Source organism: Rhodococcus sp. UNC363MFTsu5.1 (assembly GCF_000686785.1).
Taxonomy (GTDB): domain Bacteria; phylum Actinomycetota; class Actinomycetes; order Mycobacteriales; family Mycobacteriaceae; genus Rhodococcus_G; species Rhodococcus_G maanshanensis.
Genome location: NZ_JMLO01000020.1, coordinates 55,269 through 98,274, shown reverse-complemented (window position 1 = coordinate 98,274; position 43,006 = coordinate 55,269). Strand labels below are relative to the sequence as shown.

Annotated in this window: 29 protein-coding genes (1 of these 29 running past the window's edge); 13 read left to right on the top strand and 16 right to left on the bottom strand. The window is 69.6% G+C overall.

Translation table 11 applies throughout. The annotated features are described in order from the left end of the window. Nucleotides 1-1,979 (top strand): acyl-CoA dehydrogenase family protein (locus BR31_RS0116810; RefSeq protein WP_027501992.1); only part of this gene is annotated, 1,979 nt, incomplete at its 5' end. A gap of 101 nt (nt 1,980-2,080) precedes the next feature. Further along, on the top strand, nt 2,081-3,229 hold the full coding sequence (locus BR31_RS0116805; RefSeq protein WP_027501991.1) for a steroid 3-ketoacyl-CoA thiolase: 1,149 nt from the start codon (nt 2,081-2,083) through the stop codon (nt 3,227-3,229). Nucleotides 3,230-3,462: 233 nt separating this feature from the next. On the opposite strand, the gene map is transcribed toward BR31_RS0116805, so the two are convergent. Continuing rightward, a complete protein-coding gene (gene map, locus BR31_RS0116800) occupies nt 3,463-4,230 on the bottom strand; it encodes a type I methionyl aminopeptidase (RefSeq protein ID WP_027501990.1) in 768 nt (255 codons plus the stop codon). 52 nt (nt 4,231-4,282) lie between these two features. Here map and BR31_RS0116795 point away from each other — a divergent pair, with 52 nt between their 5' ends. The 3 genes from BR31_RS0116795 to BR31_RS0116785 all read left to right on the top strand — a co-directional run bounded on the left by BR31_RS0116795 (nt 4,283) and on the right by BR31_RS0116785 (nt 6,333). Next, complete coding sequence (locus BR31_RS0116795) at nt 4,283-4,552, top strand: helix-turn-helix domain-containing protein (RefSeq protein ID WP_027501989.1); 270 nt, start codon at nt 4,283-4,285, stop codon at nt 4,550-4,552. A gap of 198 nt (nt 4,553-4,750) precedes the next feature. After that, a complete protein-coding gene (locus tag BR31_RS29000) occupies nt 4,751-5,572 on the top strand; it encodes a CPBP family intramembrane glutamic endopeptidase (protein ID WP_051637498.1) in 822 nt (273 codons plus the stop codon). Nucleotides 5,573-5,781: 209 nt separating this feature from the next. Beyond that, nucleotides 5,782-6,333: a VOC family protein gene (locus BR31_RS0116785; protein ID WP_037176958.1), complete on the top strand. Its 552-nt coding sequence runs from the start codon at nt 5,782-5,784 to the stop codon at nt 6,331-6,333. Here the strand turns inward: BR31_RS0116785 and BR31_RS0116780 are convergent. Then, a complete protein-coding gene (locus tag BR31_RS0116780) occupies nt 6,326-7,450 on the bottom strand; it encodes an erythromycin esterase family protein (RefSeq protein ID WP_027501987.1) in 1,125 nt (374 codons plus the stop codon). The two genes, BR31_RS0116785 and BR31_RS0116780, sit on opposite strands and share 8 nt — an antisense overlap. Before the next feature lie 81 nt (nt 7,451-7,531). Here BR31_RS0116780 and BR31_RS0116775 point away from each other — a divergent pair, with 81 nt between their 5' ends. From BR31_RS0116775 to BR31_RS0116745, 7 genes are all read left to right on the top strand, one after another. Beyond that, nucleotides 7,532-8,284 carry a TioE family transcriptional regulator gene (locus BR31_RS0116775; RefSeq protein WP_027501986.1) on the top strand — a complete coding sequence of 251 codons (753 nt, stop codon included), beginning with the start codon at nt 7,532-7,534 and terminating at the stop codon, nt 8,282-8,284. 36 nt (nt 8,285-8,320) lie between these two features. Beyond that, a complete protein-coding gene (locus BR31_RS0116770) occupies nt 8,321-9,970 on the top strand; it encodes a GMC oxidoreductase (protein WP_231496523.1) in 1,650 nt (549 codons plus the stop codon). A 102-nt stretch (nt 9,971-10,072) separates the two neighbouring features. Next, nucleotides 10,073-11,863 (top strand): hypothetical protein, encoded by a 1,791-nt coding sequence (locus tag BR31_RS0116765; protein WP_027501984.1) that lies wholly within the window; start codon nt 10,073-10,075, stop codon nt 11,861-11,863. A 30-nt stretch (nt 11,864-11,893) separates the two neighbouring features. Beyond that, nucleotides 11,894-15,151, top strand: coding sequence for an arabinosyltransferase domain-containing protein (locus tag BR31_RS0116760; protein WP_027501983.1), 3,258 nt, complete (start codon nt 11,894-11,896; stop codon nt 15,149-15,151). Next, nucleotides 15,121-15,864 carry a haloacid dehalogenase type II gene (locus BR31_RS0116755; RefSeq protein WP_231496522.1) on the top strand — a complete coding sequence of 248 codons (744 nt, stop codon included), beginning with the start codon at nt 15,121-15,123 and terminating at the stop codon, nt 15,862-15,864. The genes BR31_RS0116760 and BR31_RS0116755 overlap by 31 nt, the downstream gene beginning before the upstream one ends. Before the next feature lie 101 nt (nt 15,865-15,965). After that, complete coding sequence (locus BR31_RS0116750; protein WP_027501981.1) at nt 15,966-19,271, top strand: arabinosyltransferase domain-containing protein; 3,306 nt, start codon at nt 15,966-15,968, stop codon at nt 19,269-19,271. Nucleotides 19,272-19,355: 84 nt separating this feature from the next. Next, nucleotides 19,356-20,210, top strand: a complete 855-nt coding sequence (locus BR31_RS0116745) for a dienelactone hydrolase family protein (RefSeq protein ID WP_027501980.1) — start codon at nt 19,356-19,358, stop codon at nt 20,208-20,210. Nucleotides 20,211-20,238: 28 nt separating this feature from the next. Here BR31_RS0116745 and BR31_RS0116740 read toward each other — a convergent pair whose 3' ends face one another. The 14 genes from BR31_RS0116740 to BR31_RS0116670 form a co-directional block, all read right to left on the bottom strand. Next, nucleotides 20,239-21,783 carry an acyl-CoA carboxylase subunit beta gene (locus BR31_RS0116740; protein WP_027501979.1) on the bottom strand — a complete coding sequence of 515 codons (1,545 nt, stop codon included), beginning with the start codon at nt 21,781-21,783 and terminating at the stop codon, nt 20,239-20,241. Continuing rightward, nucleotides 21,784-26,760 (bottom strand): polyketide synthase Pks13, encoded by a 4,977-nt coding sequence (gene pks13, locus BR31_RS0116735; RefSeq protein ID WP_027501978.1) that lies wholly within the window; start codon nt 26,758-26,760, stop codon nt 21,784-21,786. A gap of 50 nt (nt 26,761-26,810) precedes the next feature. Beyond that, nucleotides 26,811-28,694: a long-chain-fatty-acid--AMP ligase FadD32 gene (fadD32, locus tag BR31_RS0116730; RefSeq protein ID WP_027501977.1), complete on the bottom strand. Its 1,884-nt coding sequence runs from the start codon at nt 28,692-28,694 to the stop codon at nt 26,811-26,813. A 177-nt stretch (nt 28,695-28,871) separates the two neighbouring features. Further along, nucleotides 28,872-29,864: an LLM class F420-dependent oxidoreductase gene (locus BR31_RS0116725; RefSeq protein WP_027501976.1), complete on the bottom strand. Its 993-nt coding sequence runs from the start codon at nt 29,862-29,864 to the stop codon at nt 28,872-28,874. 99 nt (nt 29,865-29,963) lie between these two features. Further along, nucleotides 29,964-30,941 carry a cutinase family protein gene (locus BR31_RS0116720; RefSeq protein ID WP_027501975.1) on the bottom strand — a complete coding sequence of 326 codons (978 nt, stop codon included), beginning with the start codon at nt 30,939-30,941 and terminating at the stop codon, nt 29,964-29,966. 6 nt (nt 30,942-30,947) lie between these two features. Further along, entirely contained in the window at nt 30,948-31,481 is a 534-nt protein-coding gene (locus BR31_RS0116715) for a DUF732 domain-containing protein (protein WP_027501974.1), read from the bottom strand. Nucleotides 31,482-31,630: 149 nt separating this feature from the next. Then, nucleotides 31,631-33,772: an alpha/beta hydrolase-fold protein gene (locus BR31_RS28995; protein WP_081830532.1), complete on the bottom strand. Its 2,142-nt coding sequence runs from the start codon at nt 33,770-33,772 to the stop codon at nt 31,631-31,633. A gap of 315 nt (nt 33,773-34,087) precedes the next feature. Continuing rightward, on the bottom strand, nt 34,088-35,083 hold the full coding sequence (locus BR31_RS0116700) for an alpha/beta hydrolase (protein WP_027501972.1): 996 nt from the start codon (nt 35,081-35,083) through the stop codon (nt 34,088-34,090). 282 nt (nt 35,084-35,365) lie between these two features. After that, nucleotides 35,366-37,315 (bottom strand): arabinofuranosyltransferase AftB family protein, encoded by a 1,950-nt coding sequence (zomB, locus tag BR31_RS0116695; RefSeq protein WP_027501971.1) that lies wholly within the window; start codon nt 37,313-37,315, stop codon nt 35,366-35,368. Further along, nucleotides 37,293-38,198 carry a decaprenyl-phosphate phosphoribosyltransferase gene (locus BR31_RS0116690; protein WP_027501970.1) on the bottom strand — a complete coding sequence of 302 codons (906 nt, stop codon included), beginning with the start codon at nt 38,196-38,198 and terminating at the stop codon, nt 37,293-37,295. The genes zomB and BR31_RS0116690 overlap by 23 nt, the downstream gene beginning before the upstream one ends. After that, on the bottom strand, nt 38,195-38,731 hold the full coding sequence (locus tag BR31_RS0116685; RefSeq protein WP_231496526.1) for a phosphatase PAP2 family protein: 537 nt from the start codon (nt 38,729-38,731) through the stop codon (nt 38,195-38,197). The genes BR31_RS0116690 and BR31_RS0116685 overlap by 4 nt, the downstream gene beginning before the upstream one ends. Before the next feature lie 13 nt (nt 38,732-38,744). After that, nucleotides 38,745-40,667 carry a glycosyltransferase gene (locus BR31_RS0116680; RefSeq protein ID WP_027501968.1) on the bottom strand — a complete coding sequence of 641 codons (1,923 nt, stop codon included), beginning with the start codon at nt 40,665-40,667 and terminating at the stop codon, nt 38,745-38,747. Next, on the bottom strand, nt 40,664-41,884 hold the full coding sequence (gene glf, locus BR31_RS0116675; RefSeq protein ID WP_027501967.1) for a UDP-galactopyranose mutase: 1,221 nt from the start codon (nt 41,882-41,884) through the stop codon (nt 40,664-40,666). Before glf ends, BR31_RS0116680 begins: the two co-directional genes overlap by 4 nt. Before the next feature lie 134 nt (nt 41,885-42,018). Next, the gene (locus BR31_RS0116670; RefSeq protein WP_027501966.1) at nt 42,019-42,780 is read right to left on the bottom strand and encodes a MerR family transcriptional regulator; all 762 of its coding nucleotides are present in this window, start codon (nt 42,778-42,780) and stop codon (nt 42,019-42,021) included. Nucleotides 42,781-42,885: 105 nt separating this feature from the next. Between BR31_RS0116670 and BR31_RS0116665 the strand changes: the two genes are divergently transcribed. Next, nucleotides 42,886-43,006, top strand: the 5' portion of a protein-coding gene (locus BR31_RS0116665) for a hypothetical protein (protein WP_197023637.1). The gene runs 440 nt beyond the window's last position; only the first 121 of its 561 coding nucleotides appear in the window; the start codon lies at nt 42,886-42,888; the stop codon falls past the right edge of the window.

The window sequence follows — 43,006 nt, the reverse complement described above, 5'->3', positions numbered from 1 at the left end:
AAACCGCCATCGTCGCCGAGGAACTCGGCCGCGCGATGGTGCCCGGCCCGTTCCTGCCGACCGTGATCGTCTCCGCGGTACTGAACGAGGCCGGCCGCACCACCGAACTCGCCGGTCTGGCCGACGGCACCGTGTTCGGTGCCGTGTCACTGCAGCCCGGCGGGCTGAGGCTGGTGCGCGGGGGCGGCACACTGACACTGTCGGGCACGTCGAGCCATGTCCTCGGCGGCCAGGTGGGCGACGTGTTCCTGCTCGCCGCCACCGACACCACCGGCGGCCTCGTGTTCGTGCTCGTCGATCGCGACCGTCTCGAGGTGACCGACCTCCCCAGCCACGATGTGGTGCGCCGCAACGCCGAGATCATCGTCGACGGCCTCGAACTCGCCGACGGTGATGTGCTGGAACTGGATTCGCGGCGCGTCCGCGACATCGCGGCGACGCTGTTCGCGGCCGAGGCCGCCGGTCTCGCGGACTGGGCCACCACCACCGCCGCCGATTACGCGCGGGTGCGTCAGCAGTTCGGTCGGGTGATCGGCCAGTTCCAGGGCGTCAAGCACAAGGCCGCCCGGATGCTCGCCCAGGCCGAGCAGGCCCGTGTCACCGCGTGGGATGCGGCCCGTGCGCTGGGCGAGGACGTCGACGCGGCCGAGGCCTCGCTGGCCGCTGCTGTCGCAGGCGCGGTGGCACCGGAGGCGGCGTTCCAGGTCGCCAAGGACTGCATCCAGATCCTCGGTGGCATCGGCTACACGTGGGAGCACGACGCACACCTGTACCTGCGGCGTGCGCAGTCGCTGCGGATCCTGCTCGGCTCCACCGCATCCTGGCGACGCCGCGTCGCGCAACTGACGTTGGACGGTGTGCGGCGTGTCCTGAGCGTGGAGCTGCCGCCAGAGGCGGAGCAGATACGCGCCGACGTCCGCGCCGAGCTCGCCCCGGCCACCACTCTCGCGGGCGCCGAGCGCAAGGCGTACCTCGCCGAGAAGGGTTACACCTCAACGCATCTGCCCGCTCCGTGGGGCAAGAGCGCCGATGCCGTCACCCAGCTCGTGATGGCCGAGGAACTCCGCGGCGCCGACCTGGTGCCGCACGACATGATCATCGGCAACTGGGTGATCCCGACGCTGATCGCGCACGGCAACGACGAGCAGTTGCAGCGTTTCGTGCCGCCGTCGCTGCGCGGCGACATCGTGTGGTGCCAGCTGTTCTCCGAACCCGGTGCCGGCTCGGACCTGGCCGCCCTGTCCACCAAGGCCACCAAGGTCGACGGCGGCTGGAAGCTCACCGGGCAGAAGGTGTGGACGTCGATGGCCCGCACCGCGGACTGGGGCATCTGCCTGGCCCGCACCGACGCCGACGTCCCCAAGCACAAGGGCCTGTCCTACTTCCTCATCGACATCAAGGGCAGCGGGCTCGACATCCGCCCGCTGCGCGAGATCACCGGCGAGGCCCTGTTCAACGAGGTGTTCTTCGACGACGTCTTCGTCCCCGACGAATGCCTGGTCGGCGAGCCCGGCGACGGCTGGAAGCTGGCCCGCACCACCCTCGCCAACGAGCGGGTGTCCCTGTCGAACGACTCCTCCCTCGGTTCTGGTGGCGAGGCGCTGCTCGACCTGGCCGCCGAGATCCCGGGTGGGCTCGATGCCGAACAGATGACCGTTCTCGGCAAGGTGCTGTGCGACGCGCAGTCCGGTGGGCTGCTGGGGCTGCGCACGACGCTTCGCTCGCTGGCCGGGGGGCAGCCCGGCGCCGAATCGTCCATCGCGAAACTGCTCGGCGTCGAGCACATCCAACAGGTGTGGGAGGTCGCGATGGACTGGGCAGGCCCACGAGCCCTGCTCGGCGACCAGGGCCGGTCCGCGACGCGGATGTTCCTGAGTTCGCAGAATCTGTCCATCGCGGGCGGCACCACCAATGTGCAGCTGAACATCATCGCCGAGCGACTCCTCGGTCTCCCCCGAGACCCCGAGCCCGGAAAGTGACACCGGCCGCCGATTCCAGAAGCCGTCCACCGATCACGTGATGGGCGGACAAACGACACGACGTCCACGAGCTGGGCGTCGCCAATGCGCAAGGAGAAATTGTGGGTAATCCGGTCATCGTGGATGCTGCCCGATCGCCCTACGGTCGGCGGGGTGGTTGGCTGTCCGGACTGCACGCGGCGGAACTGCTGGCGGCCGTCCAGTCGGGGTTGCTCGAACGCCTGCAGCTGGACCCGAACGCCATCGAGCAGGTCATCGGCGGATGTGTGACACAGGCGGGCGAGCAGGCATCGAACGTCAGCCGCAACGCATGGCTGCACGCGGGCCTGCCCGAGCGCACCGGTGTGACGACGATCGACGCGCAGTGCGGCTCCGGACAGCAATCGGTGAACCTGATCGCGGCCCAGATCGCGGCCGGCGTCATCGAGGCGGGCATGGCGTGCGGCGTCGAGGCGATGTCGCGGGTTCCGTTGTTGTCCAACATCTCCGGGGAGGTCGGCCATCCCCGGCCGCAGGGATGGACGGTCGACATCCCCGCCCAGTTCCTCGGCGCCGATCGTATTGCGCGGCGCCGCGGCTTCACCCGGCAGGAGCTGGATGCATTCGGTCTCCGATCGCAGCAGCGGGCCGCGCTCGCGTGGGAGGAGGGTCGGTTCGACCGGCAGATCATCCCGGTCAAGGCGCCCGAAGCCGACGGTGGCGCAGCCACCGTCGTCGCGCGCGACCAGGGATTGCGGGAGACGTCGATGGAGGCCCTCGCCCGCCTGAAGCCCGTGCTCGACGACGGTCTGCACACCGCGGGTACCTCGTCACAGATCTCGGACGGAGCGGCCGCCGCGGTGCTGATGGACGAGACCGTGGCGCGAGGACTCGGCCTGCGTCCGCGGGCCCGAATCATCACCCAGTGCTTGATCGGTGCCGAGACCCATTTCCTGCTGGACGGCCCCGTCCAGGCGGTGGAACTCCTGCTCGAGCGTTCACGGATGTCGGTGAAGGACATCGACCTGTTCGAGGTCAACGAGGCGTTCGCGGCGGTCCCGATGTCGATGGCGCGGGTCCACGGCGTCGACGAGGACCGACTCAACGTCAACGGCGGCGCGATCGCGCTGGGGCACCCGGTCGGATCGTCCGGCGTGCGACTCATCGCGGCGGCGATCGACGAGCTGGAACGCCGTGACGGTGAGCGGGCGGTCGTCGCCGTGTGCGCAGGCGGCGCAATGGCGAGCGGGGCAATCATCGAGCGGATATGACGTCCGGCGACACTCGGCACGGTCGGGGAGTTGGCATCGGTGGTGTCACGTGAACGCGTCCCGGTTGCCGTTGTCGACGGCACCGTCTCGGGCTGGCTGCGCTGGGGCAAGTAAAGCACCGGTACGTAATCGGCTCCAGGCCTAGCGAACTCGGTTCGCCAGGCCTGGGCACCGGTGCTGCTCGCCCCACCCGGAAGAGTCCCGATGAGTGAGAACCACCCGCTTCGGCACACTCAGGCCGCGGTGAGGATCCGCGGCCCGTCCACGGTGATGGCGATGGTGTGCTCGCTGTGCGCCGCGCGGGTGCCGTCGAGGGTGCGCAGCGTCCAGCCGTCCCGGTCGTGCCGGTAGTCGTCGGTGCCGCCGCCGATCAGCATCGGCTCGAGGGCGAGCACCAGGCCCGCGCGCAGCTTCATCCCACGGCCGGGCCGCCCCTCGTTGGGCACGTCGGGTCCCTCGTGCATGACGCGGCCGATGCCGTGGCCGCCGTGATCGGCGAGCACCCCGCGCCCCCTGCTCCTGGCGAAGGCGCCGATGGCGTCGGCGATGTCACCGATCCGGTTCCCGACCCGCGCGGCCTCGATGCCCCGCGCGAGCGCCGCCTCGGTGTCCGCGATCAGGCTCAGGTCCTCGGGGTCCGCCGCGCCGACCACAAAGCTGATCGCCGAGTCGCCGCACCACCCGTCGAGGAATGCTCCACAGTCCAGGCTGACCAGATCGCCGTCGGCGAGCCGGTAGTCCGACGGGATGCCGTGCACGATGGCGTCGTTGACGCTGGCGCACACCACGCCGGGGAACGGGGACGGCGCCCAGGAGGGGTGGTAGCCGAGGAAGGCCGGGGTGGCGCCCGCGTCCCGGATCACCGCCGCGGCGGCCGCGTCCAGCTCGCGCAGACTCACCCCGACCGCGGCGGTCGCCCGCGCCGCCGCGAGGGCCTGCGCCACCACCCGTCCTGCCGCCCGCATCGAGCGCACCTCGTCCTCGGTCTTGATCTCGACCATGCCAACCTCACCTTCGTTAACGAATAACTATACCGGTATTACTATAGGGGCCATGGTGCGCGTGCCGCTGACGGCGGAGGAACTCGAACGGGGCAGGCGGCTCGGCGAACTGCTGCGCGGGGCCCGCGGCGAGGCCAGCATGGTCGAGGTCGCGCTGGACGCGGGCATCTCCGTGGAGACGTTGCGCAAGATCGAGTCCGGACGGATAGCGACGCCCGCGTTCTTCACCGTCGCCGCGATCGCCCAGGTCCTCGGACTGTCGCTGGACCTGGTCGCCGAGGCGCTAGCCGATCCGCCCGCGCGCCGCGAGGCGGCCTCGTAGCCGTCACAACGGCGCCGACTCGTACCGCGGGCGCGCGCCCACCGATTCGGTGTTGGTTCGACGAGGGTTCCTGTTTGCGCGGTCTAGCCGAGGAGCGTTCAAACACTCGGTGCGGGTCCAAGTTTGAGCGTCGACTCACGCCCGCGACACTTTGTTTCAATCTCGCGAGTGGGTCAATTGTCTGCTTACTCTTGCGCAGTGAATACACCGAAGCACGAGGTGCCCTCGTCGGGAATCACCGGCCGCCGGCTCTCCTACCTGGCCTTCGCCGTAATCGTCGTCGCCTACCTGGCGATCATCAAGATCAGTGGGCTGCTGAGCGGCGGCTGGGCTGACGAGGACGACACCCTGACCACCCGAGGGGTGGTCTTCACGATGCTGATCCCGCTCGGGCTCTCCGTGATCTTCACCTACGGGGTCATCGCCGCGCTGGGTTGGTGGCGGCCGGTGACGAAGGACGACCGACCGGTCAACCGATGGGTCTGGGTCGTGCCCGCGATCCTCCTCGGCGCAATCCTGCTGGGAATCAACTACAGCGCGCTGTCGGAAAAGGGCTGGCTGTTCATCGTCTGCCTCCTGATCGCCACACAGTTCGTCGGCTGGGGTGAAGAGGGAATGTTCCGCGGCATCGGGGTGACCGTGCTGCGCCAACACGGCCTGCGCGAGGGCCAGGTCGCATTGTGGTCCAGCCTCATCTTCGGCGTGGTTCACCTGTCGAACGCCTTCACCGGTGGCGGCTCAGGCGCAATCGCCCAGGCTGCCATCGTCAGCGTCGCGGGGTACTTCTTCTACCTCACGCGCCGTGTCTCGGGCAGCAACGCACTCAACTCCGTCATGCACGGACTCTTCGACTTCTCGCTGCTCAGTGGCACCGTCATCCTGCTGGACCAGCAGGCATACCTGGGCACCTTCGCCCCAATCCTGGCCTACCCGATCCTCGCGATCATCCTCCTCCTCAAGCGGCGGAGCATCGAGCCGGCCGACCGCGCCGACGATGCTGCGGTCTCAACCCCTGCCTGATGACATCCCCTGCCCGGTACGGCGTGCGCCAGCCGTTCGTATGGGAGGTCGTGCCTTCGGCCATCTTGCGCTGGTAGGCGGATCCGTCGCTGCTCAGTATTCGCGCCGGGTTGACACCTTGGGCCTCGACGGGGCCGAGGACCACTCCCGTCACGCAGCTGTGCAAATGCGGTCAGAACCTGACCGGATTCGATGGCAACCTCGCGGGCATGACCACGAGACAGTTGATCCGCTCCGATTCCGACCTGCACAACGGCTACGGCAGCGTGAACGCCTTCGCGGCGGTGAAAGGCCATGGGGGCGCACGCGCGTTCATCCGTTTCCTCGCCGAGGTTCTCGACGGGCGAGAAACCGAGGAAGCGCACACCGTCGACACCGACGGCTTGCTGATCCACGCGGAGGTTCGCATCGGGGACTCGTGCCTGATGGTCGTCGACTCCAAGCCGGACTGGGCGTTCACCCCTGCCCTGCTCCAGGTGAACGTCACCGACTGCGACGAGGTACTCCGGCGCGCCGGCGACCGAGGCGCCCGGGTGATCACGCCGACCACGCCGTTCTACGGGGGCAGCTCGCTGGCCCGGTTCGTCGACCCATGGCACAACGTGTGGTGGCTGTTCGGCCCGGCGATCGAGGGCGCACCGGAGCCGACATGGGATCCCGACGCGGCCACCGAGGAGTCGGCGATCCACGCATCGATCTGCTCGGCGATGCGCGATCTTTCGCAGCCGACGGCGTCCGACGAGACCGTGTCACCTAATTGACGTGCAGGATCACACCGACCGTGTCGAGACTCGTCTGGTCGAGGGGGAAGTAGCCCTGCGCCGGGGTGGTGTCGGTGCGGGTGCGGGCGGCGGGGACCGCGGCGGCGGGCATCAGGCCCCAGGTGGCGATCCGGGCCTGGAGGAAGCCCTCGAAGGTGTCCGGCTCGGGCTCTCCGAGCCCGATCGCGTCGCTGTGACCGAGGCTGCCTGCGATGAAGGCGTACCGGTCGCCCACCAGCGAGCCCACGATGGCGCCTGCGCTGGACCACTCGAGGTCCATGTCCGCCATGCGCATGGTGCTCGGGTTCTCCTGCAGGTGGCGGTTGTGCGCGAAGGCCAGTGTCGCTCCCCGCCCGGCCTCGATACCTCGGATGTCGAGGAGGTTCCGAGCCATCAGCGCATCCCGGGTACCCAGTAGGAGCGAAACCCGCGCGCTCTCGCCGATCCGTTGCGCCGCCTGGCGGTGATACCGGAGCAGACCGAGGCCGGCGGTGAGATACGTTTTTGCCCTGAGCCATTCGGCCCTGGAGGTCGTCGCGATCATCTCCGGCGCCCGCGCGTAGAGCATGGTGAGCATGTCGTCGGCAACCGACCGCAGCCGGTTCGCCTCGGCCGTGGCTCCGATGGACACGGCCGAGTCCATGACCGCCTCCGTCCGACTCCAGCGGTCGTCCTCTCCGCAGAGGCTCGCGATGTCGAGGTCGAGCCCCAGATAGTCGCGGGCGTATTCGAGATGGGTTCGCGGGCTGGGCGCACTGGTGGTCTCCGTCGGAGTGTCGAAGCCGTGAAAGCTCAATCGTTCTGCCGGCGAACGGTTCTCGTTGTACTCGCGCATCCAGGCCACCAGCTGCCTGTTGGCGTCCAGGTCTCCGAACCCGTGCGAGAAGCCCTCGCCCATCGCCAGGTCGAGGCTTCCGATGCCCTCCCGGACGAAGTCGTCCACGACGAGCGCGGCAACGCGATCGGTTTCCAGTGCGATCGACCGGAAGCCGTGGTCGACGAGCGCGGCGAACAGCTCGTTGCGGACCCACGCAGAGGCGGGCTCCAGGTGCGTCGGCTCACCGAGCCCCAACAGGTCACATGATGTGGGTACGAAGTCTCGAATGTCCTGGCTCATGTGTCTCAATCGTATCGTTGAAAGCCCCGTTGAAACTTCTGAGGCGTTGACCGGTCGGATGGGCGGTAGAGTCTCAAACCAGTGAGAACCCTGCGACCATCCGACCTCGCCCGCGAGCACGGCATCTCGACCCAGGCGGTCCGCAACTACGAGCGCGACGGCTTCATCCCGCCCGCCGAGCGCTCACCGAGCGGCTACCGGGTCTACAGCGAGGTACATGCGGCGGCGCTGCGCACCTACCTCTCGCTCATCCCGGCGTACGGGTACGCGGCCGGCGGCCGGATCATGAACGCACTCCACGAGGGGGACCTCGAGGACCTCCTGATGATCATCGACCGTGCCCACGGCCAGTCGCTCCGCGATCGGGACACCCTCGATGCCGTCAGGAGAGCGGCGCACCACCTGACGGCCGAATCCGATACCGCCACAGGCCCATTGGACGACGCCCAAACCCGGACCATCGGGGAGCTCGCGCACCACCTCCGCGTCACCCCCGCGACGCTGCGCAACTGGGAAGACGCAGGCATCCTCGCCCCGGCCCGCGACCCGGCCACCGGATATCGCCGCTACCGCGCGAGCGACGTCCGCGACGCCGAGCTGGCCCATCTCCTCCGACGCGGGAGCTATCCGCTCGACCACATCGCCACCGTGGTCCAACAGATCGGAAGAGCCGGCGGCACAGACGCTTTGGCCGCGGCACTGGATGACTGGCAACGACGACTCACCGCTCAGGGTCTCGCCATGCTCCACGCGGCCGGTCAGCTCGGTCACTACAAGGACGTATACGACCGCGACACGTTGCCCCTCAGCCGCGCTCGCCCGTTTATCGTTTAACTGTTCGTTTGCTCGGCGGACGCGTAGGTTGCCGACGTGACCATCGTCGAGCAAGCGCCGCAACCCCGCCCGAACCGACGGTCCGTCCTGCGCGGCGCCGCCCTCGGTGTCGGCGCGCTGGCCGCGGGTGCGGCCCTCGGCCCCATCTCGGCCGCGCGTGCGGGCGCCGCCCCGACGGCATTGACCGGCAAGACCGCCGTGGTCGTCGGCAGCGGGTTCGGTGGCGCGGTCGCGGCGCTGCGGCTCGGCCAGGCGGGCGTCCGAACCACGGTCCTCGAACGCGGCAGGCGCTGGCCGGTCAACCCGGACGGCACGACCTTCTGCACGATCAACGAACCCGACGGCCGATCCGCGTGGTTCGCCGACCACCCGCCGATCAACCAGCTGACACGGCTGCAGTCCATCGCCAGGTACCCGGGCGTCATCGACCGGGTCTACGGCAACGGCATCGACGCCATCTACGGCGTCGGGGTCGGCGGCGGCTCGCTCGCGTTCGGCGCGTTCACCCCGCAGCCCCGGCGCAAGGATTTCGCCACGGTCTTCCCCGCCCAGATCGACTACGACGAACTCGACCGGACGTACTACCCGCGCGCCAAGATGATGCTGGGCACCTCGCCCCTCCCTGCGGACCTCCTCGCGAACCCCGCCTACCGGGGTGCGCGCGCCTGGCTGGACTACATCGAGGATTTCGGCGGCGAACCCGTCCTGCACGACTTCTGCGTCGACTGGGACGTCGTCCGTGAGGAACTCGCCGGCCGCACACCCGCCTCGTACTCGATCGGCGAGGGCCCGTACGGCAGCAACTCCGGCGCCAAGAACAGCGTCGACCACAACTACCTGCCCGCGGCCGAGGCCACCGGGAACGTGACCATCCTCCCGCTGCACGAGGTCATCGAGATCCGGGAGATCTCCGGGCAGGACCGGTTCGAGGTCGTGGTCAAGCGGATCGACGAGTCGGGCGCGGTGCGCGAACACAAGACGCTCGTCGCCGACTACGTGTTCATGGCGGCCGGCTCGTACTACACCTCTGCGCTGCTCACGACCGCCAAGGCGAAGGGCACGCTGACCCGGCTGAACGACCATGTCGGCAAGGGGTACGGCAACAACGGCGACTTCCTGATCGCCCGCGGGCTGCTGCGCAGGGACTGCGGCGCGAAGCAGGGCGGCCCCGGCGTCGCGGTGATGTACGACGACGACAATCCGGACGGTCCGATCTCGATCTCCTGGGAGGCGTCACCGTTCCCCGACATCGCGGGCGGCTCGAACATGGCGAACCTGATCCAGGTCATCTCGGACGAACGCGGCTCGATCGACTACAACCCGGCGACCGGGCGGGCGGAACTGAACTATCCGTTCGGCGAGTCGAACAGCAACGTGGACGCGCGCGGACGGAACTTCGCCGGCCGCTTCCACGAGCGGACCGAGACCCGGTTCGGTTCACCCGCCACCGGGATCCCCGTCTACACCCGGCTCAGCGACTTCGGCTCCGGGTGCACCTGGCACGGTCTCGGCGGCATGGTGATGGGCCGGGCGTGCAGCCACGAGGGCCAGGTCGACGGCTACTCGAACCTGTTCGTCGTCGACGGCGCCCTGCTGCCGGGATCGTCCGCGATGGTCAACCCGGCGCTGACCATCACCGCGGTGGCGGAGCGCTGCATGGACCGCTTCGTGGCCGCCAGGTCCTGAGCCCGGCCGACCGCCGACAGGAACCTCACAGGGCCGGTGAGTACGGTGGCCGAGGCCAAGGGCCCGGCAATCCGTCGGCCCGCCGACGGACAGGAACGTGCAATGCCCCAGGCACCGATGCTGGCGGACCCCGCGAGGACCTCGACCACACCGAGGTCCGCGCGCGCCGTCGTCGGACGCCTGCGGGGACACCGGGCCGGGCCGGATGTGGCGGCCGCGCTCGGGTTCACCGTGCTCGCGATGGTGGTGCTCGGCCGCCAGTGGCGCTCCCCCACCGTCGGCTACCTGATCGGCAGCGGCCAGGACCAGCGGATGTGGGAATGGTTCTTCGCGGTCGCGGCGCACTCGGTCACCCGGCTGGAGAACCCCCTCGGCACGCTCCTGCAGAACTACCCGGATGGCGTGAACCTGATGGCCAACACGGCCATGTTCGGGGTCAGCATCCCGCTCGCGCCCGTCACGCTACTGTTCGGCCCGACCGCCACCTGGACGCTGGTGCTGACCGCGGGCCTGGCAGGGACCGCCTTCGCCTGGTACTGGTTGCTGTCCCGGTTCGCGGTGCGGTCGCGGGCAGCGGCGGCCGTCGGCGGCCTGTTCTGCGGGTTCGCCCCCGGGATGATCTCGCACGCCAACGGGCACCCGAATTTCGTTGCGCTGGCGCTGCTGCCGCTGATCCTCGGCTGCGTGATCCGGCTCAGCCGCGGCGCGGGCACCAAGACCGCGATCGCGCTCGGGCTGCTGGTCGCGGCGCAGATCCTGCTCGGCGAGGAACCGCTGCTGATCTGCGCCATGTCCTTCGCCGTGTTCACGGTGGCGTACTTCGCCTTTCGGCCGCAGCTCGCCCGCGCCGCGGTGCGATCCGCGTGGCGGCCGCTGCTGCTGGCGGCGGCGATCGCGCTGGCGATCACCGCGATCCCGTTGTGGTGGCAGTTCTTCGGGCCGCAGAGCTACCGGGTCATCGACCACGGGGCGATGGGCAACGATCTGAAGGCGCTGCTGCAGTTCCCGGCGCAATCGCTCGGTGGGCGCACCAATCCCGGCCAGGACGTCTCGATCGGCGCGACCGAGGAGAACGCCTACTTCGGCTGGCCCCTGCTGGCCCTCGTAGCCGCGGCGTCCGCCTGGCTGTGGCGGGCGCCGCTCGCGCGGGCGGCGACGGTGACGACGCTCGTGATGGGCGTGCTCTCACTCGGGTCCGAGCTGACCGTCGGACGGAGCCGGACCGGGATCACGCTGCCGTGGGCGTGGTTCGAGCACGTCCCGCTGCTCGAGTCGGTGCTCGAGACCAGGTTCGCGATGGGCGCGGTCCCGGCGATCGCACTGCTGCTGGCGATGGCGACGGACCGCGCCCTCCGTGAGCGGGCAACGCTGGTGCCCTGGTGCATCTGCCTGGTGCTCGCCCTGCTGCCGCTGACCCCGATGCCGCTGCCCGCGGTCGACCGCAAGCCCGCTCCCGAGTTCTTCACCGACGGGACCTGGAGCGGGTACGTCGACGACGGCTCCATCGTGACGGTCCCGCTGCCGAGGCCCGAGGATGCGCGCGCGCTGTCCTGGCAGGCCGAGGCCGATTTCGGCTTCCCGCTCGCGGGCGGCTACTTCGTGGGACCGGTCGGCGCCGCCAAGAAGGCCAAGTACGGCCCGGACGATCGGCCGACGGCTCTGTTGCTGGCCCAGGCGGACAAGACCGGCACAGCGCCCGCGATCACCGACGAGCTGCGTGCGCAGGCGGCAACGGACCTGAGGTTCTGGCGGGCCGACGCGGTCGTCCTCCCGCCGGGAAAGAACCGTCAGGTCCTCCGCGAGACGGTCAGCGAGCTGCTCGGTGACAGCGGTCACGCCGCCGACGACGTCTGGGTGTGGGATGTGCGTGCCCTCGTCGCCGCGGGACGTTGACCCGGACCCCGTCCCATACGATCGGACCTTGTGTCCGACGCGCCTGAACCCACGCCAGCCGACCGAGCCTCACTACGCACCGCCCGCCTGATCGCGGTCGTCGCGGGTCTGGCCGGGCTGCTGCTGGCCGTCCTCACCCCGCTGCTGCCGGTCAAGCAGACGACCGCCAGCGTGTCCTGGCCGCAGAACGGCGCCCTGACGAGTGTGTCCGCGCCGCTGGTCAGCTACGAACCGCTCAGCATCAGCGCGCACATCCCCTGCGCGGTGGCGACGCAGCTGCCGCCCGATGGGCAGGTCCTGCTCTCCACCGCCCCGAAGCAGGCGACGGACGCCGAGCTCGACGGCCTCACCGTCAAGGTCGCGGGCGACCCAGCGAGCGAGACCGGCCGCCAGGTGCAGGTGATCCTGCGCAACAGCGTGCTGCTCTCGGCACCGCTGGCCGACGCCGCGAAATGCTCGGCGATCACCGTGTTCTCGGACGCCGAGCACACCACCGCCACCTTCGCCGGGCTGACCGATGACGCGGGCGAGCCGCTCAGCGTCGACGTCGCGGGCGACCTGCGCCCACAGATGGTCGGCATCTTCAGCGACCTCGAGGGCTCCGCGCCGGCTGGCCTCGAGGTCCGCGCCGACATCGATTCCCGGTTCTCCTCCAGCCCGACGCTGTTCAAGCTGCTCGCGATCATCGTCGGGACGCTGGCCACGCTGGTCGCGCTGGTCGCGCTGCACCGCCTCGACAGCACCGACGGCCGCGCCGCGCGCCGCTTCCTGCCCCGGCACTGGCTGCGTTTCACCGCCGTCGACGGCCTGGTGATCGGCACCCTCGCGCTGTGGCACTTCATCGGGGCCAACACCTCCGACGACGGCTACCTCCTGAACATGGCCCGGGTCTCGGAGCAGGCCGGCTACATGGCCAACTACTTCCGCTGGTTCGGCGTCCCCGAGGCCCCGTTCGGCTGGTACTACGAGGTGCTGGCCGCGATGGCCAAGATCTCCACGGCCAGCCCCTGGATGCGGCTGCCCGCGCTGCTCGCAGGCATCCTCTGCTGGATGGTGATCAGCCGCGAGGTGATCCCCCGCCTCGGCCGGGCGGTGCGCCACAACCGGATCGCGATCTGGACCGGTGGGCTGGTCTTCCTCGCGTTCTGGCTGCCCTACAACAACGGCCTGCGGCCCGAGCCGATCATCGCGCTCGGCGCGCTGCTGACCTGGTGCTCGATCGAACGGGCGATCGCCACCGGCCGACTGCTGCCCGCCGCGGTCGGCGTCCTCATCGCGGCGTTCTCGCTGGCGGCAGGGCCGACCGGCGTGATCGCCGTCGCCGCGCTGATCGTCGGCGCCCGGCCGATCACGGCGATCCTGGTCAACCGGGCCCGGCAGGTGGGGTGGCTGCCGCTGCTCGCGCCGATCGTGGCCGCGGGCACCCTTGTGCTGGCCGTGGTCTTCGCCGACCAGACGCTCGCGACCGTGCTCGAGGCGACCCGGGTCCGCACGCTGGTCGGCCCGAACGTGAAGTGGTTCGACGAATACCACCGCTACGACGCGCTGATGAACGTCTCCCCCGACGGGTCGCTGGCCCGGCGGTTCGGCGTGTTCACGATGATCCTCTGCCTGGTCGTCTGCGCGATGATCATGCTGCGCCGGGGCGGCAAGATCCCGGGCGCCGCCGCAGGGCCGTCGCGGCGCATCCTCGGGATCGTGTTCGGCTCGCTGGTGCTGATGATGTTCACCCCCACCAAGTGGACCCACCACTTCGGTGTGTACGCGGGCCTGGCCGCTTCCATCGCCGCGCTGACCGCGGTCGCGGTCGCCGCGGCCACGCTCCGCTCGCGCCGCAACCGCACGCTGTTCGCGGCGGGCGTGCTGTTCCTGCTCGCGCTGGCCTTCACCGGATCGAACGGCTGGTGGTACGTCTCCAGCTACGGCGTGCCGTGGTGGGACAAGCCGCCGTCCATCGGCGGCAACGCCTTCTCCACCGCCCTGCTCGGCCTGGCGGTGCTGGCGCTGCTGCTGGCGGGCTGGCAGCACCTGCGGGCCCCGTACCGGCCGGAGGAGCAGGCCGCTCCGCCGCGCGGGCTCCGCGCGCTGCTCGGTTCCCCGCTCACCCTCGCGGCGGCCTTCGTGGTGCTCTTCGAGGTGCTGTCCCTGGCCAAGGCCGCGGTCGCGCAGTATCCGGCGTACTCGGTGGCCCGGTCCAACATCGAGGCAATGGCGGGCGACACCTGCGCGCTGGCCGACGACGTGCTCGTCGAGTCGGACGCGAACGCCGGGATGCTCACCCCGGTGAGCCCCTCGGACAACCCGCTCGGGGCGGACGCGGACGCCGGCTTCACCCCCAACGGGGTGCCCGTCGACCTGACCGCCGACGAGGAGAGCAAGGCCGCGGGCGGCGCGAACACCGTCGACAGCGACGCCACCACCACCACGTCGGGCACCGCGTCCGGCACGGGCGGCGGCACCGGCAGCACCGGCATCAACGGCAGCTCCGTGGCCCTGCCGTTCGGGCTCGACCCGGCGCGGACCCCGGTCCTCGGCAGCTACCAGACCGGCGAGCAGGCCACCGCGAAGCTCACCTCCGGGTGGTACGGGCTGCCCGAGCGGAGCGATGCGGCCCCGATCCTGGTGGTCACCGCCGCGGGCCGGATCAGGTCCGTCGACGCCGACGGCATCGTCACCTACGGCCAGGACCTGGTCGTCGAGTACGGCGTCCCTGCTGCCGACGGCACGATCGAGGCACGCGGCAGCCTGCTGCCCATCGACATCGGGCCGTCGCCGTCGTGGCGGAACCTCCGGGTCCCGATGGCCGACATCCCGGCCGACGCCACCGCCGTGCGGCTGGTCGCGAACGATCACGACCTCTCCCCGCGGCAGTGGCTGGCGGTCACACCGCCCCGGGTACCGCAGCTGCGGACGCTGAACGAGGTGGTCGGCTCGAGCGCACCGGTGCTGCTGGACTGGTCCGTCGGCCTGTCCTTCCCCTGCCAGCGGCCGTTCGACCACGAGTACGGGGTCGCGGAGGCGCCCGAGTACCGGATCCTGCCGGACCGGGTTGGCGCCGACTCCACGAACGGCTGGCAGGACAGCCTCGGCGGCGGACCGCTCGGCTGGACCGACCTGCTGCTCGCGGCGCAGACGATGCCCAGCTACCTCGACCGGGACTGGGACCGGGACTGGGGCTCGCTGGAGCGGTTCACGCCACTCGACGAATCGGCGGTGCCCGCACGGGTGGACACCGCGACCGTCACCCGATCCGGGCTGTGGACCCCTGGCCCGATCCCGGCGCGGTGACGGTCAAGGGGGACGTGCGGGCCCTGCTGTTCGACGTACAGGGCACCGCGACCGACTTCCGCTCCACGGTCATCGAGTCCGCGGAGCGGATCGTCGGCGACCGGAGTGTCGACTGGGGTCCGTTCGTCGACCGGTGGCGGGCGGCCTACTTCGCGGCGCTGACCGGCCTGGCGGCGCGTGGGCCGGAGGCGGCGTGGACGTCTGTGCACTCGGTGTACCGGTCGGCGCTCGACGAACTACTCGCCGAACACGGACTCGGTTCGCTCGGCGAACCGGAGCGTGAGGAGCTGACCCAGTCGTGGCAGCGGCTGCGCCCCTGGCCGGACACGGTCCCTGGGCTGACGCGCCTCCGGTCCCGGTACACCCTCGCGACCCTGTCGAACGCAGACGTCGGGGCGGTGATCGGCATCGCCAAGGCCGGTGGGCTGCCATGGGACGCCGTGTTCGCCGCCGAGATGTTCGGCACCTTCAAACCCGAGCCGGCCGTCTACCTCGGCGCCGCCCGGTACCTCGGGTTCGAACCCGCCCAGATCATGATGGTCGCCTGCCACAAGTACGACATCGACGCGGCCGCCGAACTCGGATTCCGGACCGCGTTCGTCGCGCGGCCCCTCGAATTCGGGCCCGGCGCGAAGGTAGACGTCGCCTACGAGGACCGCTATGACGTGAACGCCTCCGATTTCCTCGATCTGGCGGACCGCATGGGCTGCTGACCTGGGCCTGGGTGCTGGGCCACGGGCGCGTGGATCACCGATTACGGAGATTCTCCGTAGCGATGTGAACGCCGACGGACCCTCGCCTACCATCGTGAACCGTGCCCGACGTCGTGACAGCCCCTGAACCAGTCATTTCCGCACCGCCCCCGGTCGACTTCAGAGCGAAGTACCGCACCGCGCGGCTGATCGCGGTCGTCACCGGTCTGCTCGGTGCGCTGTTCGCGGTGGCGACGCCGTTCCTGCCGGTCAGCCAGACGACGTCCACCCTGAACTGGCCGCAGGCGGGCGTCACCGCGAGCGTCGACGCGCCGCTGATGGCCCAGGTGCCGATCGATCTGCAGGCGTCGGTTCCGTGTGCACTGGTCCGCGACCTGCCCCCGGAGGGCGGCCTGCTGCTGGCCACGGCCCCGCCGCAGGGCACGGACGCGCCGCTCAACGCGATGTTCATGCGGGTCACCGCCGAGACCGTGGACGTGCTCGACCGCAACGTGGTCGTCGCATCGGCCCCGCGGGCCCGGGTCGAGGCGGGCGGCTGCAGCGCCATCACCTTCAGCTCCGACATCAACAGCACCACCGCCACCTTCGAGGGGCTGTCCATCGACGGCAGCCCGGTCACCGGCACCCTCACCGGAGACCTGCGGCCGCAGGTGGTCGGCGTCTTCACCAGCCTGGACGGCCCCGCGCCCGCCGGACTCTCGTTGACGGCGAACATCGATTCCCGCTTCACCTCCTCGCCCACGCTGGTCAAGAGCGCTGCGATGGTGCTCGCGGTCCTGCTGACCATCGCCTCGCTGGTCGCGCTCGCCCAACTCGACGGCACCGACGGCCGCGGCCACCGCCGCTTCTTCCCGTCGCACTGGTGGCGGTTCAAGCCGGTCGACGGCGCGGTCATCGGCATCCTCGCGCTCTGGCACTTCATCGGCGCGAACACCGCCGACGACGGCTACCTGCTCACGATGGCCCGGGTGTCGGAGCATGCCGGCTACATGGCCAACTACTTCCGCTGGTTCGGCGTCCCCGAGGCCCCGTTCGGCTGGTACTACGAGGTGCTGGCCGCGATGGCCAAGATCTCCACGGCCAGCCCCTGGATGCGACTGCCCGCGCTGCTCGCAGGCATCCTCTGCTGGCTGGTCATCAGCCGCGAGGTGATCCCCCGCCTCGGCCGGGCGGTCCGGCACAGCTCCGCCGCCGTGTGGACCGGCGGGCTGGTGTTCCTCGCGTTCTGGATGGCCTACAACAACGGCCTGCGCCCGGAGCCGATCGTGGCCCTCGGGGCGCTGCTGACCTGGTGCTCGGTCGAGCGCGCCATCGCCACCGGCCGACTGCTGCCCGCCGCGGTCGCGATCGTGATCGCCGCGTTCTCGCTCGGCGCCGCCCCGACCGGCCTGATGTGTGTGGCGGCCCTGCTGGCCGGCGCCCGGCCGATGGTCCGGATCCTGGTCCGCCGGCACCGCGAGGTCGGCGCCTGGCCGCTCGTCGCCCCGCTGATGGCGGCCGGCACGGTGGTGCTCGTCGTGGTGTTCGCCGACCAGACCTTCGCAGGCGTCCGCGAGGCCACCCGGGTGCGCAGCCTGATCGGGCCGAACATGAACTGGTACGAGGAGTTCCTCCGGTACTACTACCTGTTCGTGCAGACGGTCGACGGTTCGGTGGCCCGCCGGTTCGCGTTCCTGGTGATGATCCTCTGCCTGTTCACCACCCTGTTCGTGCTGCTGCGGCGCAAGAAGATCCCGGGTGCTGCGGTCGGCCCGTCCTGGCGCCTGCTCGGCGTGGTGTTCGGAACCATCTTCTTCATGATGTTCAACCCCACCAAGTGGACCCACCACTTCGGTGCGTATGCGGGCATCGCCGGTTCGCTTGCCGCGCTCACCGCGGTCGCGGTCTCCGCCTCCGCGCTGCGCTCGCGCCGCAACCGCACCATGTTCGCGGCGGGACTGCTGCTGGTGCTCGCCTTCTCCTTCTCCGGCATCAACGGCTGGTGGTACGTCTCCAGCTACGGCATCCCGTGGTTCGACAAGACCGTCTCGCTCGGCGGCAGACAGCTCAACTCGGCGTTGCTCGCACTGTTCGTCGTCGCCGTGCTGGTCGTCGCCTGGCAGTACTTCCGCGAGGACTTCATCGGCACCGAGGTGAAGGCGTCCACCGAAAAGGGCAGGCGCATCAAGAAGTTCGCAGCCGTGCCGCTGACCGTGGTGGCGGCGCTGATGGTGCTGTTCGAGGTGCTCTCGCTGGCCAAGGGCGCGGTCTCCCAGTACCCGGCGTACTCGCTGGCCCGCTCCAACATCGACGCCGTCACCGGATCGCCGTGCGGACTGGCCGACGACGTGCTGACCGAGGCGGACCCGAACGCGGGCCGGCTGCAGCCGGTCTTCGACCCGGCCGACCCGCCCGCGAACCCGAACGACCCCCTCGGCGGCAGCAAGCCGACCGGGTTCAGCCCGAACGGCGTGCCCACCGACCTCTCCGCGGACTACACCGAGGTCAAGCCCGGCCAGTCGAACACCGACGGCCAATCGGTCGGCCCGAGCTTCGCCACCGGCGCCGGCGCGGGCACCGAGGGCGGCACAGGGGCCGTCGGCGTCAACGGCAGCAACGTCAAGCTGCCGTACGGGCTGAACCCCGCGACCACGCCGATCCTCGGCAGCTACCAGACCGGAGTCCAGGAGCCGGCCAGCCTCGTCTCCAGCTGGTACGGGCTGCCCGCGCGCAGCGAGCAGTCGCCGCTGGTCGTGATCTCCGCGGCCGGGCGCATCTGGTCGGAGAGCAAGGACGGCGAGGTCACCTACGGTCAGTCGCTGCTGCTCGAGTCCGGGCGCCGCGAGGCCGACGGCACGATCACCGCGCTCGGCACCTACCTGCCCAAGGACATCGGCCCCGCGCCGTCCTGGCGGAACCTGCGGATCCCGATCAACGAGCTGCCCGCGGGCACCGACGTGGTCCGGATCGTCGCGAACGACCCGAACCTGACCGGTGATCAGTGGCTCGCGTTCACCCCGCCGCGGGTCCCGCAGTTGCAGTCGCTCAACGACTACATCGGCAGGACCCAGCCGGTGCTGCTCGACTGGGCGGTCGGTCTGCAGTTCCCCTGCCAGCGTCCGTTCGACCACAAGTACGGCGTCGCCGAGGTCCCCGGATTCCGCATCCTCCCGGACCGTCCGCTCGCGGTCAGCTCCACCGACACCTGGCAGTCCCACGAGAACGGCGGACCACTCGGCTGGACCGAGATGCTCGCCGAGGCGTCGACGGTTCCGACCTACCTGGTCGACGACTGGGGCCGCGACTGGGGCGCGTTGGAGCGGTACACGCCGTACTTCCCCGAGGCCGGGGCCGCCGTCGTCGACACCGGCGAGGTGCGACGCTCCGGCTTCTGGAGCCCCGGCATGATGCGGGTGTACGAGAAGTAACCACCGGCACCGACGAAGACCGGCTCCCCACACGGGGAGCCGGTCTTCGTCGCATCGGAGGGCCTGCGGTCGCATACTCGGTACATGCCGGACGACGACATGAGCGATTTCGAGGCCGCGCGCTTCACCCACGACGGCACGACGCGCGCGATCTACCGTCGCGGCACCGGCCCGGCGGTGATCATCATGGCGGAGATCCCCGGCATCACCCCGAAGGTGCTCGAGTTCGCCCGCCGCGTCGCCGAGATCGGGTGCACGGCAGTGCTTCCGCACCTGTTCGGCGACCCCGGCCGGGATCCGAATCCGGGTGCCCACGGCAGGGTCGCGACGGCGGTCAACGCGGTCACCACGATGGTCCCGATCTGTGTCAGCCGCGAGTTCACGATGCTGGCGACCGGGCGCAGCTCGCCGGTGGTCACGTGGTTGCGGGCGCTGGCGGCCCATGAGCACGACCGGTGCGGCGGACCGGGGGTCGGCGCGGTCGGCATGTGCTTCACCGGCGGCTACGCGCTGGCGATGGCCGTGGACGACGTCCTGGTCGCCCCGGTCCTGTCGCAGCCCTCGCTGCCCCTCGGCGTCTCCGCGCGCCGACGGCGGACCATCGACATCTCGCCAGGCGACCTGGCCAGGGTGAAGCAGCGCTGCGCGAACGGGCTGACCGTCCTCGGGCTGCGGTTCGCCTCCGACCGGCTCGCACCGGCCGAACGCTTCGACTTCCTCCGCGAACAGCTCGGCGACGCCTTCGTCGCCGTCGAACTCGACGGCGCCACCGCGAACCCGGACGGGCTGCTCCCACCGCACTCGGTGCTCACCGAGCACCTCATCGACGAGCCAGGTCAGCCCACCCGCGCCGCGCTCGACCAGGTCCTCGACCTGATGCGGACGCGACTGTTGACGCCGACCGCGGGCCCGGGCACCGGACCGGTCGATCCGGGGTGAGCCCCGCGGGCGGCGCGATCGCCCTGCGTCAGAACGGGATCAGCGAGTGCTTGCGCGGGTTCTTGGGGAGTTCCTTGTCGCGCAGCAGGTTCAGCGCCTTGCGGATCTCGAGGCGGGTGGTCGACGGCTCGATCACCGCGTCGATGTAGCCACGCTCCGCCGCGACGTACGGGGTCGCGACGTGCTCGTTGTAGTAGTTGATGAGCTGGCGGCGCACAGCGGGGGCGTTCTCGCCCGCGGCCTCGATCTGCTTGCGCCCGATCACCGCGACCGCGCTCTCCGCGCCCATCACGGCGATCCGGGCGGTCGGCCATGCGAAGTTCACGTCGGCGCCCAGCTGCTTGGAACCCATCACCGCGTATCCGCCGCCGTAGGACTTGCGGACCACGACGGTCACCTTCGGCACGGTGGCCGAGACGTAGGAGAACAGGAAGCGGCCGCCGCGCTTGATGACGCCGACCTTCTCCTGCTCGACGCCGGGCAGGAAGCCAGGGGTGTCCACGACAAGCACCAGCGGGATGTTGTACGCGTCGCAGACCTGCACGAAGTGCGCGGCCTTGTCGGAGGCGGCCGCGTCCAGCGCGCCGGACAGGCCCATCGGCTGGTTCGCGACCACGCCGACCGGCCGGCCGTCCACCCGGGCGAAACCGGTGATGATGTTCTGCGCGCTCTGGCTGCGGACCTCGTGGAAATCGCCGTCGTCGAAGATCTTGAGCAGCACGTCGTGCATGTCGTAACCGGCGTTGTCGGCGTCCGGCATGAACGAGTCGAGCGAGAGGTCGTCCTCGGTGATCTCCGGCTCGAGGCCCGGGTTGACGATCGGGGGCTGCTCGGTGCAGCTGGACGGCATGAAGCTCAGGTACTTGCGGGCCCACTCGAAGGCGGCCTTCTCGTCGGCCGCGACGTGGTGCACGTTGCCGTACTCGGCCTGCTTGCGGGCGCCACCCAGATCCTCGAGGCTGACGTCCTCGCCGGTGACGGACTTGATGACGTCCGGACCGGTGACGAACATGTACGACTCTTCGGTGGCGATCACGACGTCGGTGTTGATCGGCGCGTAGACGGCTCCACCGGCGCACTTGCCGAGGATGATCGAGATCTGCGGGCACAGCCCGGACAGCGGCTCGTGCCGCCTGCCCATCTCCGCGTACCAGGCCACCGACGCGACGGCGTCCTGAACGCGCGCGCCCGCGGACTCGTTGATCCCGATGACGGGACAACCGATCTTGATCGCGAAGTCGAGGATCGCGGAGACCTTCCGGCCGAAGATCTCTCCCGCAGCGCCACCGAAGACGGTCTGGTCGTGCGAGAACACCGCGACGGGACGGCCCTCGACCGTGCCGTGCCCGGTGACGACCCCGTCGCCGTACGGATTGGAGGGATCGCCCGCCATCCGGGCGAGCTGGCCGACCTCGACGAAGCTGCCCGGATCGAGCAGCATGTCGATGCGCTCACGCGGGGTCGGAAGTCCCTTCTCCGCGCGCCTCGCGATGGCCCTCGGGTTACCGGGGGCCTTCGACAGCTCGAGCTTCTCGCGAAGGTCCGCCAGCTTCTCGGCCGTAGTGGTGCTCACTCAGTTGCTCCGCTTCTCGGCCTCGATGTCGGCCAGCTTCTTGGTCAGGTCCGCCCCCACCTTGGCAATGTACGGCTCGTCCACGATCTGGATGTGATCGCCACCGACGTAGACGATCTCCAGGTTCGAGGCGACCTTCCCCCAGCCGCCGTCGGGCGCACGCGTCCCGAACGACGGTTCGAGCGCGATCGCGTCGTCGTGATACTTGTCCGCCATGTAGAGGACGACGTCGCCGTCGTACTTGTCCGGGTTCGCGGTCTGCAGTGCCCGGTTGTCCAGCCAGGAGGTGCGCTGGTGCTCGATGATGCCACCTGGAATCTTCGCGCCGCTCATCTTGAGCATGTCCATCAGGATCTTGATCTGATCGTCGTCGGACTCGGCGGCGGCGAGCTTGTCGTACGGCAGCGGCGCATCGATGTTGTAGGTCTTCTTCGCGAACGCGGCGTACCGCTGCCACCGCTTCTTGATCTCCTCGGGGGTCTCCTCGACCTCTTCGCCCGCCATCACCGTGTCGATGAGGCCGACGACCCGGACGTCCTTGCCCTCCTCGCGTAGCAGCTTCGCCACCGCGTAGGAGAGGACGCCGCCGAGCGACCAGCCGTACAGCACGTACGGCCCGTCGCCCTGGATCTCCTTGATCAGCGGCAGGTACTCACGGGCGCGCACCTCGATCGGGCCCTCGGTGCGTTCGAAGCCGTACATCGGTGTGCCCGCGGGCAGCCGACGCAGCAGCGGCTCGTAGGCGACGGTCGAGCCACCGGCCGGGTGGAACACGAACACCGGTACGGCGGAGGAACCTTCGGGCCGGGCGCGCAGCGAACGCACCAGACCCTCGATCTTGCCTGCGTCCTCGAGGTGCGGGCGCACCTTCTCGGCGAGCTGCTCGACGGTCTCCGAGTCGAGGACGTCGTCGAAGCTCACCTCGCCGCCGGCGCGCTCGGTCAGGCGGGCGGCCAGCTTCTCGGCGGTGTCGTCGTCGAGCACGGGAAGGATGTTGAAGATGCCCTTCGCGGACTTTCCGGTCACCACCGCCCACGTCGCGAACGTGAGGCGCTCGGCGGCGTCGCGCGGCGGGACGTTGACCTCCTCCTCGGAGGCGTCGCCGACGTTCGGGGCGGCTTCTGCGACGATCTGCTCGGCCTCGGCGACCGGGCTGGTGGTCTCGGCAGCGAGGTCCGAATCGAGTGCGGCGGAAGCCTCCTCGGCCTCCTTCTCGGCGCGCTGCTTCTCGGCGAGCGCCTCGACCTCTTCGCGGTTGTCGATGGCGTAGCGCAGGTATTTCTCCACCTCGCGCAGGCTCGCGTCGCGGACCGCCTGCAGCTGCAGCTGCGGGATGTCGAACTCGTACTCGACGCGGTTCTTGATCCGCACCGCCATCAGCGAATCCAGGCCCAGCTCGATGAGCGGGATCTCGGCGGGCAGATCCTCGACCGCGTAGCCCATCGACTCGGCGACGATCAGCGCCAGCCGGTCCTCGAGGGGCTGGTTGCCGTTGGGATCCCACTTGTCGCCGAAGGATTCGACGACCTCGGGCAGCTCCTCCATGGGCGAACTGGAGCGCGGCTCAGGCGCGGCAACGACGAGCTCGGGCAGCGGTTCGCCCGCGGTCACCACCGCGTCGAGCAGCAGCGCGAAGCCGGCTGCGGTCTTGGCGTGCACCTGCAGCGACGCCCCGCCCGGGTGCGGGTTCAGCGTCGTGGTCAGCGTGCCGGCGGCAGGGACCTCGCCGTGCGCGACGGCCGCGGTCAGCACGACATCCGAGAGCACCTGCGCGGCGGCCTCGGTCGCAAGCGCGTTCAGGTCGGCGACCGCGGCGGCCTCGACCTCCCACACGTGCCTGCCGTCGGGTAGCGAGACGTGCGCACCGGGCACCCGGGCGTTGCCGCCCGAGGAGATGCGGATATCGAGCCAGTGGTCCTTGCGGAGGAACGCGGTCCTCGGCAGGTCCGCATAGCCGCCGTCGGAGAACAGCGACGGCAGGCTCACCGGGTGGCCGTGCACGTAGAGCTGGGCGAGGGCGCTGAGCACGCCCAGCTCCTCGTCCTCCTTGCGCTTGAGGGTCGGGATCAGCTGGGCATCGTGCAGCCCCGCGTCGAACGCGGTGGCCGCGACCGACATCAGCGTCGCCGGGTTCGGCGCCAGCTCGACGAACGTGGTGTGCCCGGCGTCGACGGCCAGGCGCACCGCGTTGGTGAAGTAGACGCTGTGCCGCAGGCCCTTGGTCCAGTACTCGACCTGATGGATCGGGTCGTGCCCGGCCCGGTAGAAGGTCTCCTTGTCGACCGAGGAGTACATCCCGGCCGTCAGCTTGTGCGGCTCGATGCCCGCCAGCTCGGCCGCCAGCTCGCCGAGCAGCGGGTCCACCTGCGAGGTGTGGCTGGCGCCCTTGGTCTGCAGCACCCGGCCGAGCTTCTCCTCGGCCTCGGCGCGGGCCACGATGGCCTCCACCTCGGGCTGCGGGCCACCGATGACGGTGTGGGTCGGCGCGGCGTACACGCAGACCTCCAGGTTCGGGAAGTCCCCGAGCACGCCCTCGATCTCGGCGGCGCTGTACTCCACCAGCGCCATCAGGCGGATGTCGTCGCCCTCGAGCGTCGACTCGGCCTCGCCCATCAGCCGGGAGCGGGCGGTGATGACCCGGACCGCGTCCTCGAGCGAGAGCCCACCGGTGACGTACGCGGCGGCCGCCTCACCCATCGAGTGCCCGACCGCGGCCTCCAGGTCGGCGCCGTGGTGGCGGAGCACCGCGGCCAGACCGATCTGGATGGTGAAGATGCCGACCTGCGCGGTCTCGACGTCGTAATCGACCGAGTCGTCGAGGAACTTCTCGGCCATCTTGTAGCCGGCCTCGTACTCGATCAGCTCGTCGACCTCGTCGACCGCCTTCCGGAACACGGCGTTGTTCAGGTACAGCTGCTTGGCCATCTTGCGGTGCTGCGAGCCGAAGCCCGAGAACACCCAGACCGGGCCGTTGGAAGCGGGCGCGTCCGCGGACAGCACGCCCTGGCCGGGCTTGCCCGCGGCGACTGCACGCAGGCCGGTGATGGCCTCGGCGCGGGTGCGGGCGAGCACCACCGCACGGGAACGGCCGTGGTTGCGGCGGGCCAGCGTGCGGCCGACGTCCTCGAGCGGGGTCGTGCTGCCCGCCTCGGTCTCCAGCCAGTCGGCCAGGTCGGCGGCGGCGCGGCGGCGGCGCGAGGGCATAGAGGCGGAGATCGCGAGCAGCACCGGCGCCGGCTCTGCCTCGGTCTCGGCCTGCTCGGCGGCCACGGCGGGCTCGACGCCCATCGACTCGGCGGCGTCGGCGAGCACGCCCGCGGCCTCCGTCTCAAGCCACTCCGTGGCCTGTGAGTCCTTCTGGTCCTCGTCGGGGCCGGAAGTGCTCACGGGCGCCGCAGGCGCCTCGTACTCGCGGACCACGACGTGCGCGTTGGTGCCACCGAAGCCGAAGCCGGAGACACCCGCGACGGCGCGGCCGGTGTACCGCGGCCAGTCGGTGGCCTCGGGGATCACCTGCAGGTGCGCCTTGTCGAAGTCGATGTACGGGTTCGGGCCCGCGTAGTTCAGCGACGGGGGGAGCTTGTCCTCCCGCATCGCGAGCACGACCTTGATCAGGCCCGCGGCGCCCGCGGCGGCCTCGAGGTGCCCGAAGTTGGTCTTCGCGCTGCCGAGCAGCGCCGGCTTGTCGGCCCCGCGGCCGCGGCCGACCACCCGGCCGAGGGCGTCCGCCTCGATCGGGTCGCCGAGGATGGTGCCGGTGCCGTGCGCCTCGATGTAGTCGACACCGGACGGCGCGATGCCCGCGTCGCGGTAGGCGCTGCGCAGCACGTCGGCCTGCGCGTCGGGATTCGGGGCGAGCATGCCGTTGGAACGGCCGTCCTGGTTCACGGCCGAGCCTGCGATCACCGCGAGGATGTCGTCACCGTCGCGCTCGGCGTCCTCGAGGCGCTTGAGCACCACCAGTCCGCCGCCCTCGGCGCGGACGATGCCGCTCGCGTCGGACGAGAAGGCCTTGATCTTGCCGTCCTCGGTGAGGATGCCGGTCTCGTCGAAGCCGAGCGTGGCCGGCGGGGCGACGAGCATGTTGACGCCGCCCGCGAGCGCGAGATCCGACTCGCCGGTGCGCAGCGACCGGACGGCCTGGTGCACGGCCACCAGCGAGGACGAGCACGCGGTGTCCATCGCGACGGAGGGACCGCGGAAGTCGAAGTAGTAGGACACCCGGTTCGCGACGATGGCGGTCGAGGTGCCGGTCAGGGCGTAGGGGTGCGCGTGCACCGGGTCGCTGACCGCGAGCAGCTGGTAGTCGTTGGCGGAGCTGCCGATGAACACACCGACCTGCTCGCCCTTGAGCTCGCTGGCCGGGATGTGGGCGTGCTCGAGCGCCTCCCAGGTGAGCTCCATCGCCAACCGCTGCTGCGGGTCGACGTTGCGGACCTCGAGCGGCGACATCGCGAAGAACTCGGCGTCGAAGCCCCTGACGTCGTCGAGGTAGCCGCCCTTGGTGTTGGCCTTCTCGATGGCCGCGGCCACGGTCGGGTCCGCGGCGAACTCGGACCAGCGGCCCTCCGGCAGGTCCGTGACGGCGTCACGGCCCTCGATCAGCAGCCGCCACATCTCGTCGGGGGTGTGACCGGTGCCGGGGAACCGGCTGGCCATACCGACGATCGCGATGTCGTGCGACTGGGACGTGTCCTTGATCGCGTAGTACGCCGCGTCCTCGGGTTCGTCGGGGACCTCCGGCTCGCCCTCGATGATCAGGGTCGCGAGGGAGATGATCGTGGGGTGCTGGTAGACGACCGTGGCGTTCAGCGTGATGCCGACCAGTTCCTCGATCTCCCCGCTCAGAGCGACGGCGTCCCGGGACGAGAGCCCGAACTCCTCCATCGGACGGTCATCCGAGATCTGATCGACCGGTTGCCCGGTCGCCTCGGCAACCCAGTTGCGCAGCCATTCGCGCAGCTGCGCGACCGTCATCTCTGTCTCAGCCATCAACACACCACGCTACCCGTCAAGAAGAGGTTGTCTTACACGCTATCGGGGAACGCGGTCTGCGTGTAACCACCACGGAGCGTCCCCTCGATGTATGCGGCCTTGCAGGCGCGCCTGGCGATCTTGCCGCTGGAGGTACGCGGGATGGACCCGGCAGGCACCAGCAGCACGTCACGGGCGGTGACGCCGTGCCGGGTGGAGATCGCAGCGCGCACCGCGTCGGCGATCGGGGCCGGATCGGCCTTGCCCGCGCCCGGTGCCCGCTCGCCGACAAGGACGAGCTGCTCGGAGGCGTCGTCGGCGTCGAAGGTCAGACCGGCGCCTGCCTCGAACACCTCCTTCGGGAGCTGGTTCGCGGGCACCGCGAACGCCGCCACGAAGCCGGGGCGCAGCGCGGCGCTCGCCTCCTGTGCGGTCGCCTCGATGTCCTGCGGGTAGTGGTTGCGACCGTCGACGATCACCAGGTCCTTGACGCGGCCGGTGATGTACAGCTCGCCGTCGACGTACACGCCGTAGTCGCCGGTGCGCATCCAGTTCGAGTCCTCGGGCGCGCCCTCCGCGTGGCTGCCCTCGGGCAGCCGGGACAGCAGCTTGTTGTGGAAGGTCTGCTCGGTCTCCTCGGCGCGACCCCAGTAGCCCTTGCCCATGTTGTTGCCGTGCAGCCAGATCTCACCGACCTCGTCGTCGGCGACCTCGCTGCCGGTCTCCGGGTCGACGATCGCGGCCCACTGGCTACGCGCGACGTGGCCGCAGGAGACCTGTGGGATGGCACCCTCGGCGTCCCTGTCGACCTGCACCATCCGGCCCGCGTTGAGCTCGTTCCGGTCGACGTAGATGACCTTGGCCTCGTCGGTGTGGTTGGTCGTCGAGACGAACAGGGTCGCCTCCGCCATCCCGTACGACGGCTTGATGGCCGTCGAGGGCAGGCCGTACGGCGCGAATGCGTCGTTGAACTTGCGCATCGACGAGGTCGTCACCGGCTCACTGCCGTTGATCAGGCCGATGACGTTGCTCAGGTCGAGCGACTCGCCCTCCTTCGGCAGGCCGCGGGCGGCGGCGTGCTCGAAGGCGAAGTTCGGGGCGGCGGCGAAGGTGCCCGCGCCGTCGGCGACGGCCGCCAGCTCCCGGATCCAGCGATACGGCCGCTGCACGAACGCACGCGGCGACATGATGGTGATGTACTTGCCACCAAGCGCGGGCAGGATCACCGTGAGCAGGCCCATGTCGTGGAAAAGGGGCAGCCAGGTGACGCCGCGCGAATCGGTGGTCAGGCCGATCGCGTCCACCATCTGCAGCGCGTTGGTGCCGACCGCCCGGTGGGTGATCTCCACGCCTGCGGGCACCCGGGTCGAACCGGAGGTGTACTGCAGGTACGCGATGTCGTCGAGGTCCGGCCTCGGGTGCACCCAGGTCTCGCCCACGCTGTCCGGGATGGCGTCGACCGCGATGATGCGGGGGCGCTGAGCGGCGGGGAACGAACGGAACAGCTGACGCACGCCCGCGGCCGAGCCGGAGGCGGTCAGGATGGCGGCGGGCTGGCAGTCGCCGAGCACCGCGTGCAGGCGGTCGCCGTGGCCCGGCTCGTCCGGGTCGAACAGCGGCACCGCGATGGTGCCCGCGTGCATCGCGGCGAAGAAGGAGATGACGTAGTCGAGGCCCTGCGGAGCGAGCACCGCCACCCGGTCACCCGGCTTGGTCACCTGCTGCAGCCGGGCGGCCACGGCACGCAGCCGGACACCGAACTGGATCCAGGTGAGCTCGTGTACCTCGCCGTCGCGCTCGCGGGAGTAGTCGATATAGCGGTATGCCAGCTCGTCCGCGTTCTCGCGGGTGTGCTGTTCGACGTAATCGACGAGGGTGCTCCCCGGCATCAACCGGATATGCCCGTCTTCGTCGACGTAGTCATCGAAGTTCTTCATACCTTCTCCTCCAAGGCAAGCTCCCGGTGAACGCGACGAACACCGGTGAGCTTCATCCCCTGCAGCCGCGTGGGATCGTGCAAATAGTGACTAGTGGTGACAATGCGTGCAGGTCTCAGATCGGTAACGGCGCGCGCCCCATCCCAAACCAACAGCATGTTACAGACAGCGCCGTTCTCATTCACCCTTGAGCAGGGGTATCACTGGAGCGAATGCCTCCATCTGCGTGGGGAAGATCCCCACGTAGGACATGGTGGTCTGCGCCCGCACGCTGCGGATCTGGTCCGCGATCTCCTCGTAGGAGCCGAATGCGAGGTACGGGGAGTTCAGGATCTGCTCCACCGTGAGTTTGACGTCCACCTCGATGTTCGGCGGGTACCCGTTGTCCAGGGCCGCCAGCGCCATCTCGGCCATGGCCTCCCGATCATCGGTCGGCATGATCGTGGTGATCGTCCAGTTCAGCTCGATGTCGTCGAACCGGTCTCCCGCGGCCTCGCGGATGCGCTCGACCCGCGCGGCGGTCGCCTCCATCGTGATGCCGGACAGCAGCATCTTGCCGTCCTTGTTACTGGGCGGGGCGAGCGAGATGATGTCCGCGTACTTGGCCGCCAGCGCCAGCATCTTCGGGCCACCGCCGCCGACCACGATGGGCGGGCGCGGGCCCTGCCGGGGCCGCGGGCTGCCCTTGAGCCCGTTGATCTGGTAGTACTCGCCCTGGAAGTTGCACTCCTGGCCGCGCAGCAGCGTGTCGAGGATCTCGAGGGACTCCGCGAGCTTGGCGATGCGCACGCCAGGGCTGTCGTACGTGATGCCGCCCTTGTCAAACTCTTCCTTCATCCAGCCAGCGCCGATGCCGAGCTCGAGCCGTCCGCCGGAGAGCACGTCGATCGTCGCCGCGTCCTTGGCGAGCACGGCCGGGTGCCGGAACCCGTTGGCCAACACCGCGGTCCCGATCCGGATCTTGTCCGTCGCCACCGCGAGGGCGCCGAGCGCGGCGATCGGACCGACCTGGTTGCCGAGGTGGTCGGGAATCATGAAGCTGTCGTAACCGAGTTCCTCGGCCTTCTGGGCCAACTTGACGAATCGGCGGGCGCCACCCTCTTCGGCGTTACCCTCTCCGCCGGCGGCAAACCGGAACTTGCGCGGCGCGGGTGCGTCGGCGGAACTCATCGATCATTTCTCCTGAAACCTGGGCAAAACGGGGGAACTGGACGGCGCGGTACGGCAACGTGGCCGGTGGGCCACTCTATCGGCATCACACCGTTCCCACTATTCGTGAGCGGGTGTCGGTGCGGACCTCACCTTCTCGGCGGCCCAGTTTGTCATCCACTGTGTTGCCGTGGTGCCGTTTTGGTCCACCACGAACGAGTTGTACATGGCATGGACCGGGTTGTTGACGTACTCGCCGATCCGCGCGAGGCTCGCGAGGAAGTTCACCGGATTGAACGCGTTCGCAGGCGCGTCGCAGATGCCGTCCGATGGCGCGCAGATGTCGACCACCCGATCGCCGAGCGTCCCGAAACCACCCGGCCGGGGACCGGTCATCGTCATCCCCGGCACCTTCAGCCCACCGAGCGACAGCTCCGCGCCGACACCGGCCACCGGCGTGCCGACGATCTGCGCCGTGCCCGGCTCACGCCTGCCGTCGGCGATCAACCCGACGCCGAGCACCAGGTCCGCTGGCACCGGCCCGGTGCCTGCCCCGATCGCCGAGGCGAGGTCACCGGCGATGACCGCGCCCTGCGAGAAGCCCATCAGCACGAAGGTCGTGAGCGGGCAGTTCGCGTGCATGGCCGACATTGCCTCGCTGGCCCGGGCGGTGCCCTCGCCGCGACTCTTGTTGTACGACGTCTGACCGTCCGGCGGCAGCGCCACCGGGTTCGAGAACTGCGCCACGTAGGGGACGGTGTACACCTCCGCGCGCTGGCCGTCGAACTGCGCCTGCAGCGGCCTGCTGATGTTGAGCATCAACGACGCCGGGTTCGCGCCCGGGTTGAAGGGGTCGTCGATCGCACTCGACTCCCAGGTGCCAGGGATGGAGACCACCTGGACGTCCGGGCAGCTCGCCGGCTGGGCGCTCGGCCGCTCCGGCTCAGGGCCGGGACCCGGCGGCGGGGGAACCCGCCCGGCCAGCAGATACCAGGCCGCCAACGCGACGAGCGCGAGGAGCAGCACAACGATGAGCACGATGAGCAGGCGCAGTACACCGCGCCCCGACTTGCGGCCCTTACGTCCGGCGGCATTCATCCGCGACTACTTGCAGTAGTGGGTGTTGGCGGCGTCGATGTACACCTTGGCTGCATCGGCGGCCTGCTCCGGCGACATCGTCGCGCCGGTGATGCTGGCCTCCGCACCCGCCATGCCGGTGACATAGGCGGTGACCTCTTCGCTGTTCGCGCCGCTGACCTTGGCGCCACAGATGTAGTTCGCGGTCACGATCGCGATGTCACCGTTGTCGGCGACGGCGATGCCGCCCTTCTTCAGCGCCTCCAGGTAGGCCTTGCCGCGATCGTCGAGCGCGGGGGCCTCCGTGGGGCCGGGGAAGCCGCTCGGGACCGCCTCGGGCGTCTCCGGGGGCGCGGTCGCCGCGACGGCCGGGGTGGTGTACGGGGGCACCTCGATCGAGGTCTCGGGTGCGGGCGCGGACTTGGAACCGGTGGTCAGGGTTGGCGTGCTGCTGGCCGTCGAGTCGTCGCTGCCACATCCCGCGAGCAGGCCGCCGGTGACCGCCACGAGCGCGCCGACCGTGAGCGCCCTGGCGAGGGAGTTACGAGTGGAAACAAGCATTGAGTTCAGTCCTCGGATTCGTGATCTGCGGGTGCGGCCCACCCGGCGGGCGACGTGCCGACGGCCACGCGGGTGTCCTTGAACAGGCTACCGACGCGAACGGGCCGGTCGCCGGGTTCACCCGGCCACCGGCCCGTGTGCGAAGGGGGCTAACGGTTGTGGATCTCCGCTTTACCGTTGCGGACCGTGATGTTTCCGCCCTGGAAGTCCTGCTGGATCCCACCCGCGATGTCGCGCTGGTCACCAACCGGGAAGCCCAGCCTGCCGTTCTCGTAGTTCTGGCTCTTCCACGCGTCGAAGATCGGGCCGTTGCGCACCGACCAGGCCCCGCTCAGGGGACTCCAGTAGATGTTGCCGTTCTCGAACTCGTTGAAGCGGCCGCCGTCCTTGACCGGGACCTCGCTGGTCCTCGGGAAGCCGAGCCAGCCACCCTCCCAGCCCAGTTCGCCGTACTTCTTCATGATCAGGCCCTGGACGGCGTGGGTCCCGTTCGGCGGGCTGTGGTACATCGCGCCGATCTCGAAGCCCTGGATCGCGCCGTCCTTGCCCGGCGCCTTCACCTCGTCGAGGATCGGGTAGCCGAGCGGACCGCGCTCCCAACCCTGACGCGACCACTCGTCCCTGATCGCGCCGCGGACCGCGTGCGCTCCCGTCTGCGGTGTCCAGTAGATGGAGCCGCGCTCGAAGTGGTTGTAGCGTCCGCGCCCGTCCGGGGTGCCGTTCTCGTCCGTGGTCGGCAGTCCGAGCGGCCCGGCGGGACCGCCGTTGGCCTGGTACGAGCCGCCGATCATGCCGGTCAGCACGTGCGCGCCGGTGCCGGGCGACCAGAAGATCCGGCCGTTGCGGAAGTCCTGCGCCTTGCCACCCGCGACGTCGTACTCGCCGGTGACACAGCCACTGAGCCACGGGTTCGCGTTCGCGACCGCGGCGATGGAGCCGCCGGTGCCACAGTTCGGAGCGCTGGCGTCGACGCCGAGGGCGTTGGCCACCTGCGGCCAGGCCTGGTGCATCTCGAACTGCCAGTACGGCCAGGAATGCGTGCCGGACGGGCGGTAGTTGACCTGCGCGGGGATGCCGAGCTTGTTCAGCTTGGTGGCAAAGCTCTGCGAGCTGAGCCGGGACAGGATCTCCAGACCCATGCCCGCGTAGTTGGTGGAGACGCCGGGGATCCCGGACGGCTGGTCGTACGGACCGGTCATGCCGCTGCCGCTGGAGACGTACAGGCTGACGCCCCTGAGCTTCTCGGCGTTGGTGTACGGGTCGTGCGCCGCCCATGCCGGGCTGCCGGGCGGGCCCCACATCTTCGAGACGTTGTAGCCGCCGGCGTCGGTCATCGCGTACTGCAGCGCCTGCGGCATGCCGAGCGAGGTGGTGCTCAGGTAGCCGGAGAACGAGCCGGCGAACTTGAAGAAGCCGGGGTTCCGCTCGGTGAGGAACATCGCCGAGGTGCCGCCCATCGACAGGCCGATGATGCCGCGCGTGGTGGTGGTCCGCAGCCCGTTCTCGAGGACCGGCGGGAGCTCCTTCGTCAGGAAGGTCTCCAGCTTGTAGAACTTGCCGTTGTCCGGCGCGAGCCAGTCGGCGTAGAAGCTCGACTCGCCGCCGACCGGCAGGATCACGTTGACGTTCTTGTCCGCGTAGAAGTTCGCGGCGTCGGTCTCGATCGTCCAGCCGCTCTCGTCGTCGCGCGCGCGCAGACCGTCGAGCATGTACAGCGCGGGGAACGACGCGTCGGGACGCGAGTTCCAGTCCTTGGCCAGCAGGACCTGAACCTGGAACGGGGCACCCATCGCGGCGGAGTCGACCCACAGGGCCACGCGCCGATCGGTGATCCACTCGACCTTGGAGACGCCGGGGGGCGCCAGCACCGGCGCGACGGCGCGCGCGGCGGACGGCGCGGCCTGCGGCGCCCTCGGGGCCGCGGCGGGCGCGGCCTCGGGCGTGGTGGTCGGCGCGACCGTCGTGGTCTGCTCCACCGTGGTCCGAGCGGGCGCCTCGGTGGTCGTGGCGACGACATCCTTCGTCGTCGTGACGGGCGCGAGGGTCTCGGCCGCGGGCACCTTCGCCGTCGTGGTCGCCTTCGGCGCCGTCGTAGTGGTCGTGGTGGAGGTGGTGGTCGTGGTCTCGGAGGCCTCGGGCGACGCGAACGCGGTCGCGGTCGCGGTGGTCAGGCCCGCCGCTGTCGGCAGCACGAGCGCGGCCGCGAGCAGTCGCAAGACCCTGCCGCGGGCGCCTGGTGCGGACGCCTTCCCCCCGGGACGCGTTCCCGGATTCCTCAGTGCTGTTCGCATCTGACCGTGACACTCCTTCTGCTGTTTGGCCCCAGTGCTGTGGCGTCGGCCCGGAAGATCCGGACCTCGACCGTCCCCCCGGCCCTTGCCGATGTCGTTCGAACGACACCTACACTCGTGCTCTTTTTACACGCAGGGAGCCTGCGCCAGGGGGTGACGCGCTGTGACGGGTGGTGCAATTGTTACTTCTGCGGGGTAAGAACCCCTTGGTCGCGGCGCTGGTCCGGACCGGAAAACGGCGATGCCGCCCCACGCTGCCTGATCGGCACGAGGGGCGGCATCATCGGTTTACGCCGCGACCTGGAAGCCGGTCGATCAGGCGTTGAGCGCGGACAGGATCTGCGGCCGCGCATTCCAGAGCTCGGACTCCCAGTACTTCCACGCGTGGGTGCCCCTGGCCGGGAAGCTGTAGGTGGCCGGGATACCGAGGGTGCCGAGGCGGACCTGGAACGCGCGGGTGTTGGCAAGGGAGAGCGCCTCGAGCGCCATGCCGTTCGCCGTGTTGAAGTAGTCGATCGGCGCGCGCGGGTTGTCATGCGCACCCGGCAGGCCGCTGGCCGCCGAGACGTACATCGACAGGCCCTTGAGCTGCGGGGCGAACACGAACGGGTCGTTGCGCAGCCACTGCTTGTTCCACGGCGGGCCCCACATGGCGTCCACGTTGTAGCGGCCGGCATCGAGCATCGCGACGCGGATCGCCTCACGCATGCCCGGCGCGGAGATGTTCAGGTAGCCCGACAGCGAGCCGGCGAACTTGAACTGGTCGCGGTGGTGTGCGGCCAGGGTCAGGGCGGCGGAGCCACCCATCGACAGGCCGAGCACGCCGTTGTTGCTACGCGAGACGCCACGGGTCTCGAGGTAGGCCGGCAACTCCTGGGTGAGGAAGGTCTCCCACTTGTAGGTGCCCTTCTGCCCGTTGAAGTTCGACGGCGACATCCAGTCGGTGTAGAAGCTGGACTCGCCACCGACGGGCATCACCAGGGTGACGTTGTCGTTGCGGAACTGGTCGAGCGCGTTCGTCTCGAAGGTCCATGCGTTGCGGTCGTTGCGCGCACGCAGCCCGTCCAGCAGGTACAGCGCGGCGTTGCCACCACGGGCCGCCCACTGGATCTGGACCTTGATCGGGCCCATCGCAGAGGGCACGAAGACCTCTTCGAAACCTCCCGCGGGCGCGCGGTGCGCGACCGGGGCGGCGCCTGCGACGGCGGTGCCGGCAATACCAGCGGCCATCGGCAGGACGAGCGCGGCTGCTGTGAGGCCGAGGGCGCGCTGCTTGAGGCGCTCAGAAAACCCCGGTCTGCCAATACGCATGAATACTGCTCTCTTTCTTCTCTGCGGTGCCCGCCGAAGCGGCCCGACGATCCGGCGGGAAGCCATGCTCTGCCGCCCCCACACATGTGGCAGCGACAGTGGAACTGATCAAGATCACACTGCGCTCGGTGGAGCGTATGTCACACAACGAGCACTGACAAACGGTGCCTCGACAGTGTCCCCGAGGCACACATGACATCTATATCGGCCCGTTACGGGCCATCGTTACACGAATGAGACAAGTTCGCACGACCAGGGAAGCGAGGCCTGCCCGGCACCCGCTCACCTGGGTTCCACCGGCGGAGGCGGCACCAGGTCGCACCGCTGGATCTCGTACGCCGGAACCCGGTCGAAACGGTACTTGGCGTAGTCGAAGGCGCGCTTGATATTGCGGATGAAAAGTGGGCGGGTGAGCTCGCCCCGACTCGAGGCCAGCACCTCCTGGGTCTCGGGGCAGGTGAGCGCGACCTTGGCGTCGGCCACCCAGTCCTCGTCCATGTACCAGGGCAGCCAGGGATGGATGTCGACCATGCCGGTGTCGGCCACCACCCAGTCCGGGTAGAGGGCCTTGTCGTGGCCGATCCGACCGTCGTCGAGCCGCTTGGTGTGCGCGGCCAACGGGTAGGCCAGGCCCATCTGGTCGATCACCTTCACGTCGAGGCCGACGTTCATGCTCGTCATGCCCAGGTTGAGGAAGTAGACCGTGTGCCCGGCGCCACCCTCGGGGATCGGCTCCGGCGGCGGCACCACGTCCCAGTAGGTGAAGGCCGCGGCGGGCAGCAGCAGGCCGCCGTCCGGGGTGTTGGCGATCGCCTCGACCATCGCGCGCATGCGCGGGTAGTCCAGGTAGTCCTCGGCCCGGATCGGATGCGCGTGACCGGTGTTGAGGGCGTAGAAGTTCCGCTCGTCGACGATCCCGGACTTGCCGACCACGGTGCCGTTCGGCATGCCCGACGAGTTCGACACCGAGATCGCCCAGATCACGGTGACCAGCCAGGCGCCGGCACCGACCGCGAACAGCGCGGTGGATCGGGTCCGGCCCCAGTCCTCGCGGGCCGGGATATGGACCGGCAGCACGGCGATGGGGAGCATGAAGCAGAACAGCACGGGCAGCAGCACCCGGCCGTGCATGAAGTCGCCGCCGACCCGCAGCGAGTAGATCATCAGCAGCAGCCCGGTGACCAGGATGACCGCGACCACTGCGCCGGGGGTGCGCAGCCGCGACTGCAACCGCGCGACGGCGGAGCCGCCCGTGTTCACGGCGGCGGAGCCGCCCTCGGTGCCGGAGGCGGCACCCGCACCCGACCAGGGCCGGGTCACCAGGACCGCGACGGCCAGCACGAGCAGGGGCAGCCACAGCCAGTAGGGCCCGACGAGGTTCCACAGGTAGGTGAAGCCCTGGCCCCACTTGGCGCCGCCCGCGTCCTTGGCGACCGCCGTGTTGGGATAGGGCAGGCCGTAGTAGCCCATCCGCCAGATCTGGTAGCCCACCGGGACCGCACCCGCGACCGCGACGATCGCCGCGCGCAGCCGCCAGGTGCCGGGAGCAAGGAAGATCATCAGCAGGGCGAGGCCGGCGAGGATGACCATCTCGGGCCGGACCAGCGGTCCGAGACCCGCGACGAAGGCGAGGATCAGCACCGAGGCAGTGGTCGGCGGGCGCAGACTCCAGCACACCAGCAGCAGCCACAGCAGGGCGATCCAGAAGATGACCAGGCAGGACTCCAGCCCGGAGGTCGCATAGTCGCGGGCGGGCGGCACCGCGATGTAGGCCAGCGCGCCCGCGGGCAGCAGCAGCGTCGCGGCCGACCGGCGGCCCAGCCCGCGCCAGAGGGCACCCGTTCCGAGCATGCCGAGCACGATGGCGCCACCGGAGAGGGCGAGCGCGATGCCGAGCACCACGTACTCGAGGCGGGCCTGCGTCAGCCAGCTGAACGCGTACACCAGGTAGGTCCAGATGGTGCTGGTGTTGGCCTCGACCCGCTCCCCCGCGTTGAACACCGGACCGTTGCCCGCGAGCAGGTTGCGGACCGTGCGCAGCACGATGAGCCCGTCATCGGCGATCCAGCGGCGCTCCCAGCCACCCCAGACGAAAAGGGCAGCGGTCAGCGCGATCCCACCGAGGAACACCGAGCGGGGCAGCCATGCGGGCAACCGCATGGCGGAGCCGGCCCGCTCGGTGCTGTCGGTGTTCTCCACGCGGGGCCTGTCAGACGATATAGACAGCGACACCCACCGCTCCAATCCAGGCAATCGCGAGGAATTGGAGCACCCGATCGCCGAGCGCGATCTCTTCCGGCTCCCCCGCCTCGCCACCGTCGACATCGACCGCGTAACGCAGGATCGCGATCGTGAACGGGACCATCGAGATCGCAAACCAGTTGGTGTTGTTGACCTGGTCCCGCTCGAAGGCCCACAGTCCGTAGCAGATCACCACCGCGGTCGCCGAGAGCGTCCAGACGAACCGCAGGTAGGTGGCGGTGTAGTACTCGAGCGACTTGCGGATCTTCGCCCCGGTGCGCTCGGCGAGCTGCAGTTCCGCGTAGCGCTTGCCCGCCGCCATGAACAGCGAACCGAACGCCATGATCAGCAGGAACCACTGCGACAGCGGGATCTCGGCCGCCACGCCACCGGCGATCGCCCGCAGCAGGAAGCCGGACGAGACGATGCAGATGTCGAGGACGGCCTGGTGCTTGAGGCCGAAGCAGTAGGCGAGCTGGATGCCGATGTACACCGCCATCACGACCGCGAGCTGCCAGTTCGCGGCGAACGACAGCAGGATCGAACCGCCGAGCAGGACGACGGCCATTCCGTAGGCCATGTTGACCGGCAGCACGCCCGCGGCGATCGGACGGAAGCGCTTGGTCGGGTGCGCCCGGTCGGCCTCGACGTCCATCGCGTCGTTGACCAGGTAGATGCCGGACGCGGCCATGCAGAACACGACGAAGGCCAGCGCCACCGGCAGCAGCACGTCGACCTCGGTCACCGAGCCTGCGGCGAGCGGCGCGGCCAGCACCAGGACGTTCTTCACCCACTGGCGCGGGCGCAGTGCCTTGACGATCCCGGCAGGCAGCGACTTCGGCGGACCGGCGACCTCGGTCGGGTGCTCGCTCATTTCTCTCCAAACTTCCGTTCGGCACGCAGCACCACTGCGGCCGAGGCTGCGCCCAAGGCGGATCCGGCAAGCACATCAGTCGGGTAGTGGACACCCAGCACGAGCCGCGAGAGCAGCATCGGGGGCACCAGCACCGCGGGCAAGGGTAGCCCGGTCAGCCGGCCGAGGAGGACCGCGGCGGCCGTCGTGGACGTGGCGTGCGACGACGGGAAGCTGAGCTTGCTCGGCGTCGACACGTTGACGGCCACGCTCGGATCGTTCGGCCGGGGACGCCGGACCACCCGCTTGATGACGATGGAGGCCGCGTGCGCGCCGACCGCGCCGACCGCGACGCCGGCCCACTGGCGGCGGCGGGGCCGGTCGAGCGCGGCGCCGATGCCCGCGATCGCGACCCAGCCGAGCGCGTGCTCACCGAAGTGCGACATGCCGCGGGCCGCGGCGATGACGCCCGGCTGTGCGCCGATGGTGGACTGGATGGTGCCCAGGATCTTCACCTCGGCGGCGGACTCGGTGGTCCCGGTGCCGTCGAGCAGGGCACCCTCTGGCCTACGCCGGGTAATGAAAGACACTCTCCCACCTCTCCTTGCTGGTCAACGACGGAACCGCGTCGGCGTAGACGCGCTTGAGCTCGGGGAACCGGGTGGCCAGCTCGCGGCGCAGCCGCATGGCCTCCTTCAGCAGGCCCCAGGCCTGACGCGGGTCCCGCTTGCGGTAGACCACGCCGCGGCCGTCCGCTGTGGTGACGGTGACGCCGTCCACCTGGGAGAGCAGGAACCAACGGGCGTCGAGGGTTGGCACGTTGAGCTGCGGTCGCTCGTGGTGCTGCTCGTGCGCGGGCCGGACGTTGTGCACCAGGCCCTTGCCGAGGCGGACGAGCTTCGCGAGCGGGTTGGTCGGCTCGCCGACCGCCCCGACCTCGGCGCCCGAGGGCAGCGGCAGCGAGGTGGACGACGGCAGCACGACGGCGTCCGGGAAGTCCTCCCGCATCGCCCGGACGTCGCCGAGCGCGGTTGGCAGCAGTTCGAAGATGTGCTCCGGCCCCTGCAGGAAATCGGCGATGGCCTTGTTCTGGATCGCGACGGTGGAGTACTCGAGGCAGAGCAGGTGCTTGAGGGTGGCCTTGACCGTGTTGACGACCAGGCCCCTGCCGTTGCCCGGCATGTGCAGCGCGGCCACCACCAGGCGGTTGCGCAGGTGGAAGTACGCCTGCCAGTCGATGGCGTCGTCCTTGTCGGACCAGGCCATGTGCCAGATGGCCGCGCCCGGCATGGTCACCGTCGGGTAGCCGGCCTCGCGGGCCCGCAGGCCGTACTCGACGTCGTCCCACTTGATGAACAGCGGCAGCGGCTGGCCGATCTCCTCCGCGACCTGGCGCGGGATCATGCACATCCACCAGCCGTTGAAGTCGACGTCGATGCGGCGGTGCAGCAGCTTCGAGTTCTCCCGGTCCTTGAGCGGGTACTGCGAGAAGTCGTGGTCGTACTCGACGTTCGGGGCGGCCGACCACATGAAGATGCCGCGGTTGACCACCTCGCCCATCGAGTGCAGGTGGCTGCGCTCCTGCAGGTTCAGCATCTGGCCGCCGACCAGGGTCGGGGACTTGGCGAACCGGGACAGCGCCAGCGCACGCAGGATCGAGTCCGGCTCGATCTCGATGTCGTCGTCCATGAACAGGATCTGCTGGCAGTCGGTGGTCTTGAGCGCCTCGTACATGATCCGGCTGTAGCCGCCGGAGCCGCCGAGATTCGCCTGGTCGTGCATCGCGAGCCGGTCCCCGAGCGCCGCGGCGGCCTCGGTGAAGCCCGGCTCGTCGCGGACCTTGCGGGTGCCCTGGTCCGGGATGATGACGGCCTTGACCACGTCCATCACCAGCGGATCGGAGCCGAGGGCGGTGAGCGCCTTCACGCAGTCCGTCGGCCGGTTGAAGGTCGGGATGCCGACCGCGACGCTCGCCACGCCTGGCGCCTCGATCGGGGCGTACCAGCCTGCGCTCTCGAGCACCACCTCGGTGTCGGAGGTGATGTCGAACCAGATCCAGCCGCCGTCCTCGAACGGGGCCAGCTCCACCTCGAACTCAAGCGCGACGTCGCCGTCCTGGAACTCCCTGCCCTCCACGTGGATTCGGGAGGAGTCGGCCTTCGAGCGGTACACGTCGACCCGGCCGTGACCGGACAGCTCCAGGCGCAGTACGACGGAGGTCAGGATCGACCAGCGGCGCCAGTAGCTGGCCGGGAAGGCGTTGAAGTAGGTGCAGAACGAGGCCTCGGACTCGGCACCGATCGACAGCGAGGTCCGCGAGGTCGCGTGCGCGCGCCTGGCGTTGGTGGCCGCCTCCTCCAGGTAGAGGGTGCGCACGTCGAGGGGCTCGCCCGGCCGGGGCAGGATGACCCGCTGCAGCAACGCCTTGCCGAGCGGTTCGACGTCCTCGCTGAAGGGCGTGTCCTGCTCCATCAGGTGCCGGGGGCTCATGCGTCGTTCCCGTTGCCGAGCGGCGCACCGGACTCCAGGTGCGGCCGCAGGGTGTTGTCGAACATGCTGAGCGCGCTCGCGATGGCCATGTGCATGTCCAGGTACTGGTAGGTGCCGAGGCGCCCGCCGAACAACACCTTGTTCTGCGCGGTCTCCGCCTTGGCCCGCGCCCGGTAGGCCTCGAGCTTCTCGCGGTCCTCGGGGGTGTTGATCGGGTAGTACGGCTCGTCCTCGCTCTCCGCGAAGCGGGAGAACTCGCGCATGATGACGGTCTTGTCCGCCGGGTACTCGCGCTCGGGGTGGAAGTGCCGGAACTCGTGGATGCGGGTGAACGGCACGTCCGCATCGTTGTAGTTCATCACCGGGGTGCCCTGGAAGTCACCGGTCGGCAGCACCTCGGTCTCGAAATCGAGGGTGCGCCAGCCCAGCTCGCCCTCGGAATAGTCGAAGTAGCGATCCAGCGGACCGGTGTAGACGATGGGGGCGTCGGGGCTCGCGGCCCGCAGCTCGTCCCGCACGTCGAACCAGTCGGTGTTCAGCCGGACCTCGATCTTCTCGTCCTTGGCCATGTTCTCGAGCCACGCGGTGTAACCGTCGACCGGCAGGCCCTCGTAGGTGTCGTTGAAGTAGCGGTTGTCGAAGGTGTAGCGGACCGGCAGCCGGGTGATGTTGCCCGCGGGCAGGTTCTTCGGGTCCGTCTGCCACTGCTTGGCCGTGTATGCCTTCATAAATGCCTCGTAGAGGGGGCGCCCGATCAGGGAGATCGCCTTCTCCTCGAAGTTCTTCGCGTCTTTGCTGTCGAACTCCGATGCCTGCTCGGCGATCAACGCGCGAGCCTCGTCCGGGCTGAAGTACTTCCCGAAGAACTGCGAGACCAGGCCAAGCCCCATCGGGAACTGGTAGGCCTGCCCGTTGTGCATCGCGAAGACGCGGTGCTGGTAGCCGGTGAACTCGGTGAACCGGGTGACGTAGTCCCAGACCCGCTTGTTCGAGGTGTGGAACAGGTGCGCGCCGTACATGTGCACCTCGATGCCGGTCTCCGGCTCGGCCTCCGAGTAGGCGTTGCCGCCGAGGTGGTGGCGACGGTCCAGCACGAGGACCCGCTTACCCAGCTCGGTCGCCGCGCGCTCGGCGATGGTCAGTCCGAAGAAACCCGAACCGACGATGATCAGGTCGTACTGGCCAGAGGTGGCGGGGCCTTGGGTTACAGAGGTCACGGGCAACCAGGGTATCGGACCTGGCGTGGAGGTCCCGGCCAACCCGGGGCTGCCGGGTGGTACGTCACAGACGATCCGGCGGCCGTCTCGCCGGGGTGAACTCCGTCTGCAGCCGGAGTTCACGCCGTCGCCACCTACAGGTTGCGCTCTACGTACACCGTCAACGCGTCCCGGACGAAGGCCGCGCCGCGCGTTCCGCCGTAGTTGGCGGCGAAGCGCTCGTCCGCGACGTACATCTCGCCCAGACCCAGGATGTACTCCTTGACCGGAGCGGCGCCGTGCCCGGGCGTGCCGGGGATGCCGCCGAGCCACTCGACGTGGCGACGGGCCAGCTCCTGTGCCCGCTCGCCGTCGGGCGCCGTGCCCGACTCCGTGGCGTCGATCCAGTCGGAGTTGAGCCGTGCCAGTGCCGCCTGCCAGGCCCGACGCTGCTCGTCGGTCTGGCCGCGCCACCAGCGGTCGCCGGACTCGTAGGCCTGCTCGCCCCAGCGTTCGATCACCTCGTCCTTGTGCCGTGTGTGGTCGAAGCCGTCGAAAACTTCCTCTGCCATCAGTTGTTCACCTCCTTCCGTCTTCCGCAATGTCGTCCGCACCGACTCGATCTGCCGTCGCACCCGGCCGAGCTCCTGTTCGAGCAGGGCGAGATGGGTGCGCAGCGCGGCCGCGGTGTCCCGCTCGCCGCCGATGACCTCGGCGATGGCCGGGAGGCCGAGGCCGAGTTCGCGCAGCAGCAGGATCCGCTGCAGCCGCACGAGGGCGTCCTGGTCGTAGTACCGGTATCCGTTGGCGCCGATCCGACTCGGTTCCAGCAGCCCCCGCTCGCCGTAGTGACGCAGCGTTCGACTGGTGGTCCCGGCCGCCTTGGCCAGGTCCTGGATCGACCATTCGCCTGCCATCCAGGGGTTCCTCTCGTCGGTGTCGGTGCGATCCGACAAGACAAGGATGAATGTTGACGCTGCGTCAATGTCAAGGCGTGCCAGGCAGTTGATAGCGTGATCGCCGTGACGGAGCTGGAAGCGCTGGTCCTGACCACCGGCGAACGGGCCAGTGGGGTCCGGGTCGAGAGCGTGATGTTCGGGATGGACTGGACCGGCGAGGAGCAGCCGGGCCAGCTGGCGGCAT

Excerpts from the sequence above, each read along its gene's own strand:
- pks13 (WP_027501978.1), bottom strand. The coding sequence starts at position 26,760 with ATGACGGTCGCGCAGCTGCGCGAATGGCTGCGCAACTGGGTTGCCGAG.
- BR31_RS0116700 (WP_027501972.1), bottom strand. The coding sequence starts at position 35,083 with ATGCGTATTGGCAGACCGGGGTTTTCTGAGCGCCTCAAGCAGCGCGCC.
- BR31_RS0116680 (WP_027501968.1), bottom strand. The coding sequence starts at position 40,667 with ATGAGCCCCCGGCACCTGATGGAGCAGGACACGCCCTTCAGCGAGGAC.
- map (WP_027501990.1), bottom strand. The coding sequence starts at position 4,230 with ATGGTCGAGATCAAGACCGAGGACGAGGTGCGCTCGATGCGGGCGGCA.
- BR31_RS0116720 (WP_027501975.1), bottom strand. The coding sequence starts at position 30,941 with ATGAATGCCGCCGGACGTAAGGGCCGCAAGTCGGGGCGCGGTGTACTG.
- BR31_RS0116725 (WP_027501976.1), bottom strand. The coding sequence starts at position 29,864 with ATGAGTTCCGCCGACGCACCCGCGCCGCGCAAGTTCCGGTTTGCCGCC.
- BR31_RS0116670 (WP_027501966.1), bottom strand. The coding sequence starts at position 42,780 with ATGGCAGGCGAATGGTCGATCCAGGACCTGGCCAAGGCGGCCGGGACC.
- BR31_RS0116715 (WP_027501974.1), bottom strand. The coding sequence starts at position 31,481 with ATGCTTGTTTCCACTCGTAACTCCCTCGCCAGGGCGCTCACGGTCGGC.
- BR31_RS0116690 (WP_027501970.1), bottom strand. The coding sequence starts at position 38,198 with ATGAGCGAGCACCCGACCGAGGTCGCCGGTCCGCCGAAGTCGCTGCCT.
- fadD32 (WP_027501977.1), bottom strand. The coding sequence starts at position 28,694 with ATGAAGAACTTCGATGACTACGTCGACGAAGACGGGCATATCCGGTTG.
- BR31_RS28995 (WP_081830532.1), bottom strand. The coding sequence starts at position 33,772 with ATGCGAACAGCACTGAGGAATCCGGGAACGCGTCCCGGGGGGAAGGCG.
- BR31_RS0116780 (WP_027501987.1), bottom strand. The coding sequence starts at position 7,450 with ATGAGCCAGGACATTCGAGACTTCGTACCCACATCATGTGACCTGTTG.
- BR31_RS0116795 (WP_027501989.1), top strand. The coding sequence starts at position 4,283 with ATGGTGCGCGTGCCGCTGACGGCGGAGGAACTCGAACGGGGCAGGCGG.
- BR31_RS0116785 (WP_037176958.1), top strand. The coding sequence starts at position 5,782 with ATGACCACGAGACAGTTGATCCGCTCCGATTCCGACCTGCACAACGGC.
- BR31_RS0116765 (WP_027501984.1), top strand. The coding sequence starts at position 10,073 with ATGCCCCAGGCACCGATGCTGGCGGACCCCGCGAGGACCTCGACCACA.
- BR31_RS0116745 (WP_027501980.1), top strand. The coding sequence starts at position 19,356 with ATGCCGGACGACGACATGAGCGATTTCGAGGCCGCGCGCTTCACCCAC.